Origin of the sequence: Rossellomorea aquimaris (genome assembly GCF_008180865.1) — a bacterium.
GTDB lineage: Bacteria > Bacillota > Bacilli > Bacillales > Bacillaceae_B > Rossellomorea > Rossellomorea yichunensis.
The window spans coordinates 1-56,804 of sequence record NZ_VTEX01000009.1; the positions used below are offsets into that span (position 1 = coordinate 1).

Below are 56,804 nucleotides of genomic sequence, written 5' to 3' on the forward strand. Positions count from 1 at the left end.
CTCAGCTGATTGAACTGAAATGACCTCGAGTCTCTAGCCGCCGGAGCTGGAATGGTATCTACTTGAAGAAGTAGATGCAACAATTGGTCGGTATTCGGCTTTCTTGACATCAATTCTTTATCTAGTTTTGAAGGAACAACCCTTCAATTGAATATTCGTCTGGTGACAATGGCGAAGAGGTCACACCCGTTCCCATGCCGAACACGGAAGTTAAGCTCTTCAGCGCCGATGGTAGTTGGGGGATCTCCCCCTGTGAGAGTAGGACGTCGCCAGGCAAATGTCAAAAAGAGTAGCTCTTAGGGGCTGCTTTTTTTGTTTATTCATCAGAAATGTTGGTGTACATTGAGTCCAGGCATTTATCTCTATACAGTTAATCTTAGATGAAGATCCGTTTATGGATGCAATTCTGAAAGAGTCTTGATGTGATAATATGGAAAAAGACGCATAAAATAAAAAAATGACGCAAAAAAGGATGAAAACGACGCATAAAATGAAAAAATCACGCAATAAAGGTCTAAAAAGACGCATAAATTAAAATAACGACGCAATAATCCCATATCAAGACAAATTAATACCTACAAAAACGGTACCTAGCCCCGATAAAACAGGCAAACGTCCAAGTTTGGTCACATTTCTGCACAAAAACAACCTATTTATACGATTTTTCAAGCTTCATAGCTTTCTATCCGCACATACACACATACCAATTCCACTATCCAACCACATATAATAATTAACTTTCCACCTCCCAAAAATGATCATAACTAATCCATATCCCACCAATATATACTTTTCCTTTAAAATGACCTTAGCCACACTACTCCCCACCTGAATCTCACTCAATATCTTTTTTCCACAATCTTTTTTATAGAGACATACACAGACAGGGCGATTGTAACATAAGATAAATTACACTTGATTATTCTGTCAGTTTAAAAGTTTGAAATAATGTATACAATTGGTGGTTTTGAGGCAGAATAGGCTGTATGGAGGTGGAGAGCCCTATGTTAAATCCGGAGCGTAAGGCGGCTTTAGAAGAGTGTATCGTTTGTCACGTTGATAAGAAGGTTGGAATCCATCTATACACATCGTTTATCTGCACAGAATGTGAGAAAGAAATGGTTCAGACAGAAACAAATGATCCTTTGTATAAAACATTCGTTCAACGATTAAAAAAAGTGAATACTCCTCAAATCTATTCATAACCAGGAAATATAATTGGTTATGATTTTTTTTTGATATTAATAGGTAAAAAGTTTTCATTGTTCCTTGGGGCATTGAACAGCGTGATTGTGATACGATATGAGTGGATATTTATTTTGAGGAGATTTTGAGTATGAAACAAGATCAGAGGAGAACCCCTCTTATTGAAGCGATAGAGAAGCATCTGTCAGCCAAGCCAATCTCTTTTCATGTGCCGGGTCATAAAAATGGTTTATTGATGGACGAACAACCATTTTATCAATCCGATGTTACAGAGTTAAGCGGATTGGATGATTTACATGATCCCCATGAGGCGATTCGTGAAGCAGAGGACTTGCTGTCGGATGTATATGGGACGTTGAAGAGTCATTTTTTAGTGAACGGAAGTACGGTTGGGAATATTGCTGCCATTCTTGCTTCATGCTCACCGGGAGATCTCATTTTCGTTCAAAGGAATTGTCATAAGTCTGTATTGAATGGAATCAAGCTTGCTAAGGCTGTGCCTATATTAATAGAAACAGAGTGGACCGACGAGGGTATCGCCCTTGGTATGCGTCTGGATGCTATGCAGGAAGCATTGAAGGTATATCCCTGTGTGAAGGCGTGTGTGCTCACTTATCCGACTTATTATGGGTTTACTTACAATATCGATAAAATAATCGAGGAATTACATAAACATGATGTAACGTGTATCGTTGATGAGGCACATGGTGCTCATTTTACATTGGGCAGCCCTTTTCCGGAGTCAGCAATTGAATATGGTGCGGATATTGTCGTCCATTCGGCTCACAAGATGCTCCCGGCCATGACGATGGGGTCGTATTTACACATCACAAGCTTCAGAGTGAGTGAGCGTAAGGTGAAAGAGTATTTAACTATGCTACAATCAAGTAGTCCATCGTATCCGATTATGGCATCCCTTGACTATGCCAGGTCCTATATAGGGACTTTTACACAAGAAGAAAGGGATCAAAACCTGAAAGAGATCAATAAGTTTGTACAAGCATTGGAGGCGGTTCATCCTCAACTCATTGTAAAGCGGACGGACGATCCACTAAAGCTTGTCATGAGACTGGAGGAAAGGTCAGGATATGCTCTTCAACAGTTATTGGAGTCAGAGGGAATTTACCCAGAGCTTGCTGACCCCGATTATGTATTACTGATCCTTCCGTTACTGAAGAAAGATCGTTCTTTTCCTTATAATGAAGCGATCGGCCGAGTATGTAAGGCTTTAGGGAATGAACCGATTATAGAAAAGAAAAACAATCATGAACCAAATCGTTCAAATAGCCAAGAGTTTTTTACTACTTTGGCATTAAGCTTTGAGGAGATGGAAGAGAAAGTGGAAGCACTCATTGCCATTGACGAAGCAGAAGGAAAAATTTCAGCGGGAATGGTCACACCTTATCCTCCGGGAATTCCTCTGTTGATACCAGGAGAACGAATTACCTCTCACGCCATTGAACGTTTAACAGAGTATGTAAAGAATAAGGCAAACATTCAAGGTCATCACCGCTTAGATGAAAACCGTGTGTTTGTGTACCGATAAGCAAGTGGAGGGAAAGACATGTCAAAAGGATTGTTTATTACAGTTGAAGGTCCTGAGGGGGCCGGTAAATCAACGATATTAACAGAAATTTTTAACCGTTTATTACAGGACGGCCACGAAGTCATTCAGACGAGGGAGCCTGGAGGCATTTCCATCGCCGAACAGATTAGAGAAGTCATTTTAAATACAGGGAACACGGAAATGGATAAACGGACGGAAGCTCTTTTATATGCTGCTGCGCGACGACAGCATTTGGTTGAGAAAGTGATTCCCGCCCTTGAAGAAGGAAAGATAGTGATCTGTGATCGTTTTATTGATAGTTCCCTTGCTTATCAAGGGAATGCCCGTGGAATCGGTATGGAAGAGGTCATGAATATCAATCAATTTGCGATTGAAGATAAGATGCCGGATCTAACGTTATATTTTGATATCGACCCCGAAGAAGGGTTAAAGAGAATTGCGAAACATAATGGAAGAGAAGTGAACCGGTTAGATCTGGAATCGGTTGATTTCCATACGAGAGTCCGGGAAGGATATCAGAAGTTAATGAAACAATATCCTGATCGTATTCAAGTCATCGATGCCAGCCAGAGCAAAGAAGCTGTATTTGGTGATGCATATGGTATCGTGACCGATTACTTAAATAAGTAAGTTTAGTTAAAAGAAACAGGTGGACTTCTAAGCAAATATTGGTGCTAAGAAGTCCGTCTCTTTTTTATATGAAACATGTATGTAGATCCTGTTCAATGATATAATAGAAGGAAGTAAATGGCTTTAAAACGGAGGAATTGATTAATGAAGGTAATTATGGCAGTTGTACAGGATAAAGATAGCAATCGTTTGTCTAATGCCCTGATGGAACATAATTTTCGTTCGACAAAATTAGCCAGTACAGGCGGTTTTTTAAAGTCCGGGAATACCACATTCATTATTGGTACAGAAGATATTCGTGTAGATAAAGCGTTACAGGTTATTAAAGAAAACTGTCAGTCACGGGATCAGATGGTAGCTCCCGTCTCCCCCATGGGTGGGAATGCAGATTCATATGTGCCTTACCCTGTTGAAGTAGCCGTTGGCGGGGCGACCGTATTCGTTCTTCCTGTAGAGCAATTCCATCAGTTTTAAAGTGAGGTTTAACTTATGAAAATTAGCCAGGACCATCGGGTTTCCTTAGATAAAGTAACGAAAGAACAGAAATCTAATGGAACAGGTCAAGTTAAATTCGGGCAGCTTGTTCATAAGCACGATCAGAAAATGCAGATGGAACAGCTCAGTAAACTGCTCGTCACAATAGAAGATGCCGGTAGTCGTTTAGCCAAGTCAAGATCATTTAAAGATCTTGCTAAATATAAAACAGTGGTCAAAAAATTTGTGCGTGAGGCCGTAGATTTCGGGATGGATTTGAAGCAATCTCATACGTGGAATCAATATGGTGAAGGCAGAAAGCTCAATATAGTAGAGACCATCGACCAACAGCTTATTGAACTGACGGAAGATGTATTGGATAAAGAAAAGAAGTCCATTGATATATTAGGGAAAATCGGTGAAATAAAGGGATTGCTTATTAATCTTTATATGTAAGAGAGTGATGTTAAGACATGTTGTTTGAAGAGATACAACCATTTCAGCCAGTCGTCCTTCAGATGCTTCAGAATAGTATTTTGAAGGATCGTGTCGCTCATGCTTATTTATTCGAGGGTGAAAAAGGGACACGAAAGAAAGAAATGAGCATCCTGTTTGCAAAAGCATTGCTATGTGTGAACCGCGCAGATGGAAAGGCCTGTGAAAGCTGTTCCAACTGCAAAAGGATCAATCATGGGAATCACCCGGACCTGCATCTGGTAGAACCGGACGGTCTTTCGATCAAGAAGGATCAGATTAAAAGTTTGCAAGAAGAATTTTCGAAAACAGGTGTAGAATCCAAGAAGAAGATTTACATTATTGTTCATGGAGATAAGATGACAGGGAATGCGGCTAATAGCCTGCTTAAGTTTCTTGAAGAGCCGTTAGCTGATACAACAGCGATTCTGATCACAGAAAATATTCATCGCATATTACCTACTATTCTTTCACGGTGCCAGACGATTTCGTTCAAGCCGTTACCGAAAGAACAGTTGACGAAACAGTTATTGGAAGAGGGGATACCACCCCATTTTGCAACGCTGGCAGCCAATTTGACGAACCATTATGAGGAAGCTGTAGAAATATGTCAAAATGAGTGGTTTGCACAAGCAAGAATAATAGTGTTAAAATTATATGAAGTCCTCCAAAAAAGTCCCTTCCAAGCAATGGTCAAAATACAAGAGGATTTTGTACAGCACTTCAAAGAAAAAGATCAAGTCGATCGAGCATTAGATCTTTTACTTCTAATATATAAAGACTTACTTCATATCCAGTTAGGAAAAGAAGAACAGCTCGTGTACCCGGACCAAAAGGAAAACTGGAAATCAAACGCACTTCAAGTATCTACCAATCGTCTTTCTACTAATATGACGGCGATACTTGAAGCAAAACGCAAGTTAAACGCCAATATGAATTCGCAGCTGCTAGTAGAACAGCTTATGCTAAAACTGCAGGGGTGATGGTCCTTTGTACGATGTTGTAGGTGTACGCTTTAAAAAAGCGGGTAAAATCTATTATTTCGATCCGGGTGAATTGGATATTCAGAAAGATTCTTATGTAATCGTTGAAACCGTTCGCGGAGTCGAATTTGGAAAAGTAGTCGTAGAGAGAAAGCAAGTCGGAGAAAATGATGTAGTGCTTCCATTGAAAAAAGTGATTCGTATCGCTGATCAAAAGGATCGATTAATCGTAGATGAGAACAAAGCATCTGCGACGGAAGCCTACAATGTATGTTGTGATAAAATTAATCAGCATCAATTAGATATGAAACTGGTAGATGTAGAGTATACATTTGATCGTAACAAAGTCATATTTTATTTTACGGCTGATGGACGAGTTGATTTCCGAGAGCTAGTAAAAGATCTAGCTTCCATTTTCCGTACGCGCATAGAACTTCGTCAGATTGGCGTTCGAGACGAAGCAAAAATGCTGGGTGGTATAGGTCCTTGTGGCCGCATGTTATGTTGTTCTACCTTTTTAGGTGATTTTGAGCCTGTATCCATCAAGATGGCGAAGGATCAAAATCTATCCCTTAATCCAACGAAGATTTCAGGTTTATGCGGACGTTTAATGTGCTGTCTGAAATACGAGAACGACGAGTATGAAACAGCGAAAGCGGAATTACCTGATATTGGAGAAGTGATTAAGACACCTCATGGAAAAGGTAAAGTGGTAGGTCTTAATATTCTGGAACGTATTCTTCAAGTGGAAATTAAAGAAGAAGAGCGGGTTCTGGAATTTACATTAGATGAAATCATGAACGTGGGTGCCGTATCATTCCAAGCCACAGAGTAACGGGGTGTAGTGTCGTGGATAAAAAAGAGTTCTTTGATTCAGTCAGTAATATGGAACAACAAATTGGTCATTTATATCATCAATTAGGTGAGCTCAAACAATGTCTAGCTGAAATGTTAGAAGAGAATAATTCTCTAAAGCTTGAAAATGAGCATTTGCGCCGCAGACTGGAACAAACAGAGAACTCACCAAAAAAGGTACAAACAAACAGCGATGCGGGTACAACGGGTGAGTCAGACTTAGAAGATAAAACACTGGATATAGGAGAAGGGTATGACAACCTTGCTCGATTATACCAGGAAGGATTTCATATTTGTAATATACATTTTGGAAGTCCACGGAAGGATGAAGATTGTTTATTCTGCCTCTCTTTCTTAAACAAGAAATAAGGAAAGAATAAATATCCCTGTTATCCTACACTCTATAGAATAGAATACAGACTAAAAAGGGCTGATCCATACAAAATGGGATTGGTCCTTTTTAGTGATTCATATCGAAACAATATATAATAGAAGGAAAAGTGGAGGAAAGGCATGGTCGAGTTAAAAGAAGATGAACGTTTAGATTATTTATTGGCTGAAAATATGAGGATCATCCAAAGTCCATCTGTTTTCTCCTTTTCAACAGATGCTGTCCTATTGGCCCATTTCAGCTATTTACCGATTCACAAAGGGAAAGTGGTTGATCTATGTTCGGGTAACGGCATCATCCCCTTATTACTAAGTGCGAGAACCAACGTTGAAATTACGGGGGTGGAGATTCAGGAAAGATTATTTGATATGGCACAGAGAAGTGTTCAATATAATGGTCGTCAAAAACAAATATCCATGAAGCTGGGGGATGTGAAGGAGATCGATCAGTTCCTACATCATTCTCATTATGATGTCGTAACATGTAATCCTCCATACTTTAACACTCCACCCGGTGATAAAAGAAACGTAAATGAGCACTATGCGATCGCCCGTCATGAAATCCTTTGTTCCCTTGAGGATACCATCAAAGCATCAAGTTATCTCCTGAAGCAAGGAGGAAAGGCTTCCTTCGTCCATCGTCCAGGTCGATTGATGGACATTCTATCGTTAATGAGGAAGCATCGTCTCGAGCCAAAGCGATTGCGCTTTGTATATCCGAAGCCAGGAAGAGAAGCCAACACCATCTTAATAGAAGGAATAAAAGATGGGAAACCGGACCTAAAAATTCTTCCTCCCCTTTATGTGTACGATGAACAGAACAAATATTCACGGGAAGTATATGATATGCTGTTTGGAAAGAATGAAGATAAGGACTAAGGAAATGAGAAGGTGAGCTAATCAATGAATCAGCAAAAAAGCTTTCAAGATAGTGAAAAAGGAAGCTTGTATCTTGTCCCTACACCGATCGGGAATTTAGAGGATATGACGTTCCGCGCAATCCGCATGATGAAGGAAGCGGCAGTGATTGCTGCCGAAGATACAAGAAATACAAAAAAATTATGTAATTACTTTGAAATCGATACGCCTATCATCAGCTATCATGAGCACAATAAAGAAACGAGCGGACAGAAGCTGATTGAACGGATGGAAAGAGGCGAGCTCGTTGCCCTTGTAAGTGATGCAGGAATGCCATCCATTTCGGATCCGGGTTATGAACTGGTGAAAGAAGCAATCGAACACGAAATTGCTGTCATTCCATTGCCGGGGGCGAACGCTGCTCTTACGGCTTTGATCGCTTCAGGATTGGCTCCGCAGCCATTTTATTTCTATGGGTTTTTACATAGAGGGAAGAAAGATAAAAGAGCGGAACTGGATACACTTAAAAAGCTGGAAGATACATTCATCCTTTATGAATCACCACACAGACTAAAAGAAACATTAAAAGAGCTATATGGAGCTCTGGGAAATAGACAAATCGTGGTTTGTCGTGAGCTCACGAAGAAGTTCGAGGAATTCATCCGTGGATCACTGGAAGAAGTAATGGAATGGGCAAACGATGGGGAAGTACGAGGCGAATTCTGCTTATTAATTGAGGGAGCGGGTCCGCTGGAAAAAGAAGAGGAAGACGCCTGGTGGAGCAACTACTCGCTTCTGGACCATGTGCAGCATTACATGAACGAAAAAAACATGACCTCCAAAGAAGCCATCAAACAAGTCTCAAAAGAACGCTCCCTTCCAAAACGGGAAGTTTATCAAGCTTATCATGTTGAATAGGATAATGCCGAGATACAAATAAAAAAAGGCCTGAGTCTAGTCACTCAGGCCTTTGATATGTTAACATCAATTATTTTGTTTGTAGTGAATCCTGGATTTCTTTTAGTAATTGATCTGCACCTTCACGGCTAAGAACCAATTTACCGTTAGCAAGCTTGATGTTATCATCAGAAACTTCACCAGTGATTTGGCAAGTCATGCTTGGCTTATATTTCTTCAAGATGATTCTTTCGTCATCTACATAGATTTCTAAAGCATCTTTCTCAGCGATACCTAATGTACGACGTAATTCGATTGGGATAACGACACGACCTAATTCATCAACTTTTCTTACAATACCTGTAGACTTCATTTGAAAATCTCCTCCAAATAAATATTATTTATCTCTCTCTAGTTCGTCAATATTCGACAAATTTCTTTTGTTGTTTCTATCATACCAACGATTAGGTGTATCGTCAATAATTATATCTGTAAATTTTTAAGAAAAAATGGATGAAAAAGTGTTGTTTTAATAAGCTTTACGCTTTATTGTAAAAAAATGTATTACCAATTAAATATTATTGTAATGAAAGTAATAAGTGAAAGTAATGTCGAATTATCTTTATAAAATGCGTTTATTCGACAAAAATAGACAAAAAACCTCACTTGTTTCGACAATTTCAAGATTCAACATTGTTTAGTTGCAGAAACCCTTTATTTTAGGTATATTTTGATGAGATAAGAGGTTAAGATGATAGGTAAGGCGCAGATAATGGATGTACATAACATTTATGCCACTATAAACCATACGGATGCCCCTATGGCTTTATGGGGGTAGAAAAAAGAGGAGGAACGGAAAGTGGAAGAAAAGTTGAACACCTTCTATATTACAACACCGATTTATTATCCAAGTGGAAATTTACATATTGGACATGCTTACACCACGGTAGCTGGTGATGCAATGGCCCGTTATAAGAGAATGCGTGGATTCGATGTCATGTACCTGACAGGAACGGACGAGCATGGACAGAAAATTCAACGTAAAGCTCAGGAACAAGGAATTACTCCTCAAGCATATGTAGACGGAATTGTTAGTGGAATTAAAGATTTATGGGGAAAACTGGACATTTCATATGATGACTTTATCCGTACGACAGAAAAGCGTCATAAGGATATTGTGGAAAAAATCTTCCATCAGCTTGTCGAACAAGGTGATATTTACTTGGACCAGTATGAAGGATGGTATTGTACACCATGTGAATCCTTCTTTACTGAGCGTCAATTAGAAAACGGAAACTGTCCTGATTGCGGCAGACCCGTTGAAAAAGTGAAGGAAGAATCGTACTTCTTCAAAATGAGCAAATACGCTGACCGCCTTCTTGCTTATTATGAAGAAAACCCAGAATTCATACAGCCTGAGTCCCGAAAGAATGAGATGGTGAATAACTTCATCAAACCTGGTTTAGAAGACTTGGCTGTTTCTAGAACAACGTTTGACTGGGGAGTGAAAGTACCGGGAGATCCCAAGCATGTCATTTACGTGTGGATCGATGCCCTTTCCAACTATATTACAGCTCTGGGATACGGCAGTGAGAAAGATACAAATTACTTAAAGTACTGGCCAGCGGATGTTCACCTGGTCGGAAAGGAAATCGTCCGATTCCATACGATTTATTGGCCGATCATGTTAATGGCTTTAGATCTTCCGCTTCCTAAGAAGGTTTTCGCTCATGGATGGCTTCTCATGAAAGACGGGAAAATGTCTAAATCAAAAGGCAATGTAGTCGATCCTGTTACCCTTATTGATCGTTACGGCCTTGATTCTCTTCGTTACTACCTTTTAAGAGAAGTGCCATTCGGTTCTGATGGAGTCTTTACGCCTGAAGGATTTGTTGAACGCATCAACTTCGACTTAGCGAATGACCTAGGGAACCTGTTAAATCGTACAGTGGCCATGATCAATAAGTATTTTGATGGAGTTATTCCAACCTATGTTGATTCTAACGGTGAATTCGATCAAGCCCTTCTGGGTATGAACAAAGAAACAGTGAATAAATATGAAGAAGCAATGGAAAACATGGAGTTTTCTGTAGCTTTGTCCAGTCTGTGGCAGTTAATCAGCCGCACGAATAAATATATTGATGAAACTCAGCCTTGGGCCCTTGCTAAAGACGAAAGCAAAAAAGAAGAGCTCGGCAGTGTGATGAGTCATTTAGCTGAATCATTACGAAGAGTCGCTGTTCTTTTACAACCGTTCCTAACAAGAACTCCTAAGAAAATATTTGAACAATTGAACCTTCATGATGAAAAAATGCACACATGGGAAAGTTTGGAAAGTTTCGGAGCTATTCCGGCAGGAACGGAAGTGGTGAAAAAAGGAGAACCGATTTTCCCGCGACTTGAACTTCAGGAAGAGGTAAACTTCATCAAAGAGAAAATGCAAGGGTCTACTCCTGCTGTTGAAGAAAAGAAGGAGCCTGCTAAAGAAGAATCAGAGGAAATCGGAATCGATGATTTCATGAAAGTTGAGCTTCGAGTAGCGGAAGTCATTGGAGCTGAGCCCGTTAAAAAAGCGGATAAACTGCTAAAGCTGCAATTGGACCTTGGCTTTGAAAAACGCCAAGTTGTGTCAGGAATTGCTAAATTCTATCAGCCGGACGAACTGGTTGGAAAAAAAGTAATCTGTGTGACAAACTTGAAGCCGGTAAAACTGCGTGGAGAACTTTCACAAGGAATGATTCTTGCTGGTGAAGAAAATGGAACGCTGTCTCTTGCTTCCATCGATCAGTCTTTACCAAATGGAACAAAAGTGAAATAAGTAAGCTTTTTATGCTTTTGTCGATAAAGGGATGTTCCACGTGGAACATCCCTTTACTATATTAAAATAATTAATATATGGCATAACAATCGTTATATTAGGTGTTTCTTAAACTCATTACTATATTCAGAAAACAGTAGTATAGAAAGAAACAGATTGTTTTGGTTCTGTGACTAAAGTAGATAGAATGTAGAGTAACTGCGAATGAAACAGGAGTAATAAAAAATATCCATAGAAACCATAATATGTAATATGAATGTTACATGAATGTGATGCTTGTCATGCTTTTTTATATTAAACTTATCTTTATTACAAGGAGTGTCTTACATGCTATTTGATACACATGTTCATTTGAATGCTGAACAATTTGACGAAGATCTGGAGGAGGTAATTTCAAGAGCAAGAGAAGCTGGAGTTGAAAAGATGGTGGTCGTCGGCTTTGATCGTCCAACGATTAACCGGGCAATGGAGCTCATTGAGCAATATGAATTTTTATATGCCAGCATCGGTTGGCACCCAGTGGATGCAATTGATATGAAGGATGAAGATTTAGCTTGGATAGAAGAGCTCTCAAACCACCCTAAAGTAGTTGCCATAGGTGAAATGGGACTCGATTATCACTGGGATAAATCACCGAAAGATGTTCAAAAAGAAGTGTTTCGAAAACAAATTCATTTAGCTAAAAAGGTAAAACTCCCAATCATTATACACAACCGTGATGCCACACAAGATATAGTGGATATCCTCAGGGAAGAAGGAGCAGAGGAAGTTGGAGGGATCATGCATTGCTTCAGCGGAAGTCCTGAAATTGCTCAAGAATGTGTGGATATGAATTTCTACATTTCTCTGGGAGGTCCCGTGACCTTCAAAAATGCGAAAAAGCCAAAAGAAGTAGCAAAAGAAATTCCATTGGAAAAGCTTCTGATCGAAACAGACTGTCCTTATTTAGCACCTCACCCGAACAGGGGGAAGCGAAATGAACCTGCATACGTGAAGTTGGTAGCAGAACAGATTGCGGAGCTTAAGGAAATAACATTAGAAGAAGTAGAGAACATAACTACCAAAAATGCAAAAAAGTTATTCAACATAAACTGACATCAGATTTTGTCGAGAATTGAGAGAGCTTGTCCAAATAGTTAATAAAAACAAAAAGTTCTACATAGGATTCTTGTTTCATAGGATAATCATGTCGATAACTCTCTCTTTTCTTTTTCACTTCTTTTATGCATAATATGTTTTATGTTCCCTGGGTTTCAATATTTTGCTAGATTAAGTTAAAAGAAGTAAGGGTTGACAGTCACTGGATTACTCTATATAATCACTCCGAGAAAAGGAGGCGTTTTTCATGAAGTTTAAAACCATGAAAAGCCTGTTTTCCAAGTCTTTGAGTCGAAGGAAATGGATTGTTACAATCGGAACATTGGTAACATCTGCAGCTGTATTTGGAATTCTTTTTTATGAAGGATCTAAAAACACTGTGGCATTGACCTTAGACGGCGAGCAAAAAGAGATTAGGACGCATGCGAATACAATTCAAGATATATTAAAAGAATTAGAGATTTCAACCCGCTCACAAGACTATTTGTACCCTTCGGGGAATACGAAGGTCTCAAATAACATGAACATTGTTTGGGAACCGGCAAAACAGGTAGAAGTAGTAGTAGGGGGTCAGGCGAAAAAGGTCTGGACGACTGCTGATACTGTAAAAGAGTTACTCTCTGAAAGTGAAATTAAAGTAGGAGAACATGATAAGGTCAAACCCGGCTTATCAGAAAAAGTAACAGGGGACATGAACGTGAAGATTGATACCGCATTTTCACTTAAGCTTGTGAACGGCGGGAAAGAACAAAAGGTATGGTCTACTTCGACTACGGTCGCTGACTTTTTAAAGCAACAAGGAATTACACTAAATAAATCAGACCGTGTTGAACCAAGTTTAGACAAAGTTGTTAAAGCAAATGATGTCGTAAATGTCGTTCGAGTTGAAAAAGTCACCGATGTAGTGGAAGAGACAAAGGATTTCACCGTTATTTCCAAGAAGGATTCCGATCTTTCAAAAGGAAAAGAGAAGGTCGTTCAAGAAGGTAAAAACGGCTTGGTAGAAAAGAAATTTGAAGTTGTGAAAGAAAACGGCAAAGAGGTTTCCAGAAAATTAGTTAGTGAAAAAGTAGTGAAAGAAAGCCAGGATAAAATCATTAATGTCGGAACAAAGGTTTTAGTGGCTCAAGTTTCACGTGGAAGTTCATCATCTAATTCATCTGCCACAGCCTCAGCTGCTCCAAGTGGAGGAAGAGAGTTTTATGTGAGCTCTACAGCTTACACAGCATCATGTAACGGATGCTCAGGCTATACAGCTACAGGAATCAACCTGAAATCAAATCCGAATGTTAAAGTGATTGCAGTGGACCCTTCTGTCATTCCTTTAGGAACAAAGGTATATGTAGAGGGCTATGGCTATGCCGTAGCTGCAGATACGGGTGGCGCAATCAAAGGGAATAAAATCGATGTATTCTTCCCGTCTAAATCAGATGCCTATCGTTGGGGAAGAAAAACAATAAAAGTAAAAATATTAAACTAAGAGCAGGGGTGTTCTCCTGCTTTTTTTTATTTATAAGTAAAAACCGTTATAATAGCTTTAGGTCTTCAATGATTAGACGAAAATGAAAGCAGAAAAGTTTCAATTTTTTTGGAGGAATTATGAAAATTAGAGAAATCATCGTAGTGGAAGGAAAAGATGATACGGTAGCCATTCAACGTGCTGTCAATGCAGATACGATTGAAACGAATGGTTCTGCTGTGTCTCCGGCTACTATAGAAAAAATAAAACACGCCCAGGAAAAAAGAGGCGTAATCATCTTTACCGACCCGGACTACCCGGGTGAACGTATCCGGAAGATTGTGAGTGAAGCGGTACCGGGTTGTAAGCATGCCTTTGTACATAAGAAGGATGCACTGCCAAAGTCAGGAAGAGGAATAGGTGTAGAGCATGCTTCGCCAAATATCATAAGAGAGTCTTTAAGAGAGGCTCATGTGCTGGATGTTGAGCAGGAAGAAGTCATTTCGAAAGAAGATCTAATTGATGCTGGCTTAATTGGCAGTTCCAAAGCAAAAGATCGAAGAATTGCTCTTGGTGAGAAGCTTAGAATCGGATACACTAATGGAAAACAGCTGCATAAGCGATTAAGGATGTTCAATATTCAAAGAGAAGAGTTTAAAAAAGCTTTAATGGAAATTATTCAGGAGGAAGAAAATGCATAAAGATATTGCCACCCCTATACGCACGAAAGAGATATTAGGTAAGTATGGTTTCTCGTTTAAAAAGAGCCTGGGTCAAAACTTTTTGATCGACCCCAATATCCTCAGGAACATAACGGAATACGCAGGGTTATCTGAGAATACCGCAGCCATTGAGATTGGACCTGGAATCGGTGCGTTAACAGAGCACCTTGCGCGCACCTCGGGAAAGGTCGTCGCATTTGAAATCGATCAGCGACTGATTCCTATTCTGGATGATACATTATCCCCTTACAAAAACGTTAAAATCATTAATGAAGATATATTAGAGGCGGATGTAGAAGCCATTATTAATAAAGAATTTGAAGGATTCGAAGACATTATGGTAGTGGCCAATCTCCCTTATTACGTCACTACACCAATTATTCTTAAGCTTTTGATGGAGCGTCTTCCAATCAGAGGCATCTGTGTCATGCTTCAAAAAGAAGTAGGAGACCGTATTTCAGCTCAGCCCGGAACAAAAGCGTACGGATCTCTTTCGATTGCCATACAGTACTATACAGAGGCCGAGATGGTCATGACTGTCCCGAAAACGGTCTTTATGCCGCAACCGAATGTGGACTCAGCCGTCATCCGTTTAACGAAGCGTGAGAAGCCTCCTGTCGAGGTGATCAGTGAAGATTTCTTCTTTACCGTCACACGCTCGTCTTTTGCTCAAAGAAGAAAGACCATCCTGAACAATTTAAGCAGTCAGCTTCCTCAAGGAAAGGAAAAGAAAGACATGATCCTTGTGGCATTATCTGCAGCCGGGATTGAACCCACACGCCGTGGAGAGACACTGTCGATACAGGAATTCGGTCGGTTGAGTGATGCGTTATACCCGAACTTTAATTAAAGCTTGGATAGATGGCTAAACGTGAAAGTGCGTTTAGCCATTTTTTTGTTCCCGTGTACTCCGCACGGGAGACCCATTTTATTGACACCGAATAGTAGAGGGTTGCATAGGTTATCACAGGGAATATTTACTTAATTAAGGATAAGGAACGTGTTGAGAAGGATATGACAAACGTTGATCCTCCTCGGCTTATTTATTTCCTTTTTTGATTTAACGAATGTTTAGCCCACGGGAGTGACTGATGTGAATATCGAAATCAATGATGTCGTAGGCCGCCTTTCCTATCAGTGTGATATTTTATTCAGGGTGATAGATATCCGCATGATAGATGGCCAAAAAACGGCAGTACTGTATGGTGAAGATTTTCGATTAATAGCGGATGCTCCTTTTCATGATTTGAAGAAGATGGACCCTAGAGAGCAGGAACGTATTGCGCAGGAGTTTCGTTCAAAGGAGGAACAATCTCTTGACCTATTTCGTCAGGATATAGAGCTTCTGAAGTATAAGCAGGAATACAAGGTAACGAATGCTTATCGAGACGATTATAACTATTTCCAGGTTCCAGGGAAAGTGCTTCATCTTGATGGAGATCCCAGCTATTTAAGAAAGTGTCTAGATCTTTATGAAAAAATTGGTGTCCCGGTAAAAGGTGTTCACTGTAGTGAGACAGAGATGCCTGAGCAGATTGGGTCGCTTATCGATAAATATAGACCGAATATTATTGTTTTGACCGGTCACGATGCCTATTCCAAGGCGAAAGGGACTAAAGCTGATATTAACGCCTATCGACATTCCAAATATTTTGTTCAGGCCGTGCGTGAAGCACGCAGCAAATCTCCACACTTGGATCAGTTAGTGATCTTTGCTGGTGCTTGTCAATCCCACTTTGAATCATTGATCCACGCTGGAGCCAATTTTGCGAGCTCTCCGTCGAGAGTCAATATTCATGCACTGGATCCCGTTTATATCGTGGCTAAGATTTGTTTTACGGGGTTTAAGGATTCGGTAAATGTGTGGGACGTCATCCGCAATACATTAACAGGGGACAAAGGGCTTGGCGGGATCGAGACGAAGGGTGTCCTTCGTACAGGGATGCCATATAAAATTACACACGAAGATTAGGGAATGTTCGACAAAAATCAAATAGACCTTACAATTTACTGCGTGAATTGTAAGGTCTATTTGGCGTTTAGATGTATAGATTAGTAAGGTGGGTTTTTTAGTGGCATTTATGCTTGTCGCCTCTGGGCAAAGCCCCTCCGCTTTTCTATGTGTCCAGCTTCAGGGGCTTGGGGCTCGAGGTCATAAGCCAAGTAACCTAAAAAGGCAAAAAGCGCCTTTCCGGCATGCTCGCCTTATGCTTGTCGCCTCTGGGCAAAGCCCCTCCACTTTTATTGTTTACATAATTTTTCAAGGGTTGGGGAATGTTAGGTGTGTAGAAAAAACGTACTTTTTGTTGAATAAAATATATTGACAGGTGTTCCTTGTTCTTGTTAAAATAATAAATTTATTTGACTAAAATTACATAATGTGTTATATTTGATTATAGTGAGGTGGAAGCGAAATGCCAAAAACATTAGCCGACATTAAAAGATCCCTTGATTCTAATCTTGGGAAACGTTTAATGCTTAAAGCAAACGGTGGACGTAGAAAAACAATTGAGCGTTCAGGTGTTCTAGCCGAAACGTATCCTTCTGTATTCGTGGTTCAACTGGATCAAGAAGAGAATGCGTTCGAACGAGTTTCTTACAGCTATGCAGATGTTCTCACTGAGACAGTTCAATTAACATTTTATGATGAAGCAACAGGAAATATCATCTTTAGCCAGCAGTAGACAATCGTTTGCTGCTTTTTTATTTGTCCAATTTTCATGAAGTATATAGATTAGGACTCTCCATTGTTATGTTTTATCCTTTTGTACACATACTAAACGTGTGGTACATCTAAAGGAGGTAGACTTATGAGCAGAAGAAGAGGAATCATGTCTGATCAATTAAAAGAAGAAATCGCTCAGGAATTGGGATTCTATGATGTTGTTCAGAAGGATGGTTGGGGTGGAATCACGTCACGGGATGCAGGTAATATGGTGAAGCGCGCAGTCGAGCTCGCAAGTCAGCAATTATCTGAAAATCGTCCTCACTAACTCTTTTCCCGCATACAGGATTACATCTTTTATCAGTACCATATACAGGGGGCCACCTTAAAAGTGTAGTGCTTTTAAGGTGGCCCCTGTTTTAATAAAGACAAGACAATCTTTCCTATCAGTACTTTACGTGATAAAATAACATACTTGTATGAGTATGTTTAGAAGTTAACACTCTCAATAATAAGTGTATGATACAATATAACAAAGAGTATTGGTAAGAAGGTGATGATATGAGGTTATTAGTGAAGGCGCCGGCAAAAATTAACCTATCACTTGATGTTTTACATAAACGTTCAGATGGTTACCATGAAGTTGAGATGGTTATGACTACGATTGATTTAGCAGATAGAATTGAGCTTACGAATCTTTCTGATGATACGATTAAGATTCTCTCGCATAATCGATTTGTGCCGGACGATGGAAGAAATCTTGCCTATCAGGCTGCCCAGCTTTTAAAGACGAGGTTGAATATCAAAAAAGGGGTAGCGATCTCCATTGATAAAGTGATACCTGTAGCAGCAGGGTTAGCAGGCGGGAGCAGTGACGCGGCAGCAACCTTAAAAGGGTTAAATCGATTATGGGATTTAGGTCTCAGCATGGATGAGCTGGCAAAGCTTGGTTCCGAAATTGGTTCAGATGTATCTTTCTGTGTTTACGGGGGTACGGCTCTAGCATCAGGAAGAGGAGAGAAGATCAAACATCTTCCACCCCCGCCTAATTGCTGGGTCATATTAGCAAAACCAACAATAGGGGTTTCGACAGCAGATGTTTATAAAAATTTGGATTTGAAAAACATTACACATCCGAATACGAACGCCATGGTTTCAGCTTTAAAACAAGGAAATTATCATGATATATGCTCCAATCTTGGGAATGTACTTGAATCGGTCACATTGGATATGCACCCTGAAGTGGCTCAAATCAAGGACCAAATGGAGCGTTTTGGTGCCGATGCTGTGCTAATGAGCGGAAGTGGACCGACGGTATATGGATTAGTGCAATATGAATCAAGACTTCATCGAATCTATAATGGTTTAAGAGGTTTTTGTGATCAAGTGTTCGCTGTGCGCATGCTGGGAGATTAAGAGCTCTTGCCGAAATCCGTATATTAATGATATATTTACATTATAATATTCGGATTTAGGAGGTTTCTTTGGTGAAGTTTAAGCGTAGTGAACGATTAATTGATATGACGCATTATTTATTAGAACGCCCCCACCAACTTGTTCCTTTAACTTTTTTCTCTGAACGGTATGGTTCTGCAAAGTCTTCCATCAGTGAGGACTTGACGATAGTAAAGGAAACATTTGAAGGACGGGGCGTGGGGACTGTTCAAACAGTTCCCGGGGCAGCCGGTGGAGTGAAATATGTTCCAAAGGTAAACAGTCAGGAAGCGAAAGAAATGATAGATGAGCTTTGTGTTCATCTGGAAAGCTCAGATCGTTTATTACCAGGCGGATACCTATACATGACCGACCTGCTGGGTAACCCTCAGCTTATGAAAAGTGTAGGGAAATTACTGGCGTCTGCTTTCGCTGAGAAAGATATTGATGTCATCATGACAGTAGCGACAAAAGGGATACCGATTGCAAATGCAATTGCCTCTTACTTAAATGTTCCAGTCGTCATTGTAAGGCGGGATAGCCGCGTAACAGAGGGCTCGACTGTGAGCATTAATTATGTCTCCGGCTCATCGAAGAGAATCCAATCCATGGTTCTTTCCAAGAGAAGTTTGAAGGAAGGGTCTAAAGTATTGGTTGTCGATGACTTCATGAAGGCAGGGGGAACCATCAACGGTATGAAGAACTTATTGGAAGAGTTCTCGGCTACTTTATCCGGAATAGGTGTTTTAGTTGAATCCAATAGTATCGATGGTCGACTAGTGGATGATTATGTTTCATTGTTAAAATTGTCTGACGTGAATGAAAAAGATAAACAGATTTCGTTGACAGAAGGAAATTATTTTCAATCAAATTTAACATTTCTACCATAAGGGGAGGCATTTAATATGCGTGTAGTTTCTACTAAACAAGCACCAGCAGCAATTGGTCCATACTCACAGGGGATTGTCGTAAATAATTTATTTTACAGTTCGGGTCAAATCCCTCTGACGGCAGAAGGTACTATGATGGAAGGGGATGTAGCGGAACAGACGCATCAGGTGTTCCGTAATCTTCAAGCCGTACTATCGGAAGCTGGAGCATCATTAGAAACAGTGGTGAAAGCAACTGTGTTTATTAAGGATATGAATGAATTTGGTACGATCAATGAAGTGTATGGGGAATATTTTAGTAATCACAAGCCGGCTCGTTCTTGTGTAGAGGTAGCCCGCTTACCTAAAGATGCCTTAGTTGAGATCGAAGTAATCGCACTCGTGAAGTAAAATTCACGGGTGTTTTTTTGTGTCAAAAAGGAAGTGTAGTTCAAATGAAATAGATGACTGGATATAAAAAATAAAACTTTTCAAAAAATTTTACAATTTAAGAAGGAATATCTAAATAATTCGTTGAATACATAGAGTAGATTTCATCTAGGGAAAAAGGTGGTGAACAGAATGGAAGTAACAGACGTAAGATTACGCCGAGTAAACACCGATGGTCGCATGAGAGCTATCGCATCTATTACGCTGGATAATGAATTTGTTGTTCATGACATTCGCGTTATTGATGGGAACAACGGCTTATTTGTAGCGATGCCAAGCAAGCGGACTCCAGATGGGGAATTTCGTGATATTGCTCACCCAATTAATTCAGGTACTCGCGGCAAGATCCAAGATGCCGTTTTAGCTGAGTATCACCGTCTAGGTGAGCTAGAAGAAGTTGAGTTAGAAGAAGCTGGGGCTTCCTAATTAGATCTATAGCATCAAGAGCCTACTTTTGTAAGGCTCTTTTTTTTGTCTTCAGAGCCTGTCATTTAAAAGTAGCGGTTCTTACGTTTTTTGTATACCCCTATTTTAATAGAGATGAAACCTATAATTAATATTTTTTTGCATCCTAAGGTAAAAAATTTTGCAGAGATGTTTGACTAAGGCAAAGAGCGCCTTTTGTGCGGATTCGCCTTATGCTTGTCGCCTCTAACCAAGCCGCCTCCGCTTTTCTATGTGTCCAGCTCCGGCGGCTAGCCCCTCGAGGTCATAAGATAAATCGACCAAAAAGGCAAAGGGCGCCTTTCCGGTCAATTCATCTTATGCTTGTCGGGCCTGATCAAGCCGCCTCCGCTTTTCTAATGACAAATATATGTACTTTTATATGAATCCTTGAAATGATAATGTTTTTAGGATATATTCGTTATGGATAAAAAGGTTATTGGAGGACCAAAAATGACAAATCGATATGCCGTTATATTAGCTGCCGGGCAAGGTACGAGAATGAAGTCGAAGCTATACAAAGTTCTTCATCCTGTGTGTGGCAAGCCGATGGTGGAACATGTGGTCGACCAAATTTCAACTCTTCATATAGAAAAGACTGTCACAATCATCGGTCACGGTGCTGAGCTTGTGAAGTCGCATTTAGAAGGCAAGAGTGATTTTGCCCTTCAGGCTGAGCAATTAGGTACCGCTCATGCTGTTATGCAGTCTGAAGATGTGTTAGCTGATTTAGAAGGTACTACTTTAGTGGTATGTGGTGATACACCGCTCATTAAAGGAGAAACGATGGAAGCGTTAGTGAAGCATCATGAAGGACAGGGTGCGAAAGCGACTATCTTGACTGGTCACACTGAATCTCCTGATGGATACGGACGGATCATCCGTAACCAGGAAGGCTTGGTGGAACGCATTGTTGAACATAAGGATGCAACTGATGAAGAGCTAAGCGTGAAAGAAATTAATACCGGAACATATTGTTTCGATAATAAAGCGTTATTCGATGCCCTGAAAAAGGTTTCGAATGATAACGTACAAGGCGAGTATTACTTACCTGATGTGATTGAGATTCTTCAGACTGAAGGTGAAATCGTAAGTGCGTACCAAACAAGTGACTTTGATGAGACATTGGGTGTGAACGACCGTGTCGCACTTTCTCAAGCAGAGATTACGATGAAAAAGCGCATCAATGAATACCATATGCGTAATGGTGTTACGATAAAGGATCCAAACAATACGTATATTGATGCCGATGTGACGATTGGCCGAGATACGGTTATCCTTCCAGGTACGGTTCTTAAGGGCGACACTTCAATTGGTGAAGATGCTATGATCGGACCAAATTCTGAGGTGAAGGATTGTCAGATCGGTGACCGAACAGTTGTGAAGCAATCTGTTGCTCATGACAGCTCGATCGGTTCGGATGTTCATATTGGGCCATTTGCTCACATTCGTCCGGCTTCTACCATTGAAGATGAAGTTAAGATTGGTAACTTCGTTGAAATTAAGAAGGCTTCTTTCGGTAAAGCAAGTAAAGCATCCCACTTAAGCTACATTGGAGATGCAGAGGTTGGAAGTGACGTCAACATTGGATGTGGATCGATCACGGTGAACTATGATGGAAAGAATAAGCACATGACAAAGATTGAAGATGGTGTATTTGTAGGCTGTAATTCAAATCTGGTCGCGCCTGTTAAAGTAGGAAAAGGTGCATACATTGCTGCTGGTTCTACGATTACTGAGGATGTTCCAGGAGAGTCTCTTTCGATTGCAAGAGCTCGCCAGGTAAATAAAGAAAATTACGTACAAAATCTAAATCATAAGAAATAATTGGAGGTCCACAATGCCAAACTCTTATATTAATTCCAAATTAAAAATTTTCTCCCTTAATTCAAACTACCATCTTGCAAAGGAAATTGCGGATGAAGTAGGAGTTGAATTAGGGAAATCTTCTGTTAAGCGTTTTAGTGACGGTGAAATCCAGATTAACATTGAAGAAAGTATCCGTGGTTGTGATGTATTCGTCATTCAGTCTACTTGTCAGCCTGTAAACGAAAACCTGATGGAGCTTCTTATTATGGTAGATGCGTTGAAACGTGCTTCTGCTAAAACGATTAACATTGTTATGCCTTATTATGGTTATGCCCGTCAGGACCGTAAAGCGAGAGCACGTGAGCCTATCACGGCTAAATTAGTGGCAAACCTGTTGGAAACAGCCGGTGCTACCCGCGTAATCACACTGGACCTGCATGCTCCTCAGATTCAAGGCTTCTTTGATATCCTGATCGATCACCTGATGGGTGTTCCTATCTTAGCGGATTACTTTGAAGAAAGAGGATTCAATAACGAAGACCTTGTCATTGTATCTCCGGACCACGGAGGAGTGACAAGAGCCCGTAAGCTGGCGGAACGCCTGAAAGCGCCGATTGCCATCATTGATAAACGCCGTCCTAAACCGAACGTTGCGGAGGTCATGAACATCGTTGGTAATATTGATGGTAAAATCGCCATCTTGATCGATGATATCATTGATACTGCCGGTACGATCACGCTTGCAGCCAATGCCTTGGTGGAAAACGGTGCGAAAGAAGTATTCGCGTGCTGTACGCATCCGGTTCTTTCTGGACCTGCGATTGAGCGAATCGAAAATTCAAATATTAAAGAGCTGGTTGTAACGAACTCTATTCCATTAGGTGAAGAGAAAATGATCAGTAAAGTGAAGTCGCTGTCAGTTGCTCCACTAATCAGTGAAGCCATCATCCGTGTCTACGAACAACAATCTGTCAGCACGCTGTTTGATTAAGAATTAATATATGTAGTTTGTGCATATCAAGAAGAGCCTGTCCTTATTTAGGGCAGGCTTTTCTGTTATTCTTCGTTTAGACTCTTTTCGCAAAGTTTGTGGTTATCTTAAGGAAGAATGTAGTAGTTGATTTCCGCTACAGGATGCTCGCTTTCCGCGGGGCGTGAGTTGAGCCTCCTCGGGCTTTGCCCTGTGGGGTCTCAACTTTCCCGCTATTCCCGCAGGAGTCGAACATCCTTCCGCTCCAATCAACTTTCTGAGCATAAATCCTCATTAGAATGAGAGAAAAACAAGACTTTTAGAAAGCAACCTCATATCAAGTGAGTAAAGATAGATCTCCTTTTGAGAAAGAAGCATTCTGTTTTCTAGTTACATTGTTTTTCTCGCACACCTTAAGCTCTGTAACGAAAAATCTCTTAAAGATGGTGAGGGGAACTGCGTAGACTCCTGCGGAAGTACGGACGTGCCGAGACCCCGGAAGCGAAGCTGAGGAGGCTCGGCCGAACGTCCGCGGAAAGCGGAGCAGTTCCCCTCACCATCTTCCACATACTAATTGACAGAGCTCAAGCAGACCTTATGTTAAAAAGCAACAATCTGTATAAAAAGGGCCTTCTTCTAAAACAGCTATCTGACAACCTTCCATAAGCACCCTTCCCGTCATAAATTGATTTTTCTATGTTTATTTCAAATCACATTAGGGTAATTACTATATATAGAACTTTAACTAACATAACAGATTAGGGAAGGTGTTGGATTAGACATGGCAACTGAATTAAAAGCAAATACCAGAAAAGATTTTAAACGCTCATCATTAACAAAGCTGAGACACGAAGGGAATATCCCTGGAGTCGTGTACGGCTACAAAGCAGATAATACACCAATTATGGTAGATGCCATTACGTTTATTAAAACGATTCGTGAAGTAGGAAGAAACGGAATTATTTCCTTGAATGTAGATGGTAATAAACAAAATGTCATTTTAAGTGACTATCAGCAGGACCACTTGAAGGATGCCGTTACTCACGTAGATTTCCTTGCCGTTAATATGTCACAGGAAATCGATGCGGATGTTCGTATTGAGCTTGTAGGAGAAGCGGCAGGAGTGAAGGACGGCGGAGTACTACAGCAGCCCCTGCATGAGGTTTCTGTAACAGCTAAACCTAAAGATATACCGGAATCAATCGAAGTTGATATTGCAGAACTTCAAGTTGGAGAAACGGTAACGATCGGTGATATCCGTGACAAATACAGTGTCACTCTTAATGAAGAGGACGACCGTACAATTGCTTCCATTCTTGCACCACGACAGGAAGAAGAAATTGATAGCGGTGAAGAGCAGGAAGCTGGTACCCCTGAGAATGAAGAAGGAAGAGAATCAGAGGCCAGTGAAGAAAGTGAATCAAAGGAAGAATAAAAATCAATATTTTTTGGCGTAACCTTTTGCAGGTTGCGCTTTTTACGTTATTCTAGAGGTATAAGGTCAGAAGAGGTGTTAGACATGAAATTAATCGTTGGACTAGGAAACCCGGGATCACAATATGAGAAGACACGTCATAATATCGGGTTTGTTATTATAGATGCTTTAGCAGATCGACTGGGAGTTTCATTGAATCAGTCAAAGTTCAAAGGGGTATATGGGACCTACCATTATAAAGGGGAAAAAATCGTTTTATTAAAGCCGCTTACCTATATGAATTTGTCTGGGGAAAGCATTGTTCCGCTAATGGATTATTTTAATATTGAAGATGAAGATTTGCTTGTTATTTATGATGATTTGGATTTACCTGTAGGAAAGATAAGGTTGAGGCAAAAGGGAAGTGCCGGCGGGCATAATGGAATAAAATCAACCATCGCTCATTTGGGCTCTCAAAACTTCAATCGCCTTAGAATAGGAATTGATCGGCCTGTAAACGGTATGAGTGTCCCGGATTATGTTCTTGGAAGGTTTAGTAAGGAAGATCAAGGAGAGTTGGATAAAGTCATCTCTGCTAGTGTGGAAGCATGTGAAACATGGTTTGATAAACCTTTCCTTGAAGTGATGAATAAATTCAACTAACGAATTCATATACTACATTTCGAGGACTGAAAATCTTGGTGACCTTCCATCATTCCTGTGAAGAGTGAATAACTCCCCTCTAACAGGTTCATACTAAATGTATAAATGTGTATGGAGGGAAATGGTATGGCGATCCATTATCAGTGTCGACATTGTGGTACAAATGTTGGAACACTTTCAAACGTATCTGTCCATTCAGAGCAGCTCGGGATTCATACGCTGTCAGATGAAGAACGGTTACACATGGTTCAGTATCAGGACAACGGAGATATCCAAGTGAAGACCATCTGTGAAGATTGTCAGGAGAGTCTGGAGAAAAACCCTGACTATCATCAATTAGATCATATCATTCAGTAAGAACGCTTTGGTGGAGAACCAAAGCATTTTTCTGTTTACAGTTGAGATTATATAGAAAGATCCAAAGGGGAGGAGCGTACACTTGAAAGGTATTTTAAAACAGGTTCACCAAAGTGAAGAAATTCAGTCCATCATCGCTGGAGTGGAGGAGCAATTATCGGAACAGCTTGTCGCAGGATTGTCCGGCTCATCCCGAACAGCTTATATAGCGGATGTCTATTTACAAACGAATAAATCCACCATAGTGGTCACGCATAATTTGTTTCAAGCCCAGAAAGTCTATGACGATCTCATTCAGTTTCTATCCGAGGATGAAGTATATTTATATTCTGCTAATGAGTTAATCGCAGCCGAATTAAGTGTGGCTAGTCCGGAACTGAGAGCTCAACGTATCGAAGTGTTGAATAAGCTTTCTCAGAATCATTCGGGTGTATATATCGTTCCAGTCGCAGGATTAAGAAAGATCCTTCCTCCGAAATCCATGTGGGAAACGAATCAAATCCGTTTTAAAACGGGAGAAGATATCGATCTGGATGAAGTATTAAATCAATTGGTTCAAATGGGCTATCAGAGGACGGGAATGGTCAATACACCTGGTGAATTCAGCCTTCGCGGGGGAATCGTTGATATATTCCCATTAACGTCCCAGAATCCTGTCCGTATCGAATTATTCGATACCGAAATTGATTCTATTCGCATTTTTTCAGTTGAGGACCAGCGTTCGATTGATAAACTTAACGCTATGGAAATAGGACCAGCCACAGAGGTCTTATTGAGCTATGAGAACATCGAAAGGCTCATCCGCGAAATTGAAGCTGGACTTTCAGCCAGTTTAAAGAAGGTGAAAGCTGCAGCTGTAAAGGAAAAGATGACTGAGTACATAGGTCATGAGGTTGATCAGCTTGAAAACGGACAAGTTCCTGAGCAAATTTTCAAGTACTTGTCCCTGGCGTATGACCATCCTAGTAGTTTGCTAGATTATTTACCTGAAGACGGAGTCATTTTCTTTGACGAATTCAGTCGTGTACAGGAAATGAGTGAGTCCATTGAGAAAGAGGAAGCAGAGTGGTATACCTCGTTGCTGCAAGAAGGACAGATCATCCATGATGTACCTGTATCCCATGCGTTTTCTGGGTTGATTAATAACACGAAGCTGCCAAAGGTGTACTTTTCTCTTTTCCTGCGTCATATTCCCAGTACTAGCCCGCAGAATATCTTTAATGTTTCTACAAAGCCTATGCAGAATTTCCATGGGCAGATGAATGTTTTAAAAGCAGAATTGGACCGCTGGAAAAAAGGAAAATATACCGTTGTTTTACTGGGACCGGATGAAGAACGGGTAAAGAAGCTTCAAAGGGTACTGGACGATTATAAAATTGAAATCGCCTTTGTGGAAGATGGGGATAAGCTGCTGCCGGGCACGATCCAAATGATCAACGGCAGCCTGACGAACGGATTTGAACTTCCCCTTCAGAAACTTGCCGTTATTACAGAAGAGGAACTATTCAATAAGAAAACCCAAAAGAAGCCCAGAAGGCAAAAGCTTTCAAACGCTGAGAGAATCAAAAGCTATTCTGAGCTGAAAGTGGGGGACCATGTGGTTCATGTGAATCACGGAATAGGTAAATTCCTTGGGATTGAAACCTTGGAGATCAATGGTGTTCACAAAGACTATCTCCATGTGAAATATCAGGGAAATGACAAGCTCTATGTTCCGGTTGATCAAATTGAACTTGTCCAAAAATACGTCGCTTCAGAGAATAAGGATCCAAAGCTTTATAAGCTGGGCGGAAGTGAATGGAAGAAGGTCAAGTCGAAGGTTCAATCCTCTGTTCAGGATATAGCAGATGATCTCATTAAGCTCTATGCTGAAAGGGAAGCGGCAAAAGGCTATGCATTTTCCCCCGATGGTGACATGCAAAGAGAGTTTGAAATGGTGTTTCCATACGAAGAAACCGATGACCAGCTGCGATCTGTAAGTGAAATTAAGCAGGATATGGAAAGAGAACGGCCGATGGACCGGTTATTATGTGGAGACGTAGGTTATGGAAAAACAGAAGTGGCCATTCGGGCAGCCTTCAAAGCCATTGCCGATGGAAAGCAGGTCGCTATTCTCGTGCCGACCACCATCCTTGCTCAGCAGCATTATGAAACAATCAAGGAACGTTTTCAGGACTTCCCCGTTGAAATCGGATTATTAAGTCGTTTCAGAACACGAAAGCAGCAGCAGGAAACGACGAAGGGTCTTAAGAACGGAACCGTGGATATCGTAGTGGGGACTCACCGCCTTCTTTCCAAAGACATTCAATACAGGGACATCGGATTATTGATCATCGATGAGGAACAGCGATTTGGAGTCACTCACAAAGAAAAAATCAAACAATTAAAAACGAATATTGATGTGTTGACCTTAACGGCTACACCGATTCCACGGACTCTCCATATGTCGATGCTTGGAGTAAGGGATCTATCTGTCATTGAAACACCGCCGGAGAATCGATTCCCGGTTCAAACATATGTAATGGAATACAATGGTGCTTTGATCAAAGAAGCCATTGAAAGAGAAATGGCCAGGAACGGTCAGGTGTATTTCCTATACAATCGAGTAGAGGATATTGAAAGAAAAGCGGACGAAATTTCCATGCTTGTGCCGGATGCGAGAATTGCCTATGCACACGGACAAATGAGTGAAAACGAGCTCGAAGCCGTGATCTTAAGCTTCCTTGCTGGTGAGTATGATGTACTGGTCACTACGACGATCATTGAGACAGGTGTGGATATACCGAACGTGAACACATTGATTGTCTTTGATGCCGATCGGATGGGCTTATCTCAACTCTATCAATTAAGAGGAAGGGTTGGACGCTCGAACAGGGTGGCCTATGCCTATTTCACCTATCGTAAAGATAAGGTGCTGACGGAAGTCGCCGAAAAACGATTGCAAGCGATAAAAGAATTTACTGAGCTCGGTTCAGGATTCAAGATTGCCATGCGTGACCTGACGATCCGTGGTGCAGGTAATCTTCTGGGAGCACAGCAGCACGGCTTTATTGATTCAGTCGGATTTGACTTGTACTCTCAAATGCTGAAAGAAGCCATCGAAGAGCGCAAAGGAGATCTTCCGAAACAGCCGGAGTCAAGCTTTGAAGTGGATATCGAAATCGATGCCTATATTCCGGATGACTATATTAAAGATGGTCATCAAAAGATCGAAATGTATAAACGATTCCGCTCTCTCTCTTCGCTTCCTGAAATCGAAGAGCTGGAAGAAGAAATCCTTGACCGCTTCGGGGAATATCCAGAGGAAGTAGGCTATCTATTCTTAATCTCTGAAATGAAAATATACGCCAAAAATACAAAGCTTGAATCCATTAAGCAGGACAAGAAATCAGTGAACATCTTTATGTCGCTGGAAGGAACGGCGCAGATCGACGGATCCAAGGTCTTTAACTTATGCAACAAACACGGCCGGGCTGTGGGCCTCGGAATGGAAGGATCTAAGCTTAAAATATCGATTAATACCTCACGCCTGGAATCATCCAAGTGGTTTAATATGGCTTATGACATCATTAAGCATTTAGATGAAGCGTTAAAAGTAGAAGAAAACGCCTGATAATGATAAAAACTTCATATGCTTTCATCAGATGAAATACGGAAATTCTTACCTTCGTTATAATACTGTAACCAAAATGTAAACGCGCTGTTTGTTTTACTTTACTATGATAAGGGTATTAGTATTTATGCAGCTGCCAAGAATGGAAAAAGATATCTGCATTAGAATTTTAGTGAAATTACAGAAAAAATAACTGAATGTGTATAGAACTTCTAAGTTGTAAGATACTAAACTCAACAATGGTAAAGTATTCAATAACAAGTTGGTACATTGCCAAATAAAATCATCTGATGAAAGTGAGGCAACTATAGATGAAAGCAACTGGTATTGTTCGTCGTATTGATGATTTAGGGCGTGTCGTCATTCCGAAAGAAATTCGTAGAACATTAAGGATCCGCGAGGGAGATCCCCTTGAAATCTTCGTCGATCGTGACGGGGAAGTCATCTTAAAGAAATACTCCCCAATCAGTGAACTTGGTGACTTTGCTAAGGAATACGGCGAAGCATTATACGACAGCCTTGGAAGCGCTGTGTTAATTTGTGATCGAGATGCTGTAATTGCGATCTCAGGCGCTTCAAAGAAAGAATATTTAAATAAGAACATCAGTGAACTGGTTGAGAAAGTTATGGATGACCGTACGTCTCTGTTACACACTCAACAAGGACAAGCTGAGCTTGTCGATGGACACGGTGAGGAACTTGCTTCCTATACGATAGCCCCGATAGTCGCAAATGGTGACCCGATTGGCGCCGTTGCGATCTTCTCGAAGGAGCGTACAGTAGGCGAAGTGGAACAAAAGGCAGTAGAAACGGCAGCTGGCTTTTTAGCTAGACAAATGGAGCAATAATTTTTAAGAGCGGCACTTAGCCGCTCTTCTTTTTTATTTTTGGCCTGCTGCAGAGAGAAAACAGACCTTTCTTTATGGTAAAATGACCAGTACATAAACGATTTTTTCTCTGCCTGAACAGACTCAAAGAGCATTGAAAAAAGTGGTACAGAAAGGCAGGGAAACTGGTTGAGTAAGAAGTACTCTTCCAATCAATTTTTGAAAGGGGCAATGGTATTAACGGTTGCTGCACTAGTGACGAAGATATTAAGTGCAGTCTATCGGGTGCCGTTTCAAAATATTGTTGGAGATATTGGATTTTATATCTATCAGCAGGTGTATCCTTTTTACGGAATTGCCATTGCATTATCCACCTACGGATTTCCTGTGATCATCTCGAAGTTAGTAGCCGAGAAAATAGAAAATGAAGATGAAGAAGGAGCGAAGAATGTAGCCGTCACCTCCTTCATGTTCCTATGTCTCGTTGGATTAAGCTGGTTTCTTATCGTGTACTTTGGAGCAGGCGTGATTTCCCGTTGGATGGGGGATCCATTCCTTAAACCGTTGATTCAAGTCATTTCTTTATCTTTCCTGTTGTTAGCTCCCCTTTCTGTTCTGAGGGGTTACTATCAAGGGAAGGAAGATATGGTGCCCACCGCTGTTTCACAGGTGACGGAGCAAATGGTAAGAGTGGCGACGATACTTATATTTTCTACAATTTTAGTTTCTCAAGGATATTCTCTGTATATTGCGGGAAACGGAGCGCTATTCGGTTCTATAACCGGTGGACTGGGAGGGTTGTTGGTTTTACTTCTCATAGTGACTGCACGCAGAGAAAAGCTTTTTTCACTCAAATCCCTGAGGTTGTCTCCTGATTATTTACACATTTGGTCACGGTTATTAATGAACGGAACAGCCATTTGTGTAAGTGCCATGCTTCTGGTCCTTCTTCAGTTTGTTGATTCCTTGAATGTGTATTCTCTCCTGACCTCATCTGGAATGGAAGCAGAGTCAGGAAAAACGTGGAAGGGGATTTATGACCGGGGTCAGCCCTTTGTCCAGCTGGGGACAGTAGTGGCTACCTCCATTTCCCTTACCATCGTTCCATTGGTGACAAGTGCCTACTTGAAAAAGAAAGAAAATTTGATAAGGGAGTACAGTCAGTTATCCCTTAAAATCAGCATTACCATCGGATTTGCAGCTACATTGGGAATCATCAATATCATGGTACCTACCAATACGATGTTATTCGAAAATGCATTGGGCTCAAAGGTAATCGCCGTTTTCTGTCTTTCCATTTTCTTTAGCTGTCTTATTCTTACGTTTTCAGGCATTTTCCAAGGAATAGGTAAGATTTATTACCCGGCATTCTGTATTTTGATAGGTATACTCTTAAAATATCTCGGGAACGCCTATCTCATTCCACTCATGGGTATTATGGGAGCATCCATCTCGACGGTCGGTTCTTTAGCTGTTATTACCGGTATGATGATCTTGAAGCTAAGGAGATTATTTCCTATCCGGTTCTTTCCCTTTTCTTTCTATAGAACCTTAGTGCTGAGCGGAGCAGCCATGACCATCGTGTTACAGGTATTCCTGCAGATGTATGATACACTTTTAGACAAAGGAATGCCTGAACGAGAGCTTTCCGTCCTTTTTTCTTTAGGAGGAGCTTGTATCGGTGCCATTATCTTTGTGATTGTTTTTTTAAGAGGAAAAGTCCTCTCAAGGGAAGAAATGGGTTTCTTGCCGTTTGGTAGTAAGTGGGTAAGGATCATGAATATCATACAACCAATGAATAAAAAGTAGCGAGGAGATCAATATGCATACAATAACAATTGTGGGTTTAGGTGCAGGAGACATCGAACAGCTCCCGTTAGGAGTGTACCGATTACTAAAGAGTAGCTCACATCTATACTTACGTACGAAGGAGCATCCAGTCGTAAAGGATTTAATGGCAGAAGGAGTAGAGTTTCAATCCTTCGATTCTGTATATGAAAAGCATGATAAGTTTGACCAAGTGTATGAAGAAATTGTACATGAGCTGATTTCGGAATCAGAAAAGCATTCAATTATCTACGCCGTTCCGGGTCATCCATTAGTCGCTGAAAAGGCTGTTCAAATGCTTCTGGACCTTCATGAAGAAGGAAAGATACAGGTGTCGATCGGCGGGGGGCAAAGCTTTATTGATGCTCTGTTCGCTTCTGTCGGAGCGGACCCGATCGATGGCTTTCAGCTGTTGGACGGTACGAGCTTAAAGCTTCACGACATTCATATGAATCAACAGCTTATCATCGGACAGGTGTATGATGCCTTTATCGCTTCTGAGGTGAAGATTACCCTGATGGAGCTCTATCCATACGATTATGAGGTCATGCTTGTCACAGCGGCTGGAAGCAAGGAAGAGAAGGTGGATAGAATCCCACTGGTTGAACTTGATCGTGTCGCCCACCTCAGCAATTTAACAAGCTTGTATGTCCCGGCTGTGAAAGAAATGGCATCCACTTATAAACAATATGCAACATTAAGAGGAATCATCTCGACACTAAGGGGACCGAATGGGTGTCCTTGGGATAAAGAGCAAACGCATCATTCCCTCAAGAAGTATTTACTCGAAGAAACGTACGAGTTACTGGAAGCCATTGAGGAAGATGATATTGAACATATGATTGAAGAGCTGGGGGATGTCCTGCTCCAGGTCATGCTTCATGCCCAAATAGGTGAGGATGAAGGAATGTTCACCATGGAGGAAGTGATTGAAAGTCTTGCTTCCAAAATGGTCCGAAGGCATCCCCATGTATTCGGTTCGGTTCAAGTAGAAAATACGGAACAAGTGAAAGCGAACTGGGATGAAATCAAGAAGCAAGAAAAGCCGGTTGAACATGAACCGATGCTTAAGAACGTTGCCAAAGGAATGCCGGCTCTCATGAAGGCATACGAATACCAGAAGAAAGCCGCAAAAGTAGGATTTGATTGGCCAGACCCACAAGGTGCCTGGGAAAAAGTATGGGAAGAATTAAAGGAGTTTGAGAACGAGGTCGAGAATAATAGTGAAAACCATATCAAAAAAGAATTTGGAGACATTTTATTCGCGCTGATCAATGTGGCCAGATTCTATAAGATATTTCCAGAGGAAGCCCTGTCAATGACGAATACAAAATTTTACCGCCGCTTTTCTTATGTGGAGGAACAGGTTTTGAAGACGGGAAAGAGCTTTGAGGACTTCACTTTAGAAGAGCTAGACCAATTTTGGAACGAAGCCAAAAAGATGAATATCGAATAAGGGGAAATGAATAATGGTATCCATGAGATTAGATAAATTTTTAAAAGTATCAAGATTGATTAAAAGAAGAACGATGGCGAAAGAAATTGCCGACCAGGGCCGTATAACAGTGAATGGACTGCAAGCAAAAGCGAGCTCTAACGTGAAGGTCGGAGATGAATTAAGCGTGAGGTTTGGTCAAAAGATTATGAGGGTAAAGATAGAAAGGCTTCTTGAAACAACCAAAAAAGAAGAAGCGAGTGGACTTTATTCCGTACTTTCAGAAGAAAGGGTTCAAGAAGAAACGGAATAAGGATTACATAGTAAGAGGCTCTATTTTGGTTCTATTTTTCCCCTGAAAACATAAACATAGTTACAAAGCTTGTACTATGGGAATGTGAGGGATGGGTATGAATCAATATTATGATGGAAACAAAGATAAAACGACTTTTCAGGAACATGACGTCATGATGAGGGGCCGCAAGCTTCTAGATATCACGGGTGTTAAACAGGTGGAAAGCTTTGATAATGAAGAGTTTCTACTCGAAACCGTAATGGGATTTTTGTCTGTAAGAGGTCAAAATCTACAAATGAAAAATCTGGACGTGGATAAAGGCATCGTCTCCATTAAAGGAAAGGTGTTTGATCTCGTTTACCTGGATGAACAAAATGGGGAGAAGGCTAAAGGCTTCTTTAGCAAGCTGTTTCGATGACACTCTCAACCCAGTTCTACACCATGCTCTCCATGATCGGAATGGGAGCTTTATTTGGTGCGACATTAGACACGTACAATCGGTTCTTAAACCGGTCTGAAAGAAAACGGTGGCTTGTATTCTTAAACGATATTATGTTTTGGGTATTACAAGCCCTGTCGATTTTTTATATTTTATTTGTCGTCAATTTTGGTGAGATCCGTTTTTATATTTTCATCGCTTTGCTCTGTGGCTTTGCTGGTTATCAGGCCCTCATCAAGCAGCTTTATCTGGCCTTTTTGGAACGGGTGATCTTATTTTTTATCTCCCTTTATAATTTTGGTGTGAAAATGGTGAAAAAATTAGTTTATTCACCGATAAAATGGATAATTGTGCTTCTCATTACCATGGTTTTATCTGTAGGAAAAGGGCTCTTATCCGTCATAATATTCCTGTTAAAGGTGATCTGGAAAGTGTTACAATGGGCGACTAAGCTCGTAACGGCTCCAATATGGTGGATATTAAAGGGTATTTGGAATTTATTGCCGAAAAATCTTACAAAAAGAGTCGAGAAGTTATATAATAAAGTGGCAGGAATTTTTAAAGCATATATCAAAAAAGTATATAGAGTGGTAGAAAAGTTCAAAAAGAAACCTAAAGACAAAGAATAGGGCTTAAGGCTTTGCCACTCCATATTGTAAAGGAGGTTTGGGAATGAGAAAAAACGTGACACCAATGGAAAATGAATATGTTCGTCATCAGGAGCATATGCATCATTCGTCTTCTAAGAGAAAAAAGCGTTTGGTCCGTCGATTAGCAGTATTTTTAGTTTTAGTATTGGCAATTAGTGGATTTTTAGTTTCGACTCTCATTTCCAGAGCCCAGGTTTTAGAAGATAAACGTACTGAAAAAGCACAATTAGAAAAAAAGTTAGAACATCTAAAAGATAAGCAAACCGCGTTGGAAGAAGAGATTGTGAAGCTTAACGACGATGAATATATAGCCAAATTGGCGCGCCGGGATTACTTTTTATCAGATGAAGGTGAAATTATTTTCAACATACCTGAACCAGATAAAGAGAAAGAAGAAGAGGTGTCTTATTGACACCCTTTTTTTTAATTGGCTATAATATATAATAAGGTTTATCTTTTATCATTTTAAGGAGGAGCATTTCTTTTATGTCAATCGAAGTAGGCAGCAAGTTACAGGGTAAGGTAACAGGTATTACAAATTTTGGAGCGTTCGTGGAATTATCGGAAGGTTCAACAGGTTTAGTTCACATTAGTGAAGTTGCAGACAACTATGTTAAGGATATTAACGAGCACCTTAAAGTTGGCGACGAAGTAACAGTTAAGGTTATTAATGTTGAGAAAGATGGAAAGATCGGTTTGTCCATCCGAAAAGCGAAAGAGCAACCACAACGCCCGCAGCGCCCTCAGCGTCCTCAACGCCCGCGTAGTAATAATAACAAACAGAACGATACACGCACTAAAGAGAGTTTCGAACAAAAGATGGCACGTTTCTTGAAAGACAGTGAGGATCGTCTATCATCTTTAAAGAAAAATACTGAGTCTCGTCGTGGTGGAAGAGGGGCGAAAAAAGGTTAACTTGCTGTCTATTAAATCATATAGCAGGTTGTGAACGGAAAACAGGCATACTCATAAGGATGAGTGTGCCTGTTTTTTTTGTAGTGTAGAAAGGAAAACGACCGGCCCCTATCGAATAAAATAGTCTTAACTACTTTTATGGAGGCCGCCGTTATGAAAAAAGAACAGATAATCGATCATCATGAATCGTTTAAGCTGTGGCTTAATGAATTGAAAAAGATCAATGATAAAGAGTGGTTTCAGCCGATGGAGGAAAGCAAGTGGTCGATTGCTGCAAATGTTTCTCACATGATCAAATGGGACCAATATTCATTAGGAGAGATTCTCCCAAAGGTTTCAGAAGGTGCGCAGCTGTCTCCTTTTCCGGATTTTCAACGTTTTAATGGAGAAGCTGCACAATATGCGCATGACGTGGTAAACAAGGAAGCTTTGATTGAAGAGGGTATTAAAACACGGGAATCGATTATAGCTTATGTAAATAGCGTATCTGAAAATGATTTACAACATTCGTTCTCAGTAGGAGATCAAAGCTTTACTCTTGAAGAGTTTTTTGAAGACTTCATCGGTCATGATAAACATCACCAGGAGCAAATAGAAGAAGTGGTGTCTGCAGAATAAACCTGATGCGCCTCTTCATGGGAAAAGAGCCAAAAAAAAAGACTATCATAAATGATAGTCTTTTTTTACTATGACCCGTACGGGATTCGAACCCGTGTTACCGCCGTGAAAGGGCGGTGTCTTAACCGCTTGACCAACGGGCCTTGAAATATGGTAGCGGCGGAGGGGATCGAACCCCCGACCTCACGGGTATGAACCGTACGCTCTAGCCAGCTGAGCTACACCGCCATATTTATGCACCTTTAGGCACAAAATCTATGATACATAGAAAGAATTATCTTGTCAATATAATCTATTAAAGAATTTGTCAAAATTCCCTCAAGCATACTCACATAAGCGTTTAGGACGAAAAAAATAGAAAAGAAGAATGGATGCCTCGAGAATATTCTGAATATTTTACCGGAATCCATAGAAAGTCGTCGAAACTTTCTTGGTATGTATTCCCTCATTTTGACAAAGTTTTAAGCTTGTACCATTTATACTTAACAAAAAAGAAATGGGGAGTGTTTCATACATGGGGAAAGCCGATCAGTCGATCATAGAACCTGTTCAGAACGTGGACATTGAACACACTAGGGTGGAACTATCCAAAAGAATGAAGTCTATTTATTCGAAACTGGAGTGGCTGTTCGTAGAAAAGGGAATCGCCTTATTCGTTATCGGATTTTTATTGGGAAGAGCGTTAATCCTTTCACATTTAACTCCGTTTGCATTGCCGTTCTTCGCCGCTGTTTACATTATTCGAAGAGAGAAATCTCCCATTGCACTAATCGGATTGCTTGCAGGAGCTCTCACCTTATCTCTTCCTAGTATCAGTTATACGTTCGTCAGTGCGGTAATATTCCTATTAGCTTTTCGATTGTCTCAGAAATATCATAAGAATAATTTGAGAGTCGTCGCTTTTTATGTCTTCTTCACAGTCATGGCAGCAAAGCTTTCATTCGATTATATCCAGCAAGGACAAACACTGACGGTGTACAACGGAGTAATGGCGTTAATAGAAGCGAGCCTTGCCTTTCTGTTAACGTATATTTTCATTCAAAGTGTGCCCCTTGTAACCGTTCAGCGCAGAAGGAAATCGCTGAAAACAGAAGAAGTGGTCAGTCTGATCATTCTATTAGCATCTATTATGACAGGTACGATCGGTTGGTCTGTATATAATCTGTCTGTGGAACATGTGTTATCAAGATACTTAGTGCTGTTGTTTTCCTTTATAGCAGGGGCTACAGTGGGCTCCACAGTAGGGGTTGTCACTGGGCTTGTTTTCAGTTTAGCCAACGTTTCCAGCTTTTATCAAATGAGCTTGCTTGCTTTCTCGGGGCTTCTGGGCGGACTTATGAAAGAAGGAAAGAAATTCGGAGCAGCAATCGGTTTGTTAATCGCTACTTTATTAATGGGGATGTACGGAGAAACAGATACGGTCATAACGAAAACCTTATATGAATCGGGGGTAGCGATTTTACTATTATTTTTAACCCCTCAAAGTTTAACGTCTAAAATTGCCAAGCATATTCCTGGAACTGCCGAATATCAGCAGGAACAACAGGGATACATGCGAAGGGTGAGAGATGTGACCGCTAACAGGGTCACGCAGTTTTCCTCGGTGTTTCAAGCTTTGTCCAATAGTTTTCAACAAATAGAAGACCGATTTGAAGAGGAGGAGGATAAAGAGTTCGATTATTTCTTAAGCAATGTGACAGAGAAAACGTGTCAAACCTGTTTTAAGAAAGATCAATGCTGGGCCCGGAATTTTGATAAAACCTATAATCTGATGAAAGATGTGATGACCGAGTATGATCAGGGCCGTGTCCCCCTGTCTCCAAAACTTGCTAGAGAAGTAGAGAAGCATTGTACGAGAGAGAAAAAGCTGAAAGAAACAATATATCAGGAATTGACCTTCTATCAAGCGAATCTGAAGTTAAAGAAGCAGGTCCAGGAAAGCAGAAAATTGGTCGCCGATCAATTACTTGGAGTATCAGAGGTGATGGGGAACTTCGCGAAAGAAATTCAAAGAGAAAGGGAGAATCATCATATTCAGGAAGAACAAATCTTATCGAGTATCGGAGAGTTTGGAATCGAGATTGAAAACATAGAAATCTATAACCTGGAACAGGGGAATGTTGATATAGATATGACCATGCCTTATTGCGGGGGACATGGACAGGGTGAAAAGCTGATTGCCCCGATGTTATCGGATATTTTAGGTGAAAATATCATTGTTCAAAAGGAGGAGTGTGCTCAATTTCCGAACGGTCAATGTCATGTGACCTTCCAATCTGCCAAGAAATTCGTAGTGGATACCGGAGCTTCTCATGCAGCGAAAGGGGGAGGGCTGGTATCGGGAGACAGCTACTCGATGATTGAATTAGGAAGGGGGAAATATGCTGTTGCGATTAGTGACGGAATGGGGAATGGAGAACGGGCTCACTATGAAAGTAATGAAACCCTGAGGCTTTTGAAAAAAATACTGGAATCCGGGATTGAAGAACAGGTAGCGATCAAATCCATCAACTCGATTCTATCTCTCAGAACGAATGATGAAATTTTCTCTACATTGGATTTAGCCATGATCGATCTGCAGAATGCGTCATCGAGGTTCTTGAAAATTGGTTCAACCCCGAGTTTCATTAAGCGGGGAGATAATATCATAAAGGTAGAGGCAAGCAATTTACCAATGGGGATGCTTCAGCAGGATTTCGATGTGGATGTCGTGTCTGAGCAGTTAAAAGCAGGAGACCTTCTCATTATGATGAGTGATGGTGCCTTTGAAGGCCCGAAACATGTAGAAAATTATGATCTCTGGATGAAGAGGAAAATAAAGGAGTTGGAAACGGAGGAACCACAAGAAGTGGCTGATATTCTAATGGAGGAAGTGATCAGGTCGAGCTCCGGCTTAATAGAAGATGATATGACCATTGTGGTGTCAAAAATCAAACATAATATACCGAAATGGTCGTCTATCCCTGTGCATAAATCAAAAACGAAGGATAAAAAGAGAATTTCCTAGGTCGTATATTCACCCTATAAAAATAGTTAACTAGAGTATAAATCCCTCCTTATTCGGCGAAGATGGTAACAACTTTAGAATGAGGAGGGGAGTCTGATGAAGCCAGGTACACTTCGTCAAATTCTATTAATTACGGATGGTTGCTCAAATCAAGGTGAAGACCCGATTGCGATGGCGGCTCTTGCGAAGGAGCAGGGAATTTCAGTGAACGTCATTGGGGTCATGGATAATGATGTGATAGATGATAATGGAATGCAGGAAATTGAAGGAATTGCTCTATCGGGGGGTGGAGTAAGTCAGATTGTATATGCACAACAGCTTTCTCAAACCGTACAAATGGTCACGCGTAAAGCGATGACACAAACCTTGCAGGGGGTAGTGAATAAAGAGCTGAAGCAAATCCTCGGTAAATCCGCATCCATGGAGGAGCTTCCTCCCGAACAACGCGGGGAGGTCATGGAGGTTGTAGATGAACTGGGAGAATCCGTTGACATGGAAGTGTTGATTCTTGTCGATACGTCTGCAAGTATGAAACATAAGCTTCCCACGGTTAAGGAAGCCTTATTAGACCTGTCATTGAGCCTGAATGCCAGAATGGGTGATAATAAATTTTCCGTCTTTGTATTTCCCGGGAAACGACAAGATGTCGAAAAATTGCTGGATTGGACACCAAAACTCGAAACATTGACGAGTATATTCTCTAAATTGTCTCCAGGCGGAATTACTCCGACAGGTCCCGCGATCTCAGAAGCTATCACCCACTTTAAGAAAAAACGTTCTTTAAGGGGATTGCTCTCTCGTGGCGATGATGAACAATACTTCGAAGAAACCATTTAATTTCCCGCCTGGAACAGTTGTAAGAGGAAAATGGTATAAGCAGATCTACACCATTGTAAAAGAATTAGGATATGGTGCGAACGGGATCGTCTACCTGGTACAAGGTACTTCAGGATACCAGGCGTTAAAGATGAGTGACAGCAATGTATCCATTACATCGGAAGTGAATGTATTAAAATCTTTTTCTAAGGTCCAAGGTGCTCCCCTTGGGCCAAAGCTTCTTGCTGTGGATGATTGGGAGTACCAGGGACAGAAAATACATTTTTACGTGATGGAATATATTCAAGGTACTGACTTGCTGTCATTTGTTCAATCAAAAGGGTTTTCCTGGACTGGTGTACTCATTGCTCAGCTCCTGACAGACCTGGAGCGAATTCATAAGGAAGGATGGGTCTTTGGGGATTTAAAACCTGAAAACTTGATCGTCACGGGCCCTCCTTACCGAATTCGCTGTATTGATGTTGGGGGAACGACCATCAATGGCCGGGCAATCAAAGAGTTTACGGAGTTTTTTGATAGGGGATACTGGGTCGGGGGATCGCGAAGAGCCGAACCTTCTTATGATCTTTTCTCTGTGGGGATGATCCTCATTAATCTAGCCTATCCGGGGCGTTTCACTAAGTCAGGAAACGGGAATATGCAACAATTAAGGAAGGCGATCGGTTCCAAAGACCAATTGAAGAAGTTTGAAGGATCGATCCTTGATGCCCTGGAAGGGAAATTTCAATCTGCCAGTGATATGAGGATAAGCCTCCTGAATGGACTTTCTCACTCTCAGCCAGTACAGCAGCCCAAATCAAAGCCTAAAGTCAGTAGACCTGTTTCAACGAGCCCTCATGTAAATTCATCCGCTACGCATAGCAGATATCAAAATCACCGAAATAAAAAATCAAGCCACTTTCTTGAGACTGTGCTCGTGGTGATGATTGTTTCGTTATTATATGTTTTGTATATCTATGGAGAATTGATGTAGCGTAAGAGTGTGAGAATTCAGTAGGTATTGATACAATGGGGAAAACGGTTTTAGGAAGAGGAAGCGTTATGTTAGAGCAAACGATTAAAAGGTTTATTCAAGACCATAGTTTGATTGAAAAAGGAGATCGTATTATGGTGGCAGTGTCGGGAGGCCCTGATTCCTTAGCGCTGCTCCATTTTCTTGATTCGAACAAAGCTGAGTGGGAAGCAGAAGTCATGGCGGCTCATCTTGATCATATGTTCCGGGGAGACGAATCCTATCAGGAACTTTTGTTCGTCAAAGAATACTGCAATAAGCGAAACATTCCTTTTTACGGTGAAAGAGTAGATGTATCAATGGAGATCAAGCAGACGAATGGAAGCTTGCAGGATATGGCCCGTCAAATTCGCTATGCATTTTTGATGGAGATCATGGAAGAGGCGTCTGCTACGAAATTAGCACTTGGCCATCATGGGGATGATCAAATAGAAACCATCCTGATGAAGATGACAAGAGGAGCATCAGGTGCTGGCAGAGCCGGGATTCCCTTGAAACGATCCATTGCTGCAGGTTTGATCATAAGGCCGTTTCTATCTGCTACAAAGGAGCATATTGAGGAGTATTGTGAAAGGCACGATCTAAACCCGAGGAGAGACCCCAGTAATCTGAAGGAAGATTACACCAGGAACCGGTTCAGAAAAAAGGTTCTTCCTTTTTTAAAAAAAGAGAACCCTCATGTTCATCTCCAATTTCAACGATTTAGTGAAGAGTTGGCAGAAGATGAGGCATATTTAGAGGAATTAACAAGGGATAAGTTGAATAAGGTATGGAATAACACTGAGGATTTCTCCTCTTTACATATTGATGGTTTTCTTGCAATGCCTCAGCCTTTACAAAGGAGAGGGATTAATCTAATATTAAACTATCTTTACAAACTTAGACCATCTTCCTTATCGTCTATACATATTTACGATGTATTGGGTATATTAAAAGGAAAAACGCCTAATGCCAGCTTGGATTTACCAAAAGGGCTTAAGGTAACAAGGGCGTATCATACATGTTATTTTCATTTTGGGGAATTAGCGTTAACCGACACTCCTTATTGTCACGAGATACAGGTTAATAAAACGCTTGAACTTCAAGGTGGATATCAGTTCCTTCTTTATTTTTCTTCCTCGTTAGCAGAGGATCGTACCGGTGATAGGATCTATATTGATCCGGACAAGGTTACCCTGCCTTTATATGTGCGTACGAGAAAGAGCGGAGATCGAATGAAAGTGAAGGGGTTGGAAGGCTCAAAGAAGCTTAAGACACTCTTTATTGACGAAAAAGTTCCTGTTCACCTCCGTGACGAGTGGCCGATTGTAGTGGACGCAGATAACCACATACTTTGGGTTCCGGGAATGAAAAAGTCTCATTACGATTTGGGAGAAGAGCAAGAAAATAGTTTAGTACTACAATTTAAGAGCAATCATCTTCTAGGAGGCAGTTGAACATTGTTAAACCAAGATATTGAAAAAGTGTTAATTTCAGAAGAAGAACTTCAAGAAAAGATTAAAGCATTAGGTGCACAATTAACAGAGGAATATCAAGACCGTTTTCCTTTGGCAATTGGAGTTTTAAAGGGTGCAATGCCATTCATGGCCGACCTTTGTAAACGTATGGATACGCATATGGAAATGGATTTCATGGATGTATCCAGCTACGGGAACTCTACTGTCTCTTCAGGGGAAGTAAAGATTGTGAAAGATTTAGATACGAAAGTGGAAGGTCGGGATATCCTGATCATTGAAGATATCATCGACAGTGGCCTGACATTAAGCTACCTGGTGGAGCTATTCCGTTATCGTAAAGCGAAATCCATCAGCATCGTCACTTTGCTAGACAAGCCGACTGGACGTAAAGCCGATATCAAAGCGGACTACGTGGGCTTCATTGTCCCTGACGAGTTCGTCGTCGGATATGGTCTTGATTACGCTGAAAGATACCGTAATCTGCCGTATATCGGAGTTTTAAAACCAAGAGTGTATACAACAGGAGAATAAGTATAATCTAAAGAGGAATCTTGTAAGTGCAATTTGTTGTAATGCCATGATTTTCTATGATACTATTTTACTTAGTTTGTTTACCGTGGGAGGAGGTAAGGGATGAACCGGATCTTTCGAAACACCATATTCTATTTACTGGTCTTTTTAGTGATTATAGGTGTGGTGAGTTATTTCAGTAACAACAACGAGCCAACCAAAAATATCGAGTACAGTACGTTTATTAATAACCTTGAAGACGGAGACGTTTCTTCTTTTTCAATTCAGCCTGGCAGGGGCGTTTATGAAGTAAAAGGACAGATGGAAGGGGCTAAAGAAGGAGAGTACTTCTTAACCTATGTCCTTACTACAGATGGAAAGTTAATGGAGAAGATCAATGCGGCAGCATCAGAGCAAGGAATTGATGTGGAAGTATTACAAGCCAAAGAAACAAGCGGCTGGGTATCTTTCTTTACAACGATCATACCATTTGTCATTATCTTTATTCTGTTCTTCTTCTTACTTAACCAGGCTCAAGGCGGCGGAAGCCGTGTCATGAACTTTGGGAAAAGTAAAGCAAAGCTATACAGCGAAGAGAAGAAGAAAGTTCGCTTTAAAGATGTAGCGGGAGCAGATGAAGAGAAGCAGGAACTTGTAGAGGTAGTGGAATTCTTAAAGGATCCACGCAAATTCTCTGAAGTGGGTGCCCGTATTCCAAAGGGTGTCCTTCTGGTAGGACCTCCAGGTACAGGTAAAACCCTACTTGCACGAGCGGTTGCTGGAGAAGCAGGAGTTCCTTTCTTCTCAATCAGTGGTTCCGACTTCGTTGAAATGTTTGTCGGTGTCGGTGCATCTCGTGTACGTGATTTATTCGAAAATGCAAAGAAGAATGCACCTTGTATCATTTTCATTGATGAGATTGATGCAGTCGGTCGTCAACGTGGAGCAGGTTTAGGTGGAGGTCACGATGAGCGTGAACAAACCCTTAACCAGTTACTAGTCGAAATGGATGGTTTTGGCGCTAACGAAGGTATTATCATCGTCGCTGCAACAAACAGACCAGACATCCTGGATCCAGCATTGTTACGTCCGGGACGTTTCGACCGTCAAATTACAGTAGATCGTCCTGACCTTAGAGGACGTGAAGCAGTTCTTAAAGTTCATTCGCATAATAAACCGCTTGATGATTCAGTGGATTTAAAAGCGATTGCCATGAGGACACCAGGCTTCTCCGGAGCTGACTTAGAAAACCTTCTGAACGAAGCAGCTCTTGTAGCAGCCCGTGAGGATAAGAAGAAAATCGATATGCGCGATATTGATGAAGCAACAGACCGCGTCATTGCAGGTCCTGCTAAGAAGAGCCGCGTCATATCTGAAAAAGAACGTAAAATCGTGGCTTTCCATGAAGCGGGTCACACCGTTATCGGATTAGTCCTTGATGAAGCAGATATGGTACATAAGGTGACCATCGTCCCTCGTGGGCAAGCAGGCGGATATGCCGTTATGCTTCCGAAAGAAGATCGTTACTTTATGACGAAGCCTGAGCTTCTTGATAAGATTACCGGTTTACTTGGTGGTCGTGTAGCAGAGGAAATCATCTTTGGTGATGTATCAACCGGTGCTCACAACGACTTCCAACGTGCAACTGGAATCGCTCGTAAAATGGTCACTGAATATGGTATGAGTGATAAGCTTGGACCACTTCAGTTCGGTCAATCTCAAGGTGGTCAAGTGTTCTTGGGACGCGACATCAATAGTGAGCAAAACTATTCAGATGCCATCGCATACGAAATCGACTTGGAAATGCAGCGTCTAATTAAAGAAAGCTATGAGAGAGCGAAGCGAATTCTTACTGAAAATCGCGACAAGCTTGAACTCATTGCGAAAACATTATTAGACATCGAAACTTTGGATGCGGCACAAATCAAGCATTTAATGGATCACGGTAAGTTACCGGAACGTATCTATGAATCCGACCAGGAAAATAGTGACGTGAAAGTAAATATCCAAAAGAAAAATGAAGAAAACGTGATCGAAGAAGACACGGCTTCAAAAGAAGACGATTCTAACTCAGATCGCACATAATATTGAGGGATGCATCCATTTATGGGTGCATCCTTTTTTTGATTACTGAATCTTATGCTTGTCGCCTGGTCCTTAATAACGTTAAACATTGAACAAATTGATTTTGATAATAAACGCCCACCATATCTAAATAGGGCTTCTTTTGTTTATCTATAATTAGGAAGTCGTAATGACAAGCACAGAATAGGAAGAAATGTTGAATAGCCGAGGACACCCAATGCCAACCCACCCCTCCTTCCCATTTATGCTGGATATCTCTGAACAAACCATTAATCTTGTTTCATCAAAGCTCATTTTTCGAACCCCCACCCTTAAAGGTTTTATATGTCGCTCTTAAAGGAAAATAATGCCCTTTAAAGAGCCTCAGAAGGAGAAGTGGACGAAGAAAGATATTCATTATGCTTTCTTCGCTGGCCTTTAGTGGATTGTAGCGGAAGGCACTTGACTCCTGCGGGAAATAGAGGAAAGGTCGAGACCCCGCAGGGCAAAGCCCGAGGAGGCTCGACTTCCTCCCCGCGGAAAGCAAGTGCCTGGAGCGGAAAGGAACGGTCAAAGTTTTCGCGCTATCACTTATGGTAAATGAATTTTTTGGAAGTTACGCAAAACAAATGGACCTAACCACGCTGGTTCCGCTTTTGTACCTATTATAAATAAATTATGGTATGATGTTGGCAGTGTGAAAACAATTGGCTTAGTAGGTGAGGATATTGATTTTTGTAATGGATGTAGGGAATACCAATATTGTGTTTGGTGTGTATGAAAATGACCATTTAAAATATCATTGGAGAGCTGAAACGAATCGACATAAAACGGAAGATGAGTTTGGGATGCTTGTGAAGAATCTGTTCGAGCATGTGAAGCTGACGTTTGACGAAATTGACGGAATCATCATTTCCTCCGTTGTCCCTCCAATTATGTTTAGTTTGGAACGTATGTGTGAGAAGTATTTTAATATTACTCCGCTCGTCGTTGGTCCTGGTATCAAAACAGGTTTAAATATCAAGTATGAAAACCCAAGGGAAGTCGGAGCTGATCGAATCGTAAATGCTGTCGCTGGTATTCACGAATACGGTGGTCCTCTCATTATTGTGGACTTCGGTACAGCGACGACGTATTGCTATATCAATGAGGAAAGACAATATATGGGTGGGGCGATCGCGCCTGGAATCGGCATTTCAACAGAAGCCCTGTACTCCAAGGCTGCTAAATTGCCAAGGATAGAAATCGCCCGTCCTGAGCACATCATAGGCAAGAATACCGTAACGGCTATGCAAGCGGGTATTCTCTATGGTTATGTTGGACAAGTAGAGGGTATCGTTCAAAGAATGAAAGCACAAAGTAAGAAGGAACCAACAGTCATTGCTACGGGAGGATTAGCTACATTGATTTCGAAAGAATCCAACAGCATTGACGTCGTAGATCCCTTCCTGACATTAAAAGGATTAAAATTAATCTACAAGAGAAACATGAACTAAAGTGAAAGGAGCTTCAACCATGAGCGACTATTTAGTAAAAGCCTTGGCCTATAATGGTCAAGTTCGTGCTTATGCAGTAAAAAGCACGGATACAGTAGGAGAAGCACAAAGAAGACATGGAACATGGCCGACTGCATCAGCGGCATTAGGCAGAAGCATTAGTGCCGGAGTGATGATGGGGGCAATGCTAAAAGGTGAAAATAAATTAACGATCAAAGTAGAGGGCGGTGGCCCGATCGGCGCCATTCTTGTAGATAGTAATGCAAAAGGGGAGGTCAGAGGTTATGTGACCAACCCGCATGTACACTTTGATTTAAACGAGCAAGGAAAACTTGATGTCCGTCGTGCAGTTGGTACAGCCGGAACGTTATCGATTGTAAAAGATATCGGCATGAGGGATCATTTCTCCGGTCAGGTTCCGATTGTGTCAGGAGAACTTGGAGAGGACTTCACGTATTACTTCGTCACTTCAGAACAAGTACCATCTTCTGTTGGTGTAGGTGTGCTGGTGAACCCTGATAATTCAATCCTTGCAGCAGGTGGGTTTATCCTGCAGCTAATGCCCGGAACGGATGATGAAACGATTACGAAGATTGAGGAACGCCTGGCTAAAATCCCTCCGATCTCGAAATTAATTGAAAAAGGACTCACACCTGAAGAGGTATTAGAAGAGGTCCTTGGTAAAGGGGAAGTCAAAGTTCTTGAAAAGCTTCCTGTGGCATTTAAATGTCAGTGTAATAAAGAACGTTTTTCGAATGCCATCATCAGCTTAGGGGAGCAGGAAATTCAAGAAATGATTGATGAAGATGGAAGTGCAGAAGCAAGCTGTCACTTCTGTAATGAAACGTATGTGTTTTCTAAAGAAGAATTAGAAGAACTGAAAGCAAACACGAAGCGGTAAATCAGATTCAGGGAGAATGGGAGAAATGAGAATTAAACGGTCTGTACTCATGGTTATGGTAGGGGTACTACTTGTCACTAACATCATTACACTTGTATGGAATCGCTCTTCGGGGGAAAGCGGAGCTCCCGAAGTCGTGGCGACGGTTGGCGGAGAGTCAATTACCAGGGAGGACTGGTTGTATTCCCTTGAGCAAGAACATGGCAAAGAAGAGTTGAAGGCATTGATCAATCAACAAGTGATCGACCATTTAGCGAAGAAATATGATATCTCCGTCTCAGATAAAGAAGTAGAGCAGGAATATTATTTCATACAATCTGTTTATAATGCGTACGACGAAGAAAATCTAGAGGATGAAGATTCACTTAAGACTCAAATCAGATCTGAATTGTTATTAGAGGAGCTCCTCACGAAGGATGTCCAAGTACCTGAAAAAGAGTTGAAGAGCTTCTATAATCAAAACGAGCATCTATACTCTATTTCTAAAATGTATAAGCTGAAGCAGTTGAAGGTGGCTGATCAATCAGAAGCAGAGCAAGCATTGGAAGAACTCGAAGCTGGTTCTGACTTTGAAGCATTGGCTATGGAGCGTTCAAGTGATGAGCAAAGTGCTCATTTAGGGGGAGACATTGGGTATGTTCCTCTGGATGGAGATTTCCTATCTTCAGAGGCGTCAAAAGAAATAGAGTCTCTCTCGCCGGGTGAATGGACAAAACCGATTCAAGAGGATTCAGAGTACGTAATTTATTATGTAGACGATGTCCTGAAAGAAAGACATTTTTCTTTCAAAGATGTAAAATCTCAAATTCGCAGACAAATTGCTTTAGAGCAAGTAGAAACACCACTGCAGCCCGAGTCCTTTTGGAAAGAGGTTGAAGTGGACTGGTTTTACGGAAAACAGAACTAGTGGGGCTGGCCAATTAAAGGCCAGCTTCTTTTACATAGAGTGACACTTTTTAACGAAACATAGGATAAATGAAATATGCATACATATAACCTAGAGTAGAGGCAATTTGGTCTCATCCGACAAGCATAATGAGGGTCGTATGGGGTGAACATTGTGTATGCTTTTTAATTGACAAATTTATTGAATATTGTTACATTTTAATAAAACCAACAAATTTACTTGGAATTAGGAGTGATGAATGAATGGTGAGAGTAGCCAATTCAATTTCGGAATTAATAGGTCAGACTCCAGTGGTAAAACTGAATCGATTAGTAGATGAAAATAGTGCAGATGTTTACTTGAAATTAGAATATATGAACCCGGGAAGCTCGGTAAAGGATCGTATCGCATTAGCGATGATTGAAGCAGGGGAAGAAGAAGGTACAATTAAACCCGGGGATACGATTGTTGAGCCCACGAGTGGAAATACCGGTATTGGTTTAGCGATGGTAGCTGCCGCAAAAGGATACCGTGCTTTACTGGTCATGCCTGACACAATGAGTATGGAGAGACGCAACCTGTTACGTGCGTACGGTGCAGAATTAGTATTAACGCCAGGAGCTGAAGGAATGGGAGGTGCCATTCGCAAAGCTGAAGAGTTAGCGAATGAAAAAGGCTTTTTCATGCCACAGCAATTCAAAAATACAGCCAACCCTAAGGTGCATAGAGAAACAACAGGACCTGAGATCGTCGAACAAATGGGCGATCAACTGGATGCATTCATTGCTGGTATTGGAACAGGCGGTACGATTACAGGCGCAGGGGAAATACTGAAGAAGCATTACCCCTCAATCGAGCTCTATGCCGTGGAACCTTCAGATTCACCTGTATTATCGGGAGGAAAGCCTGGTCCTCATAAAATCCAAGGAATCGGTGCAGGGTTTATCCCTGAAATCTTAGATACGAATGTATATAATCATGTCATTCAAGTTGAAAAAGATGCGGCTTTCGACTATGCAAGAAGAGCAGCTAAAGAAGAGGGGATCCTGGGTGGGATTTCTTCTGGGGCAGCCATCTATGCAGCTGTTGAAGTGGCGAAGAAGTTAGGGAAGGGTAAGAAAGTTCTTGCCATCATCCCTAGTAACGGAGAACGCTATTTAAGCACTCCTCTTTACCAATTTGATGAAGAATAATAATAAGAGACGGACCCTGAAGAATGAACTCTTCAGGATCCGTTTTTTTGTTGATCTATTGAAACTCGCATTGGAAAAGTCCCTTTCAAATTCAATCCACTCTCCACCATCCCCCCTCACATAATTTCAAGTTTTTAACGATGAAACCTGCCTGAAGTTCATGTATCATGAAAGGAGATAAAGAATAGGAGTGTGAAGGGTCAGTGCAGCACCTATATTTTCATAAGAACCATTCAACCAAAGAACAATTTTTTGCAGCGTACGAACAACTTAGTCAACACCAATCACATCATATATTGTTAGAAAGTGGACGGGGTGGACGATATAGCGTTGCTGGACTACAACCTGACGTCATTATACAAAGTGTTTCGGAAGGGTTGCGCATACAAGACTCTTCGGGAGTTGAAACGATAAATGGAGACCCGTTGATTCAAATGGAAAAATGGATGATGCCGCTTCGTAGGGAAAGAAGAGAAGATCTTCCTGATTTCCAGGGAGGCGTGATCGGGTTTCTAAGTTATGATTATGCAAGAAAGATTGAAAAGCTTCCCGCTTTGGGGCGGGATGATCTGGAAATTCCGGACCTTTATTTCTATTACCTGAAGGAATGGGTGGTCTTCGATCATCAGGAAAACATCTTATGGACGATGATTCTTTCAGATGGAGAAACGGAATCAGCCGAGAATAAGCTATCAAGATGGACTTCCTCTTGGACAAATGCCTTGTCTTCAATAATAAAATGTGAAAAGGATCCTGCCAAACACGAGACAGCAGGCATCGAAGTATCGATGGATGAAGGAGAATTCTCAGAGGCCGTAAAACAAATCCAATCCTATATCTCTCAGGGTGATGTGTTTCAGGTGAACTTATCTGTCCGACAATCTCAAGAATTGAAGGCTGAGCCATACACGGTTTATAAAAAGCTTCGAGAATTAAATCCCTCACCTTACATGAGTTATATTCATAGCCCGGATTTTCAAATTGTTTCCGGGTCACCGGAATTACTGGTGAAGAAAAAAGGAACCGAAGTAAGTACAAGACCGATCGCAGGGACACGCTCCCGTGGAAAAGATGCTGAAGAAGATGGGAAACTTGCTCTTGAGCTGATCAATAATGAAAAAGAAAGAGCAGAGCACGTGATGCTTGTTGATTTGGAACGAAATGACTTAGGAAGGGTTTGCCAATACGGTACAGTTGAAGTGAATGAGTTCATGGTCATCGAAAAATACTCCCACGTCATGCACATTGTTTCGAATGTAAGAGGAACACTAGATGAAACTAAAACGGGAGCGGATCTAATTCGATCTGTTTTTCCTGGTGGAACGATTACTGGAGCCCCTAAGGTGAGAACGATGGAAATCATCGAAGAACTTGAGCCGGTTAGAAGAGGGGTTTACACAGGGTCCATTGGCTGGATTGGCGTCAATGGAGATATGGAGCTGAATATCGTCATTCGGACGATGTTTGTGAAAGAAGGAAAAGCCCATATTCAAGCGGGTGCGGGAGTCGTGATTGATTCTAATCCTAAGTATGAATACAAAGAATCCTTGAAGAAAGCGAAAGCCCTTTGGGTAGCGAAAGCCAGGGCGGAAGGAGAAACCCTATGATTCTCATGATTGATAACTACGATTCATTCACCTATAATCTTGTGCAATTTTTAGGAGAGCTAGGGGAAGAGCTGATCGTGAAACGGAATGACGAGATTACATTAGATGAGATTGAGGCATTGTCTCCGGATTACCTGATGATTTCACCGGGACCGTGCAGCCCGAATGAAGCGGGTGTGAGCCTCGAGGCGATCAGAACCTTTGCCGGAAAGATTCCGATTTTCGGCGTTTGCCTGGGTCACCAATCGATTGCCCAGGTCTTCGGAGGGGATGTTGTTCGTGCTGAACGGTTAATGCACGGAAAGGTCTCACCCATGAACCATGATGGGAAAACCATTTTCAAAGGCATGCCCAATCCTTTCGTGGCAACAAGGTACCACTCCCTGATCGTTAAAAGAGAAACCCTTCCTGAATGCTTTGACATTTCAGCCGAAACGAAAGAAGGTGAGATCATGGCGATCCGTCATAAACAGCTTCCAATCGAAGGGGTGCAGTTCCATCCTGAATCCATCATGACCGAACAAGGGAAACAGCTGCTCCTTAACTTTTTAACGACATATAAAAAAATCGAGATGGTTTTATAAATGTACCTATATCTTAACGGAAAAATCGTTCATGCATCAGAGGCGGTCATTTCCCCATTTGATCACGGATATTTATATGGATTGGGCGTGTTTGAAACCTTTCGGACGTATGAAGGTCATCCGTTTTTGCTAAAGGATCATTTGAAGAGGCTTTCTCATGGATTAAAGGAATTGAATATTGCATCAGACCTGGATGAAGAAAAGATCAGGAATGCAATAACAACACTTTTAAATAAAAATGGCTTGAAGGATGCATATTGCCGGTTCAATATCTCCGGTGGGGTTGGGGAAATAGGTTTACAAACGACCCCTTATGAGGATGCGACGGTGATCCTTTTTCAAAAGGAATTGCCTCCTTCTCTGCCATTAAAAGAAAAAGAAGGTGTGCTGCTTCAGTTAAGAAGAAACACACCGGAGACAGGGGAACGATTGAAATCCCATCATTACCTGAACAACATGGCGGCTAAACGGGAAATTGGACCATCTCCTCACCGGGAAGGGATATTCCTTACAAAGGAAGGTCATCTATGTGAAGGGATAACGTCCAATCTTTTCTGGGTAAAAGACGCAGAATTGTATACACCAGCAGTAGAGACCGGACTCTTAAACGGGATAACGCGTCAGTTCATCCTTGCCTTGGCGGATCGAATAAAAATGCCGGTCCGGGAAGGAATGTTCGGGAAAGAGCAATTACTGGATGCACATGAAGTTTTCTTTACGAATTCTGTGCAAGAGATCATACCGGTAAACAAAATCGACTCTGTGAATTTCCCGGGACGAAATGGAGAGTATTCAAGGCTGTTTTATGAACAGTACAGCAAGTATACAGGACAGTTGAATTCTATTGAGGAATTAGAGCAGGGGGAGTCGTGCAATGAAGTGCGGGAAATACGAACTTAATTTTTCAGAGAAAACCCTTATTATGGGGATTTTAAATATCACACCTGATTCATTCTCGGACGGTGGTTCGTTCAATGAATTGGACCAGGCTGTAGAGCGTGCGAAAGAAATGGTTGAGATGGGGGCAGACATCATTGATATCGGCGGAGAGTCTACCAGACCCGGACACGAGGCTGTGCCTGCTGATGAAGAAATTTCACGAGTCGTTCCGATTATAGAGGCGATCTCCCAAGAAGTGAACGTACCAATCTCCATCGACACGTATAAGGCAGAGACGGCACGGAAAGCTTTGGAAGCTGGAGCAAGCATCATTAACGATGTATGGGGTGCGAAAAAGGATCCTGAAATGGCACAAGTAGCGGCGGAAACGGGGGCCCTGATTATTCTCATGCATAACCGGGACAACCAGGGATACAGCCACTTCGTTAGGGATGCGATACAAGATCTGCAGGAAAGCATCTTCCTAGTAAAAGAAGCAGGGGTGAAAGACGACCAAATCATCCTGGATCCTGGAATCGGGTTTGCCAAAACAGTACAATTAAACATAGAAATGATGAGAAACTTGGATGTTCTTGTTTCACTAGGATACCCTGTGCTCTTGGGAACGTCACGGAAATCCATAATTGGACATGTACTCAACCTTCCCGTAGAGGAACGGATGGAAGGCACAGGTGCCACGGTATGCTACGGGATTCAAAAAGGGTGTCACATCGTACGTGTTCATGATGTGAAGGAAATGGCGCGCATGGCGAAAATGATGGACGCCCTAGTTGGAAAGGAGAAATTGTATGGATAAGATTCTATTGAATGAAATGGAGTTTTACGGCTATCATGGTGTATTCCAGGAAGAAAACAAACTTGGACAACGTTTTCGTGTTAGTGTAGAGTTGCATTTAGATTTAAAGAAGTCCGGCCAAAGTGATCAGCTTGAGGACTCCGTAAACTATGCGGAGATCTATTCCATCACCAAATCTGTTGTCTGTGGAGAACCGAAGAATCTAGTGGAAGCAGTCGCTGAAGACATCTCTTCCCGGATCTTAGAAACATTCCAAGTCGTAGAGAGCTGTAAAATTACACTAATCAAGCCTGATCCACCTATTCCTGGACATTACCAATCGGTGGCGGTGGAGATTAATAGGAGTCGATAGGATGAATACTGCATACATTTCCCTTGGTTCCAATATGGGAGACAGGGCGGGTTATTTAGAAAAAGCCATAAACATCTTAGGCAGTCATGGTAAGATAGAGGTAACGAAACGATCCTCTATGTATGAAACAGATCCAGTAGGATTTACAGAACAAGGTAAATTTTTGAATATGGTCATAGAAATTCGTACCAGTCTAAGTCCAGAAACTCTATTACATCAGTGCTTGCAGGTGGAAATCGACCTTGGAAGAGAAAGGGAGTTCAAATGGGGTCCGCGAATAATAGACCTTGATATCTTACTCTATAATCAAGAAAATATTGAATCAGTGAATCTCCTCATTCCTCACCCAAGGATGCAAGAAAGAGCATTTGTGTTAATCCCGTTATTAGAGGTTGCTCCACATATAGAGCATCCGTCTTTTAATGCCCCGTTCGTTGAATTTCTGGACGAAATACCTGACAAAGAAGGAGTTCGGTTATGGAAACAGATAAATGGGGAAGACGCATTCGTGCATTCAGAAAGCTGAAAGGGTATACTCAGGAAAGTTTGGCCAAGGAACTTTCCATCTCTGTTTCGGTCCTTGGAGAAGTGGAAAGAGGCAGTCGGATACCGAAAGAAGATTTCTTAGTGAACGTTGCAGAAGTGTTGAACATACCACTGCATGAGCTGATCCCTCATGAAGAATCTGAACGTAGTGAGTGAATGCCCGTTAATTCACGTGTATATCCTTTTATGTTATTCTAGAAAAGGCTGGAACCAATTCGTGACACTGTCACCAGGTTGGATCGGCCTTTTTTAGATTTTTTCAATCTCTTTTTAACTCTCCAAAGTACGTTTCTGAAATAACTCATACTTTAGGGGTGTTACAAACATAGATATTGTGTAAAATAGTATGGTATATAATCGTATTAGTCTAGTAAAGCAAGAAGATAGAATAGGAGTGAAACACATGAGTCACGAAGAAATCAATGACCAGCTTCGAGTAAGACGCGAAAAAATGGAATCAATCCGTGATAAGGGACTTGATCCATTCGGAAAACGCTATGATCGTACACACAGTTCATCCGAGATCAAATCTCAATTCGATGAATTTTCTAAAGAAGAACTAGAAGAGAAAGACATCGCTGTTACCATCGCAGGCCGTATCATGACAAAGCGTGGAAAAGGGAAAGCGGGATTCGCCCACCTGCAGGACTTAGCTGGACAAGTTCAAATCTATGTTCGTAAAGATGCGATCGGTGAAGAAGCATACGAACTATTCAATACAGCCGACCTCGGAGATATCGTAGGAGTTACAGGTACAATATTTAAAACAAAAGTGGGAGAGCTTTCAGTAAAAGCGAAGGAATTCCACCTTCTAACGAAAGCACTGCGTCCATTGCCTGAGAAGTTCCATGGATTAAAAGACGTTGAGCAGCGCTATCGTCAACGTTACCTGGATCTAATCACAAGCCAGGAAAGCAAAGAGACATTCATCGCCCGCAGCCGAATCATCCAATCCATGAGAAGATACCTGGATAACAATGGTTACTTAGAAGTAGAAACACCAATGATGCATGCCATCGCAGGGGGGGCATCTGCCCGCCCATTCAATACACATCACAACGCTCTTGATATGCCATTATTCATGCGTATCGCAATCGAGCTACACTTAAAGCGCCTGATTGTTGGTGGACTTGAAAAAGTATACGAAATCGGACGGGTATTCCGTAACGAAGGTGTGTCTACAAGACATAACCCTGAGTTCACGATGATCGAGCTTTACGAAGCATACGCAGATTACCGTGATATCATGGCTCTTACTGAAAATCTTGTAGCACATATTGCGAAGGATGTTTTCGGTTCTACTACGGTTCAGTATGCAGACTATGAAATAAACCTGGAGCCGGAGTGGACTCGCCTTCACATGGTTGACGCTGTTAAAGAACAGACTGGTGTGGATTTCTGGAAAGAAATGTCCGATGAAGAAGCACGTGCCCTTGCGAAAGAACACGGAATCGAAATCAAAGATAATATGCAATACGGTCATGTGGTAAATGAATTCTTCGAGCAAAAAGTAGAGGACAAGCTTATTCAGCCAACATTCATTTACGGTCACCCTGTGGAGATCTCTCCACTAGCGAAGAAAAACGATGAAGATCCACGATTCACAGATCGCTTTGAGTTATTTATCGTAGGACGTGAACATGCGAATGCCTTCACGGAGCTTAACGACCCAATCGATCAAAGAGAGCGTTTTGAAGCGCAATTGAAAGAAAGAGAAGAAGGGAACGACGAAGCCCACATGATGGATAATGATTTCATCGAGGCTCTTGAATATGGTATGCCGCCAACAGGGGGACTTGGTATCGGTATAGACAGACTTGTTATGCTGTTAACCAACTCTCCATCCATCCGGGACGTTTTACTATTCCCATTAATGCGTCATCGTGATTAATTCTGTGTTAAAGAACAGCAGGGGCTCAATGCTCCTGCTGTTCTTTTTGAATTTTAATGGAATGATTGTAGATAATAATCTGGAGAAATAAATGCAGATTCACCAATTAGGTCTAAAGACATCTTATTCAAACAATAAAATTACGGTAAAAAGAATGAAACGAATGTCTTTTGTCTTATAAATGAATAGCTGATGAAAAAGATTTGAAAAATCTATTGCGCCCATATTTAGAAGGTGGTATAGTATTATCTGTTGCCGCAAAACGCGACAAACTTAATAAAAACTTTTTAAAAAAGTTATTGACTTAAACGAGTCAGTAATGTAATATTTAAAGGGTCGCTTCAAACAGAAGCGCGTACAGATTGAACCTTGAAAACTGAACAAAACAAGACAATACGTCAACGTTAATTCTAGATTTATTTTTAAAGAGCTATTCAAACTTTTATCGGAGAGTTTGATCCTGGCTCAGGACGAACGCTGGCGGCGTGCCTAATACATGCAAGTCGAGCGGATTGATGGGAGCTTGCTCCCATCAGTCAGCGGCGGACGGGTGAGTAACACGTGGGTAACCTGCCTGTAAGACTGGGATAACTCCGGGAAACCGGGGCTAATACCGGATAACTCATTTCCTCGCATGAGG

The 56,804-nt window shown here is 41.3% G+C and carries 56 protein-coding genes, 2 tRNA genes and 2 rRNA genes; 57 read left to right on the forward strand and 3 right to left on the reverse strand.

Translation table 11 applies throughout. The annotated features are described in order from the left end of the window. Window positions 1-158 precede the first annotated feature (158 nt). From rrf to rsmI, 11 genes are all read left to right on the forward strand, one after another. Window positions 159-275: ribosomal RNA gene (gene rrf / locus FZC88_RS23040) — 5S ribosomal RNA — on the forward strand. A 729-nt stretch (window positions 276-1,004) separates the two neighbouring features. Next, on the forward strand, window positions 1,005-1,205 hold the full coding sequence (locus FZC88_RS23045; protein ID WP_262372023.1) for a sigma factor G inhibitor Gin: 201 nt from the start codon (window positions 1,005-1,007) through the stop codon (window positions 1,203-1,205). A 131-nt stretch (window positions 1,206-1,336) separates the two neighbouring features. Continuing rightward, on the forward strand, window positions 1,337-2,752 hold the full coding sequence (locus tag FZC88_RS23050) for an aminotransferase class I/II-fold pyridoxal phosphate-dependent enzyme (RefSeq protein WP_148996570.1): 1,416 nt from the start codon (window positions 1,337-1,339) through the stop codon (window positions 2,750-2,752). Window positions 2,753-2,770: 18 nt separating this feature from the next. Further along, the gene (tmk, locus tag FZC88_RS23055) at window positions 2,771-3,403 is read left to right on the forward strand and encodes a dTMP kinase (RefSeq protein ID WP_148971331.1); all 633 of its coding nucleotides are present in this window, start codon (window positions 2,771-2,773) and stop codon (window positions 3,401-3,403) included. Window positions 3,404-3,547: 144 nt separating this feature from the next. Further along, window positions 3,548-3,877, forward strand: a complete 330-nt coding sequence (locus tag FZC88_RS23060) for a cyclic-di-AMP receptor (protein WP_044340646.1) — start codon at window positions 3,548-3,550, stop codon at window positions 3,875-3,877. Window positions 3,878-3,892: 15 nt separating this feature from the next. Beyond that, complete coding sequence (locus FZC88_RS23065; protein WP_148971330.1) at window positions 3,893-4,333, forward strand: YaaR family protein; 441 nt, start codon at window positions 3,893-3,895, stop codon at window positions 4,331-4,333. A gap of 17 nt (window positions 4,334-4,350) precedes the next feature. After that, window positions 4,351-5,334 (forward strand): DNA polymerase III subunit delta', encoded by a 984-nt coding sequence (gene holB, locus FZC88_RS23070; RefSeq protein WP_148996571.1) that lies wholly within the window; start codon window positions 4,351-4,353, stop codon window positions 5,332-5,334. A gap of 7 nt (window positions 5,335-5,341) precedes the next feature. Further along, complete coding sequence (locus FZC88_RS23075; protein WP_148971328.1) at window positions 5,342-6,169, forward strand: PSP1 domain-containing protein; 828 nt, start codon at window positions 5,342-5,344, stop codon at window positions 6,167-6,169. A gap of 14 nt (window positions 6,170-6,183) precedes the next feature. Then, complete coding sequence (yabA, locus tag FZC88_RS23080) at window positions 6,184-6,558, forward strand: DNA replication initiation control protein YabA (protein ID WP_148971327.1); 375 nt, start codon at window positions 6,184-6,186, stop codon at window positions 6,556-6,558. 144 nt (window positions 6,559-6,702) lie between these two features. Further along, entirely contained in the window at window positions 6,703-7,458 is a 756-nt protein-coding gene (locus FZC88_RS23085; RefSeq protein WP_148971326.1) for a tRNA1(Val) (adenine(37)-N6)-methyltransferase, read from the forward strand. Window positions 7,459-7,482: 24 nt separating this feature from the next. Continuing rightward, entirely contained in the window at window positions 7,483-8,355 is an 873-nt protein-coding gene (gene rsmI / locus FZC88_RS23090; RefSeq protein ID WP_148996572.1) for a 16S rRNA (cytidine(1402)-2'-O)-methyltransferase, read from the forward strand. Between the two features lie 70 nt (window positions 8,356-8,425). Here rsmI and FZC88_RS23095 read toward each other — a convergent pair whose 3' ends face one another. Next, a complete protein-coding gene (locus FZC88_RS23095; protein ID WP_044340639.1) occupies window positions 8,426-8,707 on the reverse strand; it encodes an AbrB/MazE/SpoVT family DNA-binding domain-containing protein in 282 nt (93 codons plus the stop codon). Between the two features lie 486 nt (window positions 8,708-9,193). On the opposite strand from FZC88_RS23095, the gene metG reads away from it, so the two are divergent. The 27 genes from metG (at window position 9,194) to FZC88_RS23230 (ending at window position 36,125) form a co-directional block, all read left to right on the forward strand. Further along, window positions 9,194-11,152: a methionine--tRNA ligase gene (metG, locus tag FZC88_RS23100; protein WP_148996573.1), complete on the forward strand. Its 1,959-nt coding sequence runs from the start codon at window positions 9,194-9,196 to the stop codon at window positions 11,150-11,152. Window positions 11,153-11,479: 327 nt separating this feature from the next. Continuing rightward, on the forward strand, window positions 11,480-12,247 hold the full coding sequence (locus tag FZC88_RS23105) for a TatD family hydrolase (protein WP_148996574.1): 768 nt from the start codon (window positions 11,480-11,482) through the stop codon (window positions 12,245-12,247). A 250-nt stretch (window positions 12,248-12,497) separates the two neighbouring features. Continuing rightward, window positions 12,498-13,730 carry a G5 and 3D domain-containing protein gene (locus FZC88_RS23110; RefSeq protein ID WP_262372024.1) on the forward strand — a complete coding sequence of 411 codons (1,233 nt, stop codon included), beginning with the start codon at window positions 12,498-12,500 and terminating at the stop codon, window positions 13,728-13,730. 119 nt (window positions 13,731-13,849) lie between these two features. Next, a complete protein-coding gene (gene rnmV, locus FZC88_RS23115; protein ID WP_148996575.1) occupies window positions 13,850-14,410 on the forward strand; it encodes a ribonuclease M5 in 561 nt (186 codons plus the stop codon). Further along, a complete protein-coding gene (rsmA, locus tag FZC88_RS23120) occupies window positions 14,403-15,281 on the forward strand; it encodes a 16S rRNA (adenine(1518)-N(6)/adenine(1519)-N(6))-dimethyltransferase RsmA (protein WP_148996576.1) in 879 nt (292 codons plus the stop codon). Before rnmV ends, rsmA begins: the two co-directional genes overlap by 8 nt. A 243-nt stretch (window positions 15,282-15,524) precedes the next feature. Beyond that, window positions 15,525-16,403: a sporulation peptidase YabG gene (gene yabG, locus FZC88_RS23125; RefSeq protein ID WP_148971319.1), complete on the forward strand. Its 879-nt coding sequence runs from the start codon at window positions 15,525-15,527 to the stop codon at window positions 16,401-16,403. A 442-nt stretch (window positions 16,404-16,845) separates the two neighbouring features. Further along, window positions 16,846-17,115, forward strand: coding sequence for a biofilm formation stimulator Veg (veg, locus tag FZC88_RS23130; RefSeq protein ID WP_032085220.1), 270 nt, complete (start codon window positions 16,846-16,848; stop codon window positions 17,113-17,115). 126 nt (window positions 17,116-17,241) lie between these two features. Then, the gene (locus FZC88_RS23135; RefSeq protein ID WP_148996577.1) at window positions 17,242-17,424 is read left to right on the forward strand and encodes an alpha/beta-type small acid-soluble spore protein; all 183 of its coding nucleotides are present in this window, start codon (window positions 17,242-17,244) and stop codon (window positions 17,422-17,424) included. A gap of 233 nt (window positions 17,425-17,657) precedes the next feature. Further along, window positions 17,658-18,512 carry a 4-(cytidine 5'-diphospho)-2-C-methyl-D-erythritol kinase gene (ispE, locus tag FZC88_RS23140; protein ID WP_148996578.1) on the forward strand — a complete coding sequence of 285 codons (855 nt, stop codon included), beginning with the start codon at window positions 17,658-17,660 and terminating at the stop codon, window positions 18,510-18,512. A gap of 71 nt (window positions 18,513-18,583) precedes the next feature. Continuing rightward, window positions 18,584-19,420 (forward strand): pur operon repressor, encoded by an 837-nt coding sequence (purR, locus tag FZC88_RS23145; protein WP_148971316.1) that lies wholly within the window; start codon window positions 18,584-18,586, stop codon window positions 19,418-19,420. Window positions 19,421-19,435: 15 nt separating this feature from the next. Then, window positions 19,436-19,810, forward strand: a complete 375-nt coding sequence (locus tag FZC88_RS23150) for a RidA family protein (protein WP_148996579.1) — start codon at window positions 19,436-19,438, stop codon at window positions 19,808-19,810. Window positions 19,811-19,981: 171 nt separating this feature from the next. Next, entirely contained in the window at window positions 19,982-20,275 is a 294-nt protein-coding gene (spoVG, locus tag FZC88_RS23155) for a septation regulator SpoVG (RefSeq protein ID WP_032085215.1), read from the forward strand. Window positions 20,276-20,746: 471 nt separating this feature from the next. Continuing rightward, a complete protein-coding gene (gene glmU / locus FZC88_RS23160) occupies window positions 20,747-22,120 on the forward strand; it encodes a bifunctional UDP-N-acetylglucosamine diphosphorylase/glucosamine-1-phosphate N-acetyltransferase GlmU (protein ID WP_148996580.1) in 1,374 nt (457 codons plus the stop codon). Between the two features lie 13 nt (window positions 22,121-22,133). Continuing rightward, a complete protein-coding gene (locus tag FZC88_RS23165) occupies window positions 22,134-23,093 on the forward strand; it encodes a ribose-phosphate diphosphokinase (RefSeq protein WP_148971314.1) in 960 nt (319 codons plus the stop codon). Window positions 23,094-23,853: 760 nt separating this feature from the next. Next, a complete protein-coding gene (locus FZC88_RS23170; protein ID WP_148996581.1) occupies window positions 23,854-24,507 on the forward strand; it encodes a 50S ribosomal protein L25/general stress protein Ctc in 654 nt (217 codons plus the stop codon). Between the two features lie 84 nt (window positions 24,508-24,591). Next, entirely contained in the window at window positions 24,592-25,149 is a 558-nt protein-coding gene (gene pth, locus FZC88_RS23175) for an aminoacyl-tRNA hydrolase (RefSeq protein ID WP_148971312.1), read from the forward strand. A gap of 126 nt (window positions 25,150-25,275) precedes the next feature. Then, window positions 25,276-25,506 carry an anti-sigma-F factor Fin family protein gene (locus tag FZC88_RS23180; RefSeq protein ID WP_148996582.1) on the forward strand — a complete coding sequence of 77 codons (231 nt, stop codon included), beginning with the start codon at window positions 25,276-25,278 and terminating at the stop codon, window positions 25,504-25,506. 82 nt (window positions 25,507-25,588) lie between these two features. Next, window positions 25,589-29,119 (forward strand): transcription-repair coupling factor, encoded by a 3,531-nt coding sequence (mfd, locus tag FZC88_RS23185; protein ID WP_148996583.1) that lies wholly within the window; start codon window positions 25,589-25,591, stop codon window positions 29,117-29,119. Window positions 29,120-29,430: 311 nt separating this feature from the next. Next, window positions 29,431-29,967 carry a stage V sporulation protein T gene (gene spoVT, locus FZC88_RS23190; RefSeq protein WP_148996584.1) on the forward strand — a complete coding sequence of 179 codons (537 nt, stop codon included), beginning with the start codon at window positions 29,431-29,433 and terminating at the stop codon, window positions 29,965-29,967. 168 nt (window positions 29,968-30,135) lie between these two features. After that, entirely contained in the window at window positions 30,136-31,755 is a 1,620-nt protein-coding gene (locus FZC88_RS23195) for a putative polysaccharide biosynthesis protein (RefSeq protein WP_262372025.1), read from the forward strand. A 13-nt stretch (window positions 31,756-31,768) separates the two neighbouring features. Beyond that, window positions 31,769-33,229, forward strand: a complete 1,461-nt coding sequence (yabN, locus tag FZC88_RS23200; RefSeq protein ID WP_148996585.1) for a bifunctional methyltransferase/pyrophosphohydrolase YabN — start codon at window positions 31,769-31,771, stop codon at window positions 33,227-33,229. A 22-nt stretch (window positions 33,230-33,251) separates the two neighbouring features. After that, the gene (locus FZC88_RS23205) at window positions 33,252-33,521 is read left to right on the forward strand and encodes an RNA-binding S4 domain-containing protein (RefSeq protein ID WP_044340650.1); all 270 of its coding nucleotides are present in this window, start codon (window positions 33,252-33,254) and stop codon (window positions 33,519-33,521) included. A 97-nt stretch (window positions 33,522-33,618) separates the two neighbouring features. After that, entirely contained in the window at window positions 33,619-33,921 is a 303-nt protein-coding gene (gene yabP, locus FZC88_RS23210) for a sporulation protein YabP (protein ID WP_044340620.1), read from the forward strand. Continuing rightward, window positions 33,918-34,571 carry a spore cortex biosynthesis protein YabQ gene (gene yabQ / locus FZC88_RS23215; RefSeq protein WP_148996586.1) on the forward strand — a complete coding sequence of 218 codons (654 nt, stop codon included), beginning with the start codon at window positions 33,918-33,920 and terminating at the stop codon, window positions 34,569-34,571. Before yabP ends, yabQ begins: the two co-directional genes overlap by 4 nt. A 43-nt stretch (window positions 34,572-34,614) precedes the next feature. After that, window positions 34,615-35,004, forward strand: coding sequence for an FtsB family cell division protein (locus FZC88_RS23220; protein ID WP_148971306.1), 390 nt, complete (start codon window positions 34,615-34,617; stop codon window positions 35,002-35,004). Between the two features lie 74 nt (window positions 35,005-35,078). Further along, window positions 35,079-35,507 carry a S1 domain-containing RNA-binding protein gene (locus FZC88_RS23225; RefSeq protein WP_044340617.1) on the forward strand — a complete coding sequence of 143 codons (429 nt, stop codon included), beginning with the start codon at window positions 35,079-35,081 and terminating at the stop codon, window positions 35,505-35,507. 153 nt (window positions 35,508-35,660) lie between these two features. Further along, window positions 35,661-36,125 carry a DinB family protein gene (locus FZC88_RS23230; RefSeq protein WP_187443738.1) on the forward strand — a complete coding sequence of 155 codons (465 nt, stop codon included), beginning with the start codon at window positions 35,661-35,663 and terminating at the stop codon, window positions 36,123-36,125. Between the two features lie 71 nt (window positions 36,126-36,196). Here FZC88_RS23230 and FZC88_RS23235 read toward each other — a convergent pair. Together FZC88_RS23235 and FZC88_RS23240 are read right to left on the reverse strand one after the other, a co-directional pair. Then, window positions 36,197-36,268: transfer RNA gene (locus tag FZC88_RS23235), tRNA-Glu, on the reverse strand. A gap of 8 nt (window positions 36,269-36,276) precedes the next feature. Continuing rightward, window positions 36,277-36,353 (reverse strand) — tRNA-Met (locus FZC88_RS23240). Between the two features lie 286 nt (window positions 36,354-36,639). Between FZC88_RS23240 and spoIIE the strand changes: the two genes are divergently transcribed. The 19 genes from spoIIE to FZC88_RS23335 all read left to right on the forward strand — a co-directional run. Then, window positions 36,640-39,132: a stage II sporulation protein E gene (gene spoIIE, locus FZC88_RS23245; protein ID WP_148996588.1), complete on the forward strand. Its 2,493-nt coding sequence runs from the start codon at window positions 36,640-36,642 to the stop codon at window positions 39,130-39,132. 96 nt (window positions 39,133-39,228) lie between these two features. Continuing rightward, window positions 39,229-39,969 carry a VWA domain-containing protein gene (locus FZC88_RS23250; protein ID WP_044340612.1) on the forward strand — a complete coding sequence of 247 codons (741 nt, stop codon included), beginning with the start codon at window positions 39,229-39,231 and terminating at the stop codon, window positions 39,967-39,969. Further along, window positions 39,938-40,942 (forward strand): protein kinase domain-containing protein, encoded by a 1,005-nt coding sequence (locus FZC88_RS23255; RefSeq protein ID WP_148996601.1) that lies wholly within the window; start codon window positions 39,938-39,940, stop codon window positions 40,940-40,942. The genes FZC88_RS23250 and FZC88_RS23255 overlap by 32 nt, the downstream gene beginning before the upstream one ends. A 68-nt stretch (window positions 40,943-41,010) precedes the next feature. Beyond that, window positions 41,011-42,417 carry a tRNA lysidine(34) synthetase TilS gene (gene tilS, locus FZC88_RS23260; RefSeq protein ID WP_148996589.1) on the forward strand — a complete coding sequence of 469 codons (1,407 nt, stop codon included), beginning with the start codon at window positions 41,011-41,013 and terminating at the stop codon, window positions 42,415-42,417. A gap of 3 nt (window positions 42,418-42,420) precedes the next feature. Beyond that, the gene (gene hpt, locus FZC88_RS23265) at window positions 42,421-42,969 is read left to right on the forward strand and encodes a hypoxanthine phosphoribosyltransferase (protein ID WP_034762998.1); all 549 of its coding nucleotides are present in this window, start codon (window positions 42,421-42,423) and stop codon (window positions 42,967-42,969) included. Window positions 42,970-43,071: 102 nt separating this feature from the next. Further along, complete coding sequence (ftsH, locus tag FZC88_RS23270) at window positions 43,072-45,033, forward strand: ATP-dependent zinc metalloprotease FtsH (RefSeq protein WP_148996590.1); 1,962 nt, start codon at window positions 43,072-43,074, stop codon at window positions 45,031-45,033. A 707-nt stretch (window positions 45,034-45,740) separates the two neighbouring features. Further along, window positions 45,741-46,508 carry a type III pantothenate kinase gene (locus FZC88_RS23275; protein WP_172655809.1) on the forward strand — a complete coding sequence of 256 codons (768 nt, stop codon included), beginning with the start codon at window positions 45,741-45,743 and terminating at the stop codon, window positions 46,506-46,508. Window positions 46,509-46,527: 19 nt separating this feature from the next. Further along, window positions 46,528-47,409 (forward strand): Hsp33 family molecular chaperone HslO, encoded by an 882-nt coding sequence (gene hslO, locus FZC88_RS23280; RefSeq protein ID WP_148996591.1) that lies wholly within the window; start codon window positions 46,528-46,530, stop codon window positions 47,407-47,409. A 25-nt stretch (window positions 47,410-47,434) separates the two neighbouring features. Further along, window positions 47,435-48,316: a peptidyl-prolyl cis-trans isomerase gene (locus FZC88_RS23285; RefSeq protein WP_187443739.1), complete on the forward strand. Its 882-nt coding sequence runs from the start codon at window positions 47,435-47,437 to the stop codon at window positions 48,314-48,316. A 242-nt stretch (window positions 48,317-48,558) separates the two neighbouring features. Next, a complete protein-coding gene (gene cysK / locus FZC88_RS23290) occupies window positions 48,559-49,488 on the forward strand; it encodes a cysteine synthase A (RefSeq protein WP_148996593.1) in 930 nt (309 codons plus the stop codon). 203 nt (window positions 49,489-49,691) lie between these two features. Further along, window positions 49,692-51,095: an aminodeoxychorismate synthase, component I gene (gene pabB, locus FZC88_RS23295; protein ID WP_148996594.1), complete on the forward strand. Its 1,404-nt coding sequence runs from the start codon at window positions 49,692-49,694 to the stop codon at window positions 51,093-51,095. After that, complete coding sequence (gene pabA, locus FZC88_RS23300) at window positions 51,092-51,679, forward strand: aminodeoxychorismate/anthranilate synthase component II (RefSeq protein WP_148971401.1); 588 nt, start codon at window positions 51,092-51,094, stop codon at window positions 51,677-51,679. Before pabB ends, pabA begins: the two co-directional genes overlap by 4 nt. Beyond that, a complete protein-coding gene (gene pabC / locus FZC88_RS23305; RefSeq protein WP_148996595.1) occupies window positions 51,680-52,579 on the forward strand; it encodes an aminodeoxychorismate lyase in 900 nt (299 codons plus the stop codon). Further along, window positions 52,554-53,375 carry a dihydropteroate synthase gene (gene folP, locus FZC88_RS23310; RefSeq protein ID WP_148996596.1) on the forward strand — a complete coding sequence of 274 codons (822 nt, stop codon included), beginning with the start codon at window positions 52,554-52,556 and terminating at the stop codon, window positions 53,373-53,375. The genes pabC and folP overlap by 26 nt, the downstream gene beginning before the upstream one ends. Next, the gene (folB, locus tag FZC88_RS23315; RefSeq protein ID WP_148971404.1) at window positions 53,368-53,727 is read left to right on the forward strand and encodes a dihydroneopterin aldolase; all 360 of its coding nucleotides are present in this window, start codon (window positions 53,368-53,370) and stop codon (window positions 53,725-53,727) included. The genes folP and folB overlap by 8 nt, the downstream gene beginning before the upstream one ends. 1 nt (window position 53,728) lies before the next feature. Beyond that, window positions 53,729-54,253 (forward strand): 2-amino-4-hydroxy-6-hydroxymethyldihydropteridine diphosphokinase, encoded by a 525-nt coding sequence (folK, locus tag FZC88_RS23320; RefSeq protein WP_148996597.1) that lies wholly within the window; start codon window positions 53,729-53,731, stop codon window positions 54,251-54,253. Next, complete coding sequence (locus tag FZC88_RS23325) at window positions 54,205-54,429, forward strand: helix-turn-helix domain-containing protein (protein ID WP_148996598.1); 225 nt, start codon at window positions 54,205-54,207, stop codon at window positions 54,427-54,429. The genes folK and FZC88_RS23325 overlap by 49 nt, the downstream gene beginning before the upstream one ends. Window positions 54,430-54,667: 238 nt before the next feature. Beyond that, window positions 54,668-56,164 carry a lysine--tRNA ligase gene (gene lysS, locus FZC88_RS23330; RefSeq protein WP_187443464.1) on the forward strand — a complete coding sequence of 499 codons (1,497 nt, stop codon included), beginning with the start codon at window positions 54,668-54,670 and terminating at the stop codon, window positions 56,162-56,164. 442 nt (window positions 56,165-56,606) lie between these two features. After that, window positions 56,607-56,804, forward strand: a 16S ribosomal RNA gene (locus tag FZC88_RS23335); the annotation flags it as partial.

Excerpts from the sequence above, each read along its gene's own strand:
- FZC88_RS23050 (WP_148996570.1), top strand. The coding sequence starts at position 1,337 with ATGAAACAAGATCAGAGGAGAACCCCTCTTATTGAAGCGATAGAGAAG.
- FZC88_RS23170 (WP_148996581.1), top strand. The coding sequence starts at position 23,854 with ATGGCAACTGAATTAAAAGCAAATACCAGAAAAGATTTTAAACGCTCA.
- FZC88_RS23220 (WP_148971306.1), top strand. The coding sequence starts at position 34,615 with ATGAGAAAAAACGTGACACCAATGGAAAATGAATATGTTCGTCATCAG.
- yabQ (WP_148996586.1), top strand. The coding sequence starts at position 33,918 with ATGACACTCTCAACCCAGTTCTACACCATGCTCTCCATGATCGGAATG.
- ftsH (WP_148996590.1), top strand. The coding sequence starts at position 43,072 with ATGAACCGGATCTTTCGAAACACCATATTCTATTTACTGGTCTTTTTA.
- FZC88_RS23285 (WP_187443739.1), top strand. The coding sequence starts at position 47,435 with ATGAGAATTAAACGGTCTGTACTCATGGTTATGGTAGGGGTACTACTT.
- FZC88_RS23255 (WP_148996601.1), top strand. The coding sequence starts at position 39,938 with ATGATGAACAATACTTCGAAGAAACCATTTAATTTCCCGCCTGGAACA.
- cysK (WP_148996593.1), top strand. The coding sequence starts at position 48,559 with ATGGTGAGAGTAGCCAATTCAATTTCGGAATTAATAGGTCAGACTCCA.
- FZC88_RS23325 (WP_148996598.1), top strand. The coding sequence starts at position 54,205 with ATGGAAACAGATAAATGGGGAAGACGCATTCGTGCATTCAGAAAGCTG.
- folP (WP_148996596.1), top strand. The coding sequence starts at position 52,554 with ATGAAGTGCGGGAAATACGAACTTAATTTTTCAGAGAAAACCCTTATT.
- FZC88_RS23135 (WP_148996577.1), top strand. The coding sequence starts at position 17,242 with ATGAGCAGAAGAAGAGGAATCATGTCTGATCAATTAAAAGAAGAAATC.
- FZC88_RS23225 (WP_044340617.1), top strand. The coding sequence starts at position 35,079 with ATGTCAATCGAAGTAGGCAGCAAGTTACAGGGTAAGGTAACAGGTATT.
- FZC88_RS23105 (WP_148996574.1), top strand. The coding sequence starts at position 11,480 with ATGCTATTTGATACACATGTTCATTTGAATGCTGAACAATTTGACGAA.
- tilS (WP_148996589.1), top strand. The coding sequence starts at position 41,011 with ATGTTAGAGCAAACGATTAAAAGGTTTATTCAAGACCATAGTTTGATT.
- rsmA (WP_148996576.1), top strand. The coding sequence starts at position 14,403 with ATGCATAAAGATATTGCCACCCCTATACGCACGAAAGAGATATTAGGT.
- spoIIE (WP_148996588.1), top strand. The coding sequence starts at position 36,640 with ATGGGGAAAGCCGATCAGTCGATCATAGAACCTGTTCAGAACGTGGAC.
- veg (WP_032085220.1), top strand. The coding sequence starts at position 16,846 with ATGCCAAAAACATTAGCCGACATTAAAAGATCCCTTGATTCTAATCTT.
- FZC88_RS23180 (WP_148996582.1), top strand. The coding sequence starts at position 25,276 with ATGGCGATCCATTATCAGTGTCGACATTGTGGTACAAATGTTGGAACA.
- FZC88_RS23165 (WP_148971314.1), top strand. The coding sequence starts at position 22,134 with ATGCCAAACTCTTATATTAATTCCAAATTAAAAATTTTCTCCCTTAAT.
- folB (WP_148971404.1), top strand. The coding sequence starts at position 53,368 with ATGGATAAGATTCTATTGAATGAAATGGAGTTTTACGGCTATCATGGT.
- folK (WP_148996597.1), top strand. The coding sequence starts at position 53,729 with ATGAATACTGCATACATTTCCCTTGGTTCCAATATGGGAGACAGGGCG.
- pabC (WP_148996595.1), top strand. The coding sequence starts at position 51,680 with ATGTACCTATATCTTAACGGAAAAATCGTTCATGCATCAGAGGCGGTC.
- rnmV (WP_148996575.1), top strand. The coding sequence starts at position 13,850 with ATGAAAATTAGAGAAATCATCGTAGTGGAAGGAAAAGATGATACGGTA.
- holB (WP_148996571.1), top strand. The coding sequence starts at position 4,351 with ATGTTGTTTGAAGAGATACAACCATTTCAGCCAGTCGTCCTTCAGATG.
- rsmI (WP_148996572.1), top strand. The coding sequence starts at position 7,483 with ATGAATCAGCAAAAAAGCTTTCAAGATAGTGAAAAAGGAAGCTTGTAT.
- glmU (WP_148996580.1), top strand. The coding sequence starts at position 20,747 with ATGACAAATCGATATGCCGTTATATTAGCTGCCGGGCAAGGTACGAGA.
- FZC88_RS23110 (WP_262372024.1), top strand. The coding sequence starts at position 12,498 with ATGAAGTTTAAAACCATGAAAAGCCTGTTTTCCAAGTCTTTGAGTCGA.
- FZC88_RS23045 (WP_262372023.1), top strand. The coding sequence starts at position 1,005 with ATGTTAAATCCGGAGCGTAAGGCGGCTTTAGAAGAGTGTATCGTTTGT.
- yabP (WP_044340620.1), top strand. The coding sequence starts at position 33,619 with ATGAATCAATATTATGATGGAAACAAAGATAAAACGACTTTTCAGGAA.
- FZC88_RS23065 (WP_148971330.1), top strand. The coding sequence starts at position 3,893 with ATGAAAATTAGCCAGGACCATCGGGTTTCCTTAGATAAAGTAACGAAA.
- pabA (WP_148971401.1), top strand. The coding sequence starts at position 51,092 with ATGATTCTCATGATTGATAACTACGATTCATTCACCTATAATCTTGTG.
- FZC88_RS23205 (WP_044340650.1), top strand. The coding sequence starts at position 33,252 with ATGAGATTAGATAAATTTTTAAAAGTATCAAGATTGATTAAAAGAAGA.
- tmk (WP_148971331.1), top strand. The coding sequence starts at position 2,771 with ATGTCAAAAGGATTGTTTATTACAGTTGAAGGTCCTGAGGGGGCCGGT.
- FZC88_RS23095 (WP_044340639.1), bottom strand. The coding sequence starts at position 8,707 with ATGAAGTCTACAGGTATTGTAAGAAAAGTTGATGAATTAGGTCGTGTC.
- FZC88_RS23060 (WP_044340646.1), top strand. The coding sequence starts at position 3,548 with ATGAAGGTAATTATGGCAGTTGTACAGGATAAAGATAGCAATCGTTTG.
- spoVT (WP_148996584.1), top strand. The coding sequence starts at position 29,431 with ATGAAAGCAACTGGTATTGTTCGTCGTATTGATGATTTAGGGCGTGTC.
- yabN (WP_148996585.1), top strand. The coding sequence starts at position 31,769 with ATGCATACAATAACAATTGTGGGTTTAGGTGCAGGAGACATCGAACAG.
- FZC88_RS23250 (WP_044340612.1), top strand. The coding sequence starts at position 39,229 with ATGAAGCCAGGTACACTTCGTCAAATTCTATTAATTACGGATGGTTGC.
- FZC88_RS23230 (WP_187443738.1), top strand. The coding sequence starts at position 35,661 with ATGAAAAAAGAACAGATAATCGATCATCATGAATCGTTTAAGCTGTGG.
- spoVG (WP_032085215.1), top strand. The coding sequence starts at position 19,982 with ATGGAAGTAACAGACGTAAGATTACGCCGAGTAAACACCGATGGTCGC.
- ispE (WP_148996578.1), top strand. The coding sequence starts at position 17,658 with ATGAGGTTATTAGTGAAGGCGCCGGCAAAAATTAACCTATCACTTGAT.
- hslO (WP_148996591.1), top strand. The coding sequence starts at position 46,528 with ATGAGCGACTATTTAGTAAAAGCCTTGGCCTATAATGGTCAAGTTCGT.
- FZC88_RS23085 (WP_148971326.1), top strand. The coding sequence starts at position 6,703 with ATGGTCGAGTTAAAAGAAGATGAACGTTTAGATTATTTATTGGCTGAA.
- FZC88_RS23150 (WP_148996579.1), top strand. The coding sequence starts at position 19,436 with ATGCGTGTAGTTTCTACTAAACAAGCACCAGCAGCAATTGGTCCATAC.
- pth (WP_148971312.1), top strand. The coding sequence starts at position 24,592 with ATGAAATTAATCGTTGGACTAGGAAACCCGGGATCACAATATGAGAAG.